This window comes from Polaromonas sp. P1_G1 (assembly GCF_056405595.1).
This window is the reverse complement of sequence record NZ_JBFUBU010000040.1, coordinates 1-45,330: the sequence shown is the minus strand read 5'-3', so window position 1 is coordinate 45,330 and position 45,330 is coordinate 1. Positions and strand designations below refer to the sequence as shown.

The following is a 45,330-nucleotide window of genomic DNA, read 5'->3' as shown; positions in this document are numbered from 1 at the left end:
GGCTGGGCCAGGGCTGCGCCGACGGGCAGTAAAAACGCAAGCAGCAGTGCCGCGCGGCGCAAGCGAATGGATCTCGGCATGAAGACTTTCCAGAGATGAAATGTAAGCACGATTTTGCCTACCCACGGGGGTGGTGCTGCGCATGCAGCGCCTTGAGCCTCTCGCGCGCGACGTGGGTGTAGATCGTGGTGGTGGAGATGTCGGCGTGGCCCAGCAGCATCTGCACCGCGCGCAGGTCGGCGCCGTGGTTCAGCAGGTGCGTGGCGAAGGCATGGCGCAGGGTATGGGGCGACAGCGGCGAATGGATGCTACTCAGCACTGCGTACTTCTTGACCAGCATCCAGAACATCACGCGGCTCATGCCCTTGCCGTGGCCGGTGACGAACAGGTCGTCGGTCTGCTGCCCGCCCAGGATGGCCGGCCGCGCCTCGGCGAGGTAGCTGACTATCCATTCGCGCGCCACCTGGCCGAAGGGCACCAGGCGCTCTTTGCTGCCCTTGCCCATGACGCGCAGCACGCCCTCGTTGAGGCTGAGGTGAAAAGTCTTCAGGCCCACCAGCTCGCTCACGCGCAGGCCGCTGGCGTAGAGCAGTTCCAGCATGGCGCGGTCGCGCAAGCCGAGCGGCGTGTCTACGTCCGGCGCGGCCAGCAGGGACTCGACCTGGGCTTCGGTCATGGTCTTGGGAACCCGCAGCGCCTGTTTAGCCGACTGCAGCTTGAGCGTCGGGTCCGCGTCTATCAGTCGCTCGCGCAGCGCCCAGCGGAAGTAGCGCTTGAACACCGTGAGGCGGCGGTTGGCCGAGGTTGCCTTGGTCGCGGCATGCCGGGCCGAAAAATAGCTGTTGAGGTCGGTCTCGGCCGTGGCATCCAGTACACGCCCGCCCTGCCTGGCCGCGCCCAGCCAGTCGGCGAACAGCGACAGGTCCCGGCGATAGGCCGCCAGCGTGTTTTTGGAGAGGCCGTCTTCCAGCCACAGCGCGTCGATGAACGCGTCGATGCTGGACTGGCTTTGTGTTTGCATGGGGGTGACCATAACAAAAAAGCCGCCGTGCATTCAACTGCACGACGGCTTGATCGGGGAAGTCCCGCACCGGGCGAACCGGGACCAGACTTATTCCAGCTTGAGCTTGGCGGAGTCCACCACTTTTTTGTAGACCTCGAACTCGGCCTTGATCTGGGCCGTGAACTGCTCGGGCGTGTTGGCGATGATCAGCGAGCCCGTGTCCTCGATGCGCTTGCGCACGGCCGGGTCTTCCAGCGATTTCTTCACGCCTGCGCTGACCTTGTCGACAACTTCCTTGGGCAGGCCCTTGGGGCCCAGGATGCCGTAGTAGGCCATGCGGTTCACCGGCTCCAGGCCGACTTCCTTGAAGGTCGGCACGTCCGGCAACACCGCCAGGCGCTGCGGCGCGGCCACCACGATGGGGATCAGGCGCTTTTGCTGGATAAAGGGCAGCGCGGAAGGAATGTTGTCAAAAATCATGGGGACCTGGCCGGCCACCGTGTCGTTAAGGGCCGGGCCCGCGCCGCGGTAGGGGATGTGGGTCACGAAAGTCCCCGACATGCTCTTGAAAAGCTCCATCTGCAGGTGGCCGATGCCGCCCGTGCCCGAGGACGAATAGGAGTACTTGCCGGGGTTCTTCTTGAGCTCGGCCAGGAACTCCTTGTAGTTGCGGGCCGGAAAGCTCGGGTGCACCGCAATGATGTTGGGCGTGGCCGCGATGTTGATGATGGGCGTGAAGTCCGTCAGCGTGTTGTACGGAATTTTGGGGTTGATGGCCGGGTTGGCTGCGGTGGTCGACACCGTGGCCACGCCCAGCGTGTAGCCGTCGGGAACGGAGCGGGCGATTTCCAGCGCGCCGACCACGCCGCCGCCGCCGGCCTTGTTCTCGACGATGACGCTCTGGCCCAGGGCCTTGCCCAGCGGCTCGGCGATCACGCGGGCCACAATGTCCGTGGTACCGCCGGGTGCGAAAGGCACCTGCAGCTTGACCACCTTGTTGGGGTAGCCCTGCGCCAATGCAGGGCCCGCGGCGGCGCCCAGCACAAGCGCGGACAGCACCGAGTAGGCAAAGAGATAACGACGTTGCATGTTCAAATCCTTCCGATGAAACAGCTGAAATGGTAATCGCAGCCACGCGCTTCGCAGTTGTGGATTACGCATAAGGGCAAACCCGCAGGGATTGCGGTTATTCTCGGCGGGGTGAATTACGCCCAGCTTCTTTTTCCTGACTTTTCCCTTATCGTTTGCGGCTACCTGGTGTGCCGCTACACCGCCCTCAACCGCACGGTCTGGGAGAAGGTGGAAAGCCTGGTCTATTACTTTCTGTTTCCGGTCTTGCTGTTCCACTCCATCGTGAAAAGCCCGCTGGACCTGGGCGCCGCCTCCAGCCTGATAGGCGCCGGCCTGCTGATGGGCGTGGCCGGCATCGCCATGGCCTACAGCCTGCCGCACCTGCCCTGGCTGCGCYGCCACATCGACGCGCGCGAGCACGCGGCCAGCGCGCAGGTGGCCTTTCGCTTCAACTCCTTCATCGCCCTGGCCCTGGCCGACCGCCTGGCCGGCGCCCAGGGCCTGCAGCTGATCGCGGTGCTGATCGGCGTCTGCGTGCCCCTCTTCAACGTTGCCGCGGTATGGCCCATGGCAAAGCACGCCCAGCGCGGCTTCCTGGGCGAGCTGGTGCGCAACCCGCTCATCGTGGCGACAGCCACGGGCCTGGCCGCCAACCTGCTGGGTTTCAGCATCCCCGTCTGGCTGGAACCCACCGTCAACCGCATAGGCGCCGCTTCCCTGGCCCTGGGCCTGATGTCGGCCGGCGCCGGGATGCAGTTCGCGCACCTGTCGCAAGCCAAGGCATTGACGGTGGCGGTGCTGTCGATACGCCACTTCCTGCTGCCCGTCGTGGCGCTGGGCCTGGCCAGGGCTTTCGGCTTGTCGCCGATGCAAACCACCATACTGCTGGCCTTCTCCGCGCTGCCCACCGCCTCCAGCGCCTACGTGCTCGCGGCGCGCATGGGCTACAACGGGGCTTATGTGGCGGGGCTGGTGACCTTGTCGACCATGTTGGGGGTGCTTAGCTTGCCGTTTGCCTTGGCGGTGTTGCGCTAGATACCCGCCCCCCAATTCCTGCCGGCATCTTCCCGCCCGGTCGGTGACACCCAAGCCTTGGCTGTTTCCGCCCGCACTGGGTATACTGATGTAAAAATTTGTAGCCGGTATGGCAATGACAATGACAGGGAGTCAGGGATGGGAATTCATAGCGTAATCGCGGCCTTGATATTCACGGTAGCGGCGTGTTCGAGCGCCAGCGGCGGCCAAACCCTCTTCAAATGCGGCGCCACGTTCCAGGACAAACCCTGCGATACGGAGGTTCAGAAAAAATACTCTCCCCTGACAGGTTCCTTCAGCAAGGAACAGGTCAATGTCACGGCCGATGCACAGTGCGCGGACAAGGGCATTCGCGCCCTGCCTTTTATCCAGGCGCGAACCCGCCAGGAAACCCTGGAAAGCCTGCACACCGCGATTGACAGCAAACCCATCGCGAGACTGGAAAAGGTCAAGGAAAAAGAACTGGCTACCGCGGTTTTCGCCAAAAAAGGCAGCCCCGTGGAAATCCGCTCCGCCATCGAGACGGAGTGCATGGACAGCAAGCAGTTCGGCACAAGGGCCCGCGCGCCGACCGCTTACCCTTACCCCGAAAGCAACGCACGGACTATTGCCGCCGAGAGGCGCGCCGAGGCAGCCGCGGCGAGAGCCGCCGCCGCAGCCGACCGCGCATCGCGCCGCTATTGAATCAAGCTCCCCTGCCACAGGGGAAATAACAACTCAAGACCCACAGGAAGCCCATGAAGTCAGCCTATCTAGTTCTGGGAGTGCCGGGAAACGCCTCTCGGGAAGACATCGAAGCGGCCTTTGAAAAAGCCAAAAGCGTTTATTCTCCCGCCAGGCTTGCGGCAGACCCGCAAGCCGTTGATAAATTCCTTGAAGTCAAAACCGCACACCAGATCCTGCGCGACGAAGAGTCCAGGGCCGCGCATGACCGCAAGCTGAGCAGCGCGAAGACTGGCGCAGCGCCAGCCGCGCGCATCGACAGATCGGTCAGCGTGAAACCGGAGGCCTCATTGCCTGCGCGCATGCTGCCGATCCTGCTGGCGCTGGTCATCGTGATTTTCGCAACGGGCTATTACGTCAGTTCCAAGCGGGAAGCCGCCCGGAAAGTACAGGAAGCCCATGAACTCCAGCTGAAAGCTCAAGCGGCCGAAGAGGAAAAGAAAGAACAGCTTCGCCTGGCCGCCGAGGAAGCAAACCGGCAGCAGATCGCCAGGCGCGCGGAGCAGCAGGACAGCCAATTCCGCCGGGAAAGCGAGCGGGCCATCAGCACCGCACGTTATTCAGAAGCACAGCGCAGCTACCAGGAAATTCAGCGGGAAAGCATCGAGCAACGGGAAGCCCAACGCAAAGAATACGAAGCCAGGTCGCGCGAGCAAAACGAGGCCAGAATGGCAGAGCAACGACTTGCCAAGGACAAGGCCCGTATTCGCGAACTGTGCTACCAGAACTACAAGCGCTCCGACTGCTGAGGCATTCAGGCAGCGTTCTTCTTCTCGATAAATTCGCCCATCCGGCTCAGCAAGCGCCACCACTCCGACCCATCGTCGCGATAAACCCGTATCGCCCCCGCGCGCACCAAAATCTTGCGCAATTCATCTTCCTCAAATCCGCCCAGGTGCATCTGCAGGGTTTCAAAGGAGCGGTCGGTATAGCCCTTGTGGCTCAGGAAATGGCGCGCCGTGTCTTCGGCCATGAATTCGGTCTTGTGTTGTTCATGTGCCAGCGCCAGCTGGTGTTTGTGAAGCTGCCGGTTCAGGAAAAACGTAATGCCGCCGCCAACGGCCGCGCCGAACAGCGAAGCCAGCGCGCCTGAGATCGTGGGGTCCATGTGGGAGTCCTTTCATGCACGGGGCATATTACCGGAGGTCATTGGGCCAGGGCCCATTCAATGTGTTCCGCGACCAGTTCGCCGCTCTCCGCGGCACGCGCGCGCAGGGCCTCGCGCAGGGGCCGCCCGGCGGGCTCATCGAGCACACGCAAGGCATTGCCCATGGCCACCGCGATGTTGCGCAACCAGCGCTCGTGGCCTATGCGCCGTATCGGGCTGCCTTCGGTGAAGCGCAAAAACGCCTCTTCGGTCCAGCCGAGCAGGGTCACCAGCTGCTGCCCCGTCAGGCCCTGGCGTTCGTCGAAATCGGGCAAGGCGCTGCGCTGGGCGAATTTGTTCCAGGGGCAGATCAGCTGGCAATCGTCGCAGCCGTAGATGCGGTTGCCGATCAGCGGCCGCAGCTCCAGCGGGATGGGGCCGGCGTGTTCTATGGTCAGGTAGGAGATGCAGCGCCGCGCGTCGAGCTTGTGCGGCGCGATGATCGCCTGTGTGGGACACACCTCGATGCAGGCCTGGCAGGTACCGCAATGCGCCGCCACCGGCTCGCTGGGCGGCAGGGCGAGGTCCACATAGATTTCCCCCAGAAAGAACATGGAGCCGGCCTCGCGGTTGAGCAGCAAGGTGTGCTTGCCGCGCCAGCCCTGCCCGCTGCGCGCCGCCAGCTCGGCCTCCAGCACCGGCGCGGAATCGGTGAAGGCGCGGTGGCCCAGTTGCTCCACGTGCGCCGAGATCCGTTCGCCGAGCTTTTGCAGGCGGCTTCGCATGATCTTGTGGTAGTCGCGGCCGCGCGCATAGACCGACACAATGCCCTCGGCGGGCCGCTCCAGGCGGCTGAATTCCAGGGCCTGCCACTCCCCAGGCGCGGCGGCGGTGGCGGCCGGCAGATAGTTCATGCGCGCGGTGATGACGCTCACCGTGCCCGGGATCAGCTCGGCCGGCCGGGCGCGCTTGAGGCCGTGCGCGGCCATGTAGTGCATGTCACCGTGAAAGCCCGCCGCCAGCCAAGCCGATAATCCGGGTTCGGCCGACGATAGGTCGACACCGGCAATGCCGATTTGCGAAAATCCAAGCTCGCGCGCCCAAGCCTGAATTTGAGAAACGAACTGATGACTGTTCAAAGAGTTGCTGGCGGACACCCGCCGATTGTAAAAAACATTAGCTGGCACGACGAAGAGGCCACGGCGGACTTCGCGCGGGCCCTGGCCGGCCACCCCGCCATAGGCCGCGCGCTGATCGAGCTGCAGGGCGACCTGGGCGCCGGAAAAACCACCTTTGTGCGCCACCTGCTGAAAAACCTGGGCGTGCAGGGCCGTATCAAGAGTCCCACCTATGCGGTGGTTGAACCTTACACGCTCGCGGACGCCGGCCCGGATGCAGGCCAAAATGGCGGCATGAATATCTGGCACTTCGATTTCTACCGCTTCAACGATCCGCGCGAATGGGAAGAAGCCGGCTTTCGCGACATCTTCGCCGCCCCCGGCCTCAAGCTCGTCGAATGGCCCGAAAAAGCCGGCCCCCACCTGCCGCAACCCGACCTGCTGCTGCACCTGGAGGTGCTGCCGGACGACACACGCGCCGTCACCCTGACGGCCCACACAGCTACCGGCGCGGAACTCATCGCATGAAGCGCCCGGCCCTGAACCGCCGCAGCGCCCTGCAACTGGGCAGCGTGGTGCTGCTGCTGGGCGTGCAGCACATCGCGCGCGGCGCCACCATCGTGGCCGTGCGCGTCTGGCCGTCCAAGGACTACACGCGGCTGACCATCGAGTCGGACGGCGAAATCAAGGCGCGGCAGTTTTTTGTCGCCGAACCGCCGCGCCTGGCCGTCGACATCGAAGGCATAGACCTGATCCCGGCGCTGCGCGAGCTGGTCRCCAAGGTCAAGTCCGACGACCCCAACATCTCGGGCATACGCGTCGGGCAAAACGCCCCCGGCGTGGTGCGGCTGGTGATAGATCTCAAGCAGCCGATACAGCCCCAGGTGTTCACGCTGCCGCCCGTCGCCGCCTACCAGTACCGCCTGGTGTTCGACCTCTACCCGACGCAGGTGGCCGACCCGCTTGAAGCCCTGATAGCCGAGAAGCTCGCCGACCGGCAGTCCGCCGCCGCCCCACCCGCCGCCGGCAGCGACCCGATCGCCGACCTGATCGCGCGGCAGTCGGGCAAGCCGGCCGACAGCAAACCACCGCCGGCCGCCATCGCGGAAAAAGAAAAAGAAAAACCCACCGGACCCACGCCCAGCCCGGGCGGCGCCAAACCATCGCCCGAAGCGGCGATCATCGCCAAAAACAAGACCGACCGCCTCGTCATCGTGGCGCTGGACCCGGGCCATGGCGGTGAAGACCCGGGCGCCGTCGGCCCCGGCGGCACGCGCGAAAAAGACGTGGTGCTGCAGATCGCCCATCGCCTGCGCGACCGTATCAACCAGCAGCCCAATATGCGCGCCTACCTCACGCGCGATGCCGACTTCTTTGTGCCGCTGCACATCCGCGTGCAGAAAGCCAGGCGCGTGCAGGCCGACCTCTTCATCAGCATCCACGCGGATGCCTTCTTCACGGCGCGGCCGCAGGGCGCCAGCATCTTCGCGCTCAGTGAAAAAGGGGCTTCCAGCAGCGCGGCGCGCTGGATCGCCGACAAGGAAAACTCAGCCGACCTGGTGGGAGGCGTCAACGTCAAGGCCAAGGACGCGCAGGTGCAAAAAGCCCTGCTGGACATGAGCACCACGGCGCAGATCAATGACAGCCTCAAGCTCGGCAGCGCCATGCTGGGCGAGATCGGCAACGTCGGCAAACTGCACAAACCCAAAGTGGAGCAAGCCGGCTTTGCCGTCCTCAAAGCGCCCGACATTCCCAGCGTGCTGGTGGAGACCGCCTTCATCAGCAACCCTGACGAAGAAGCCAAGCTCCGCAGCGACGACTACCAGATACAGCTGGCCGATGCCTTGATGCGCGGCATCACACGCTACTTCGCGCGCAATCCGCCGCTGGCGCGCAACCGCGCTGTCTGATCACCACACCGGCGCGTACCGATGCGCCAAAAATGAAGACTAAAGACCGCACCGAGCCGACAGCCCGCGACGACCTTCTCCTACAGTCCCGGCGCACTTAGCCCCCTACATTGAGGTCACAGGCAAAAGCCAGGACCTCACGGTGTGAATGTCAGCAGCAAGAGCCTGAACTCTTAGCAAAGGTAAACAACTATGAACACGAAACTTATCTTGTCGACAGCAGCGGCAGCGGCACTCATCGGTCTCGGCGGCTGCAGCACCAACCCGACGAACGCACAAATCGGCACCGGCGTTGGCGCGGTAGCTGGCGGTCTGGTGGGCAATGCCGTGTTCGGCAGCACGCTCGGCACCGTAGGCGGCGCCGCAGCAGGTGCGCTTATCGGTAACGAGGTCGGCAAGAAGCGCTGAGTTCGCACCACACCCGGTTTAGAGGGCGCTTCAAGCGGCTCTACACCGGGTAGATAAGCGAGTTGAGGATCATCTCGCTGTCATATACACAAAGACGGCTCCTGAATTTCAGCGAGCCGTCTTTTTGCGTGAGCTCGTCGATATAGCGGCCCACGTTGTAGATCCCGCTCACCCCGCCCGGCTTGGTGCGGAACACCGCGTAGTTGGCTTCGGCTTTGATGAGCTCGCCCTCTGGTGAAACTTCACGCGAGAGGATGCGCGCCGGGCTGATGATGTGCCGCATGTAATACGGCCCGTGGTAAATCGTCTGCGTGACGCCGTACACCCGGTCTTTCATCATGCCGCGGCTTTCCAGCGCCATCAGCGCCAGCGGCAGGCCGCGGTCGAAGTTCTCGCGGGCCTGCACCTTGTAGCGGCCGTCTTCCACGAAGAATTCAGGCCATTCCTCAAAACGCTTTTCGTCGAGCGCCGCCGCGTAGTCGGCGTTGAGCCGGTCCACCTGCAGTTGCAGCAGCAGGCGCCGCGTTTGTTCGATCTCGGTCATAGGCCCATGACTTTCTTCCAGTAGGCATACATGCTGCGGATCAGGGTTTCGGTGACCATGTGCTCTGTCATCTCCGTGCCCGTGCCGCCCAGTTCGCACAGCGTGGCGCCCTCGCCCGCCTGGTCGAACCCAGCCTGGCTGAACTCGATCACCTCACCGTCGTCCGCACTCACAAACCCCGCCGGCCCGAACAGGTTGGCCTGGCGCAGGCGGCGCTGCGTCATCTCGGGCGTGTCATCGGCAAAGCCGAAATGCGTCCAGATGAAATCGAACTCGCCCTGACCGCGCGGCACGATGTGGCGGGTGCTCAGCGAATTGACCTGTTGCTGGATGATCAGGCTGGGGAACAGCGTGATCATGGTGACGGTGGGCGTGATGTCGCTGCCGGGATTGGACGGGTCTGCTACCCGCCACCAGGGCTCGGGCACCACGTCCAGCAGCCGGTCGTCATGCAGCGCCATATTGGCCTTGAAGGAGCTTACGCCTTCCGTCACGGCCGCGTTCTGGCCGCCTTCGTTGCGGCGCGAGATCATCACCGCGTGGCGGCCCTCATCGTCCATCACCATGCGGCTCTTCTGGTCGGCGCGCCACAGGCCGAAGGTGACAAACCAGGTATGCAGCAGGCCCGGGTGGTAAGGGTCCTTGATGTTTTCCATCATCAGCTTCCAGTTGCCCGGAATGCGCTGACGGTTGTAGCCCAGCAGGGTCAGCTTGCGCGCGCCTTCCGGGCCCTTGAAGATGCGGTCCAGCCAGGGCATGAGCTGCGGGCCCAGGTAGTCCTCGAGCGGCTCGGTATCCTCGCTGAAGGTGGCGAACACCAGGCCATGCAGCATCGCCACGCGCAGCTTGGTCAGGCCGTGGTCCTTCAGGTCAAAGCTTTCCGGCATGCCGCCGTTGGTGCAGTCGCCCTCTTTCACGCCGTCCTTGAAGGGCAGGCCCGCGAGGTCGCCGTTGAGCTTGTAGGTCCACTGGTGGTAGGGGCAGACAAAGCTGCGCGCATTGCCCTGCGGGTTCTGGCAAAAGCGCACGCCGCGGTGCGCGCAGCGGTTTTCTACCACGCGTATGCCGTGGTCGGTGGCGCGGTCTTTGGGCGCGATGCGGTCGCGCACCATCAGCACCTGGCGCTCCCCGACATGGCTGAGCTTGTAGTCGCCGACATTCGGTATCTCGGCCTCCAGCCCCACATAGCACCAGTGCGCGCCGTAGAAGATTTTCTCGAGCTCGCGCTGGTAGAGCTGGGCATCGGTATAGGCCCAGAAAGGGACGCGGCTGGAGCCGGGCTGGGTCCAGCGGGAGGGCTCTGCGTTTGAAAGGGGCGGCGCGTTCATAGGTCCTCGCACGGAAATGGGGATGCTGCGCGTCAGGGTGAGGAAGCAGCGGATCCGGCCTTGCGCCTGGCCTTCCAAGCGCCAAAAATCACCAGCAGGCCGGGCACAAGGATTAAAGCCCAGATGATCTTGTCGAGATGAGTTTTGACAAAGGGGATGTTGCCGAAAAAATAGCCCACGGTGACAATGCCGCCCACCCACAGGGCGCCGCCCACGAGGTTGAACAGCGTGAACTTGCTGCGCGTCATCTCCGACACGCCCGCGACAAAGGGCGCGAAGGTGCGCAGGAAAGGCATGAAGCGCGCCGCGATGATGGTGATGCCGCCATAACGCTCATAAAACGCGTGGGCCTGGTCGAACGCCTTTTTGTTGAACCAGCGCGAGTTCTCCCACTGGAAGACCTTGGGCCCCAGGAAGCGGCCTATGCTGTAGTTGCACTGGTCACCCAGCACGGCGGCCACAAACAGCAGCCCCACCGCGAGCGGAAAGCTCATCAGCCCCACGCCGCACATCGCGCCCACCACAAAGAGCAGCGAATCGCCCGGCAGGAAAGGCATGACAACCACGCCGGTTTCCACAAAGATGATGATGAACAACAGGGCATAAACCCAGGCACCGTAGCTGGTGACAAACGCCTCCAGGTGCTTGTCGACGTGGAGGATGAAATCGATGAGAAAAGCGGCTAGTTCCATGATCCTGATTCTGACATGCCCAAAATCCCGGCAAGGTGTGCGGTCAAGTACGCCAATACGGGCCTGAGCCTAAAATTGGCCCTACATGACCTCCTCGACATCGGCTCCCCGCCGCCCTATCCGCGAACTTCCCGATGAACTGATCAGCCAGATTGCCGCCGGCGAGGTTGTGGAGCGCCCCGCTTCGGTGGTGCGCGAGCTGGTCGACAACGCGCTGGACGCGGGCGCCACCCAGGTCACGGTACGCTTGCTGGCCGGCGGCGTACGGCTGATCCTGGTCGAGGATGACGGCTTCGGCATTCCACGCGAAGAGCTGCCGGTGGCCCTGAGGCGCCATGCGACCAGCAAGATCGCCTCGCTGCAGGACCTTGAAGCCGTGGGCACCATGGGCTTTCGCGGCGAGGCGCTGGCCGCCATCAATTCGATCGCCGACATGAGCCTGCTGTCCAGGACCGAAGGCAACGAGCACGCCTGGCAGCTGGACGGCCGCACCGGCGAACTCAAGCCCGCAGCGCGCAGCCGCGGCACCAGCGTGGAGGTGCGCGAACTGTTTTACGCCACGCCGGCACGCCGCAAGTTTTTGAAAACCGACGCCACCGAACTGGCCCACTGCATCGAAGCCGTGCGCCGCCACGCGCTGGTGCGGCCCGACGTCGGCTTTGCCATCTGGCACGAGGGCAAGCTGGTCGAGCAATGGCGCGCCGCCACCGGCGACGGCGCCCACGCGCAGCGCCTGGCCGACGTGCTGGGCAGTGAATTCGTCGAGCAGTCGGTCGCCGTGAATTACGAAAGTTCGTCCCTGCGCCACGACGGCCAGCCCGCCGTGCGCGTCTGGGGCGTCGCCGGCATTCCGGACGCCGCCCGTTCGCGCGCCGACCAGCAGTTCGCCTACGTCAACGGCCGCTACGTGCGCGACAAGGTGCTGACCCACGCGGCGCGCAGCGCTTACGAGGACGTGCTGCACGGCCATCGCCAGCCAGTGTATGCGCTGTATGTCGAGATCGACCCCAGCCGCGTCGACGTGAACGTGCACCCGACCAAGATCGAGGTGCGCTTTCGCGACAGCCGCGAGGTGCACCAGGCGGTGCGCCACGCCACCGAAAACGCGCTGGCGATTCCGCGTTCCAGCGTCGCGGCCGATGCGGTCATCGCAGGCATAGGCACGGATGCCGCCCCGGAATCAAGCCCCGTTTTTTCGCGCCAGGGATGGGCGCAACCGGCGATGAATTTCGCCGCCGGCGCCAATGGCGGCAACCGGGTGTCCGACTTTGAAGCCATGTGGCCGGCGCCGTCGCGCCCCGCTGAAGGCCCCATGGAAGCAGGCGGCAGTTTTGCGCCCGCGCCTTCGTATGCGCCCGCGTCCGAAGCGTCCATGAACGGCGCGGCTAGCCCCATCGGTGCCACGCCCCTGCCTCCGGGCGACTGGCCGCTGGGCCGCGCGATTGCCCAGTTGCAGGGCATTTATGTGCTGGCCGAAAACACCCAGGGACTGGTCATCGTGGACATGCATGCGGCCCATGAGCGCATTGTTTACGAGCGCCTGAAAACCCAGATGGACGGCGGCGAAGGGGCCAGCCTGGCCAGCCAGCCGTTGCTGATCCCCGCGACCTTTGCCGCCAGCCCGCAGGAAGTCGCCACGGCCGAGGCCAGTGCCCAGACACTCGCGACGCTGGGCCTGGAAATCACGCCTTTTTCGCCCAAGACGCTGGCGGTGCGTGCCGTGCCGACCAGCCTGGCACAGGGCGACGCGGTGGAACTGGCGCGCAGCGTGCTGGCCGAACTGGCCCAGCACGACGCCAGCACGGTGATTCAGCGCGCGCAGAACGAGCTGCTGTCGACCATGGCCTGCCACGGCGCGGTGCGCGCCAACCGCAAGCTCACGCTGGACGAGATGAACGCGCTGCTGCGCCAGATGGAAGCCACCGAGCGCTCCGACCAGTGCAACCACGGCAGGCCGACCTGGCGGCAGGTCAGCATCAAGGAACTCGACTCGCTCTTCCTGCGCGGGCGTTAAAAACAGCCTTTTTTTGAGGCTGTTACATAGGGGGAAACACTGCCGCCAGAACTTTTCAGGCAGACTGCACTCAGTCATGACCATGAAACGCTGGCATCTTTTCGCAAGCTTCGGCACGGCGCTGGCCCTGCTGGCCGGCTGCGCCACCCTCGACGAAAAACAGCGTGCCTGGATCTTCCAGCCCAGCGACCGCACCTGGAGCGGCGGCGCCGCCGCCGCGGTGGGCATGGACGACGTCTGGATTGACTACACCGCCGCCAACGACCATCCGGTCCGCCTGCACGGCCTGTGGCTGGACGGCGAAAAGCCGGATGACGCGAAGGCACCGGTACTGCTCTACCTGCATGGCGCGCGCTACAACGTCACCGGCTCCGCGCCGCGCATGCGCCGCATGCAGGAACTCGGGTTCTCGGTGCTGGCCATCGATTACCGGGGCTTCGGCAAAAGCACGCAGGAACTGCCCTCCGAAAAATCCGCCTACGAAGACGCCCGAGCCGCCTGGGACTGGCTCGCGAAAAAATACCCGGACCGGCCCCGCTACATCTTCGGCCACTCGCTGGGCGGGCCCATCGCCATCAACCTGGCAACCGAAGTCAACGACGAGCGCGGCACCATCGTCGAAAGCACCTTCACCTCGATCGCCGACGTGGTGAGCAGTTCCCAATGGGGCTGGATGCCGGTGTCGCTGCTGATCACCCAGCGCTTTGAAGCCGTGCGCAAGGTGGACAAGATAGGCTCGCCGCTGCTGGTGGTGCACGGCGGCGAAGACCGGCTGATACTGCCCGACCTGGGGCGCAAGCTCTATGACGCCGCCGTGCAGCCCAAGCAGTTCCTGCTGGTGCCGGGCGGTTCGCACCACAACACCAACCTGGTCGGGCTACCGCAGTACCGGGAAGCGCTGACCCAGCTTTTTGACCTGAAATAAGGTCACGGGGGAAGGGGCGGCTAGATGCTCCGCGCTTCACCAGAGCCCAAGCCTCGTAAAAAAGCAGTATTACTACTGACTACTGCAATTCAAGCAACAATTTTTCACAAATAGGTATTTTTTACTTACCCAGAACATGTAGCCGGATGTAACATCCTTTCTCGAATAACACTTAGAAATCGAGAGGGATCCATGAGCCAAGTCTTGCCACTCCGCAGGCTACCCGCCTTCACCTCGCTGGCTCTTGCCCTGCCGCTCTTGGCATCGGCACCCCTGCATGCCCAGACAGCCGCAACCACGGCATTGCCGGCGCTTGCAAAATTCAATGGGGCGGACACGGCCTGGATGCTGATCTCGACCGTGCTGGTGCTGCTGATGACCATTCCCGGCATCATGCTGTTTTACAGCGGCATGATGCGGGCGAAAAACGCCCTCTCCATCGTGGCGCATACCTTCGCGGCGACAACAGTCGTCACGCTGGTATGGGCGGGCATTGCCTACTCGCTCGCATTCACGCCCGGCAATCCCTGGATCGGAGACTTGAGCCGGGCGCTCAGCGACGGGCTGCTGGGTGCCAGGGTCGGTGCGCACGTCTCGGCGCCCACCGTGCCGGAATCCGCTTTTTTCATGTTCCAGCTGGCATTCGCCATCATCACCTTCGCGCTGATCATCGGCGCCACCGTGGAACGCATGCGCCTGAGCGCCACCATTTTCTTCGCGGCCTTCTGGACCATACTGGTCTATGCCCCCGTGGCGCACTGGATCTGGCAACCCACGGGCTGGCTCGCCAGCATGGGACACATGGATTTTGCGGGCGGCACGGTGGTGCACATCGCCGCGGGTGCCAGCGGCCTGGTGGCGGCCAAGGTGGTGGGTCCGCGCAAAGGCTTCGGGACCGAGCCCATGGTGCCGCACAACCTGCTGGTGACGATCATCGGCGCCGGGCTGTTGTGGGCCGGCTGGTTCGGCTTCAATGCGGGCTCGGCCTTTGAGGCCAGTTCACGCGCCGTGGGCGCCTTGCTGGCCACCCAGGTGGCGGCCTGCGTCGGTGCGTTCGTGTGGGGAATCTGCGAATATGTCCAGCGCGGAAAATTCAGCGTGCTGGGCATGGCAACGGGCGCTATTGCCGGCCTGGTCGCCATCACGCCGGCATCCGGCTTTGTCGGTGTCCTCGGCGCATCGGCACTGGGCGCGGCGGGGGGTATCGGCTGCTTCCTCGCGGTGACCCGTTTCAAGCGCGCGACAGGCATCGACGACTCGCTCGACGTGTTTGCCCTGCATGGCGTGGGCGGTTTCATCGGCACGGTCCTGACCCCGATCTTTGCGCTCAAGGAAATTGCACCGGTCACCGCGACCGTGCTGACCAATCTGATGGGCGCCTGCGCCGTTGCGGCCTACGCAGGCATCATGACCTGGCTGATTTTGTTGGTGGTCAAACCCCTGGCTGGCCTTCGCGTGACCGCGGAAGAGGAACAACTGGGGCTTGACCTTGCCCAGCATGGCGAAATGATTTCAGGCGCATGAGCCCCTGGCGATCACACCGTTCACCATGCAGCTCACCATGAATCCGCCCGATTCCGACCTCATGACCTATGCCGTGCGCATGGTCATTCCCATGAAGCGGGAATTCGGACGTTCACTGAACGTCCACCAATTCCTGCACGACCTGCCCTACGCCACGGAAGTGATCCAGGAGGCGCTGAAAAGCAAGGACGAACGCCTGCGCGGCTATGCGGCCTATACGCAGACCAAAATTTTCGGCCCTCGCAGCAGCGACCCCTTGCCGCCAAATGCGGCTGCCACGGCCGAAACCTTGCCGGCCGCACCGGTTGCCTCCGCGGCAAGTGAAACGGAAATCAGCGAAGACCTCCGGGCCAAGGCCATCGCCCGGTACAGGTCGGGCCTGCGCTGAAAACCCCGGTGGCGGCCGCGCCGCCGCACGGGCGTTTGTCTGATACGCTCAGTTGAATGGATGTTTCCGTTTCGAAGACCGTGGCGCCCGCCATGCCGGCCGGCATGGTCGTATTGATCCTGTCAATGCTGCTGGGCATACAGCCCGTCACCACCGACCTCTACCTGCCGGCCCTGCCCGCGCTCACCGAAGGTTTCGGCGCGCCCATGTCGCAGGCGCAGCTCACGCTCAGCGCGCTGCTGCTGGCCTTCGGCACCTCGCAACTGATCTGGGGCCCGCTGTCCGACCGCTTCGGGCGCCGCCCCATCCTGCTCTGGGGCCTGGCGGCCTACACCCTGGCCTCGATCGGCAGCACCTTCGCGCCTTCGATGGCGGTGCTGATCGTCTGGCGCGTGGTCCAGGGCGCGGCCATGGGCGCGGCGGTCATGTGCGCGCGCGCCATCGTGCGCGACCTGTACCAGCCGCTCGAAGGCGCGCGTGTCATGTCCAAGGGCCTGAGCGGCCTGGGTGTGCTGGCCTGCATCTGCGCGCCGCTGGGCGGCCTGCTGTCTGAGTTCTACGGCTGGCGCATCGCGTTGGCGGCGCTGGCCGTGTTCGGCGCGGCCACGCTGGCCCTGGTCGGCCTTCGTTTTGAAGAATCGCTCGCACGGAAAAACCCGCAGGCCCTGCGGCCCGGCATGCTGCTGCGCACCTGGCTGCAGATCCTGCGCAACCCGACCTTCCTGGCCTTCTCGGCCCTCACAGCGGCCTCCTACGGCGGGCTGTTCACCTTCCTGGCGACCTCTTCCTTCGTTTTCATCCGGGTGCTGGGCCTGAGCAAGACGGGCTACGGCCTGGTGATGTTTTCGATGTGCTTTTGCTACCTTGCCGGCACCTTCATCTGCCGCCGCCTGCTGCCGCGTTTCGGCGTGCGGCGCTCCGTCGCGATTGCCGCCTGCCTGAGCCTGACAGGCGGCACCACCATGGGCGTGCTGGCCTGGGCCGGCGTGCAGAACGTCTGGGCCATCATGCTGCCCTACTACCTTTTCATGCTGGGCCACGGCGTGCACCAGCCCTGCGGCCAGAGCGGCGCCGTCGGCCCCTTCCCGCAGGCGGCGGGTGCGGCCTCTGCGCTCAACGGCTTCCTGATGATGCTGGTGGCCTTCGGCATGGGCGGCTGGCTGGGCACCCACATGGACGGCACGGTGCGGCCGCTGACCAATGGCCTGTGGTTCTGGAGCGTGCTGATCGCGGCCACGGCCTGGACCGTGGTGCGCAAATACGGCGAGCCTGCGCATGAGGCCGCCGCGAGAAACACGTGAGCCCCTCCTGCCTCTGCATCGCCGGACCCACCGCATCCGGCAAGACCGCCGCCGCGATGGCGATCGCACAGCGCCATGCGGTCGAGATCATCAGCGTCGACTCGGCCCTGGTCTACCGCGGCATGGACATAGGCACGGCCAAACCCACGCCGGGTGAACTCGCGGCCGTGCCGCACCACCTGATAGACATCCGCGACCCGCTGCAGGCCTACAGCGCCGCCGAGTTCGTGGCCGATGCCGAACGCCTCATCCGTGAAATCAGCGCGCGCGGCAAGCTACCGCTGCTGGTCGGCGGCACCATGCTCTACTTCAAGGCCTTGTTCGATGGCCTGGACGACATGCCCAAAGCCGACCCCACCGTGCGCGCCGCGCTGGCCGATGAAGCAGCCGCGCAAGGCTGGCCCGCGCTGCATGCCGAACTCGCGCGCGTGGACCCGGCCACCGCCGCGCGGCTGGCGCCCAATGATTCACAGCGCATCTCTCGCGCACTCGAAGTCTTTCGTGTGTCGGGTCGGCCTCTGTCTTTTTTCCATGCGCAAGGCGCGGCCAAAAAAGCCGCCGCCGGCGAGGGCGACACCGCGGCGCCGGTCCTGATCTCCCTGGAGCCGCAAGACCGCGCCTGGCTGCATGAACGCATCGCCCTGCGCTTTGACACCATGCTCGCGGCCGGCTTCATCGACGAAGTCAAAGCCCTGCGCGCGCGCGGCGACCTGAACCCCGACCTGCCCTCCATGCGCTGCGTCGGCTACCGCCAGGCCTGGGAGGCGCTGGACGGCGATTACCCGATGGCGGAGCTGCGCGACAAAGGCATCTTCGCCACSCGCCAGCTCGCCAAGCGCCAGATCACCTGGCTGCGCTCCATGCCGCAGCGCCAGGTGGTGGCCTGCGATGGGCCCCAGGCTTTGCAGCAGGTCATGGAAATCGTCAACACACAAACACAAATACGGGGGCAAGGCCGGGCATGAACAACCTGCAGGTCCGCGAGCTGGCCAAACGCTACGGCGACGCGGTGGTCTTCAGCCATGTTTCGCTGGACGTCGCGCCCGGTGAATTCGTCGCCATCGTCGGTGAATCGGGCGTGGGCAAATCGACGCTGCTCAACTGCATGGCCGGGCTGGACAGCTGGGATGAGGGCTCGGTGCAACTCAAGGGGCAGGACCTGGGCGCGCTCAGCGACGACCAGCGCGCCCTGCTGCGCCGCCGCCATGTCGGTTTTGTCTTCCAGGCTTTCCATGTGCTGCCGCACCTCCACGTGGCGCAAAACGTGGCGCTGCCCTTGCTGCTGCTGGAGAAACCCGACGCGGCCAGGGTGGAGGCCATGCTGGAAGCCGTGGGCCTGGGCGGCCTGGGCGGGCGGCTGCCGCAACAACTCAGCGGCGGGCAACTGCAGCGTGTGGCGATCGCTCGCGCGCTGGTGCACAAGCCCGGCCTGCTGCTGGCGGATGAGCCCACCGGCAACCTGGACCCGGCCACGGCCGCCTTGGTGATGGACGCGCTGATTGCCCAGACGCGCGGGCAAGGCGCTTCACTGGTGCTGGTCACCCACTCGGAAGCCGCCGCCGCGCGCGCCGACCGCACGCTGCACCTGAGCGCGGGCGGCATCCGCTCAAGTTGATTCAGTGTGGGTTGAACAGCACGTAGACCTTGCGCATGGTCGACTGAATGTCCCAAACGCCGGTCGTTTCGGCCGGAAAGAAATACACGTCGCCCTGGCGCAACGCCACGGCCGCGCCGCCGTCCGGCGTGAACACCGCGCTGCCGCTCAGCACATGCATGGTTTCAGCCGAACGCACCTGACGGCGGTAGCTGCCCGGTGAGCATTCCCAGATACCCACCTCGGGCCGGCCGTCGAGCGGCAGCACCATTTTTTCACCGCGCAGCGTGCAGGCCGGTTCGCTGAGCGGCATGCCCACCGTGCCCCAGTCCTGCAAGGCGCCCGAGGCAACGGTCGAAGGTGTGTCGAGTTTGCGGATGCTCATAGGTATCTTTCCGGAAAGGGTTTCATACAGACAATGCGCGGACGCGAGGACTCTTCAACCCAGCATGAGCCGCGGAACTGGCTTTGCCAGGCCGCAGGCGGGCGGCCCCCTCGGGGGGCAGCGCATTACACGAAGTGAAAAGCGTGGGGGCTCACCTGTCTTTCCAACGGTAGTAACGTACCGAAGCGGCGAGAAACCAAGGGTTGCCCGTATAAAACGGCCGCGTCTGGAAAGCCAGCCCATCCAGCGCCGTGCGCCCTTCCCTGAGCCCCAGCACCTGCTGGCCCACGCGCATGCCGAAGTAGCTGGAGGTACCCACACCAGCGCCGCAGTAGCCCATGGCGTAGTAAAGCCCGTCATGCAAGCCGACGTGCATGAGTTCGTCAAAGGTGTAGGCCACCAACCCCGACCAGGAATGGCTGATGCCCACGCCGGCCAGCTCGGGGAAAATCTTCACCATGTCTGCATGCAGCAGCGGCCCGCTCACGCGGCAATCGGTTTCCTGGTGTGACACGCGGCCACCGAACAGGATGCGTTTGCGGTCCGGCGAGGCACGGTAGTAGTACACCACCTTGCGGGTGTCGCTGACGATCCGGTTGCGCGGCATCAGCCGGTCCATCAAGCCCTCGGGCAAGGGCTCGGTGGCGATCATGTAGCTGCCGATGGGAATCACGCGGCGGCGCAGCCAGGGTGTCACCTTGCCGGTGTAGCCGTTGGTGGCCACCACCACGTCGCGTGCCCGCACCGTACCCCTGGGCGTCGTCACCAGGAAATGGCGGCCCTGCCTCTCGATGCCGGTGACGGGACTGCGCGGCACGACCTGCGCACCCGCCGCCAGCGCGCGCTCCAGCAGGCCCTGGTGGTAGCGCGCGGGATGCACCGAACAATGTTGCGCATAAACTGCGCCGCCCCAGTAGGCGTCGGTACCGAGTTCGCCGCGCTGCTCGGCGCGCGGCACCATGTGCGCCTCCACCTCCAGGCCCTTGGGCTGGTGCGCCAGCCTGGCCGCCAACGCCTCGTACTGCGCGGCGTTGTGCGCCGCATGGAAGCGCCCCACCTGTCCGTAGCTGCAATCAATGCCTTCGCTGCGGATGAAGTCGCCGATCCAGGCGAGCGAGCGCCGGCCTTCGCGCAGGATCTCGAACGCTTTGCCGATGCCGTGGCGGCCGGCCAGCAGCTCGAAGCTGGGCTTGATGCTGGTGGACACCTGGCCGCCGTTGCGCGTGCTGCAACCCCAGCCGGCATCCTCGGCGTCCAGTACCAGGGTGGAACGGCCGCCGCGCGCGGTTTGCAGCGCCGCGTGCAAGCCGGTGTAGCCCGCGCCTATGACCGCCACGTCGACACTGGGAGGCAGCGGCGCAGGCTCCAGCACGGGACGCGGCACCTCATCCCACCAGTACGGCGCCAGCTTGCAATGTTCAAGAATATCCACGGGCTTTCCTTCAAGGATTTCCACGGCGCGCGGCGCGCAGCACTTCGTCCGCGCCCTTTTCCGCCAGCATCAGCGTAGGCGCATTGGTGTTGCCGGAAGTGAGCGAGGGAAAAGCCGAGGCATCGATCACACGCAGGCCCGCCAGGCCGTGCACCTGCAGGCGGTTGTTGAGCACGGCCGTCGCCGGGTCCGGTCCCATGCAGCAGGTGCTGACCGGGTGGAACACCGTGGAGGCGCGCCGGCGGATGTCGTCCATCAACTGCTCTTGCGACCGGATGGAGGCGCCGGGCACGAGTTCCTGTTCGATGATCGCGCTGAAAGCCGGCGTGGCGGCCAGCCGGCGCAGGAACAGGGTGGCCTCCATCATCTCCTGCGCATCGTGCTCGGTGGCCAGGGAATTGGGCTCTATCAGCGGCGCCGCCATCGGATCGTCCGATCGCAGCCGCAGCCGGCCGCGGCTGCTGGGCTTGCAGGGCTGGGCGCCGAGCAGAAAGCCCGGGTAAGGGTCCGGCGCCATCAGCGCGCGCTTGCCGGGCGTGGCCCTGAGGTAGCTCAGCGGCGAGAWATACAGCTGCATATTCGGCCGCTCCAGGCCGGGCCGGGAACGGAAAAAACCGCCGCCCTGGTTGACGCTCAGCGACAACGGGCCGCGGCGCATCGCCGCATACTGCAGCCCGGCCCAGAGCTTGCCGTACCAGGTCCCGAGCTGGTTGTTGAGCGTCGGCACCTTCGAACGGTAAAGATGGTCTATGCAAAGGTGGTCTTGCAGGTTCTGGCCCACGGCCGGCGAATCATGCACCACCGCGATGCCCAGTTCCCTGAGCTGCGACGCGGGCCCGACGCCCGACAGCTGCAGCAATTGCGGCGAGTTGACGGCGCCGGCCGCCAGAATCACCTCCCGCCGCGCCCGGGCGAACAATGACCGTCCGCCCTGCCGGTACACCACACCGCTGGCCCTGAGGCCGTCGAACACGATGCGCGTGGCATGCGCGCCGGTCTGCACGCTGAGCCAGGCGCGCTTCATCGCCGGACGCAGGTAGGCGCTGCTGGCTGAAGCGCGCAGCCCGCCCTGGGTGGTGATCTGGTAGATGCCGACGCCTTCCTGCGAGGCGCCGTTGAAGTCGGGGTTGTGGGGCAGCCCGGCCTGCCCGCCCGCCTGCAAATACACCTTGCACAGCGGGTGCACCTGGCCGCTCACGTCGCTCACGCGCATCGGCCCGCCGGCGCCGCGCCAGGCATCGGCGCCCCGCTCGTTGTCTTCGAGTTTCCGGAACCAGGGCAGCACCTCGTCCCAGGACCAGCCGGTGTTGCCCAGCGCGGCCCATTCGTCGAAGTCGGCCGGCTGGCCGCGCACGAACACCATCGCATTGATGCTGCTCGAGCCCCCCAGCACCTTGCCGCGCGGCCAGTAAGCCTCACGGCCGGCCAGCCCGGGGTCGGGCGCACCGCGGTACATCCAGTTCACGGCCGGGTTGTAAAAAGACTTGCCGTAGCCTATGGGCACGCGCAGCCAGACGCGCTGGTCGCTGCCGCCGGCCTCCAGCAGCAACACGCTGTGCTCGCCGGATTCGCTGAGGCGATGGGCCAGCACGCAACCGGCCGAGCCGGCGCCCACGATGATGAAATCAAACTCTGTCACCGGGTCGAGCATCTCACGGCAGGTGGCCTGCCGGACAGGTCCGTTTTAGACTAAATGCCAGACCATTTCCGGTCGCGGGCATGGACACAAGGAGGCGCGACTCAGGCCGCACGGGCCTTGCGCGCCGCGTGCGGCGGCCTGGCTTTGAGCTGTTTGTCCAGCACATCCGCCAGCACCTTGACACCGGCTTCTATCACCGGCGGCGGGCTGCTGCCGAAGCCCAGCACCAGGCCGCTGGCCGTGAGCGGCGTGATGGCAAAACGGCCCAGCGGCGATACCGTGATGCCGCGCCGGTCGGCCTCCTGCGAAACGTCGGCCTCAACCAGCCGCGGCGCGAGATAGCCCACGGTGTGCAGCCCGCTGTGAGCTGGCACCACGTCCAGCAGGCCCTTGAGGTGCTTGCCGGCCGCGGCAGCCAGCGCCTCGTGCCGCTCGAAGTAGATATGGCGCATGCGGCGCACATGAACTGCGAAGTGTCCCTCGTCGATAAACTCCGCCGTCACGCCCTGCGTGTGAGACGGAACGCCCGCCAGGAAGCGGCTCATGACGGCGCGGAAAGTGCCCACCAGCGCCGGTGGCGCAAGCAGGTAGCCCAGCCGCAGCGCGGGGAACAGCGACTTGCTGAAGGTGCCGACGTAAATCACGCGCCCCGTGGTGTCCACGCTTTTGAGCGTGGGCGGCGGCCGGCCGGCAAAAAAGAACTCGCCGTCGTAGTCGTCTTCAATCACCCAGGCGCCAGCCTGCTCGGCCGCCTGCAGCAGCGCGAAGCGGCGCGCCAGGCTCATCACGCAGCCGAGGGGCTGCTGGTGCGAGGGCGTGACAAAAGCCAGGCGAAAGCGCGGTGCCAGGCGCAGGCCCTCTTCCACGCGCAGGCCGTTGCCGTCGACCGGCACGGGAACCAGGTCGGCGCCCGAAGCGACCAGGCTGTTGCGCGCGCCTATGGCGCCGGGGTTTTCAAACCAGACCTTGTCGCCGGGGTTCAGCAGCATGGCGCCTATCAGGTGGAAGGCCTGCTGGGCGCCGCCCAGGATGAAGACCTGTTCCGGATCGCAGGTGATGCCTCGGTTGGCGCGCAGGTGCGAGGCCACCGCGCGGCGCAACTGCGGTGCGCCATACGGGTCGCCATAGCCCATGACGTCATCCTGGTTGCCGCGCAGCCATTTCGCCGACAGCCTGGCCCACTGGGCCATGGGGAATGCGTCGAAAGCCGGTAGCGCCGTGGTGAAGGCGCGCGGCGCATGCGGCAGCCGGCGCCGTTCGACGAAGCGGCCGATGGCTTCCTCCATGACGGCCGACAGGCGCGGCGCGGCGGGCTCCGGGGAAGCAGCCCTGGCTTTCGGGGGCATGGGACGGTCGGCACCCAGAACAGCGCTGACAAAAGTGCCGGAGCCGGTCTGCGAATCGATCAGGCCTTCGGCCGTGAGGCGGCTGAAGGCCTCGACCACCGTGGTGCGCGACACGCCGAGGTCGAGCGCCAATGTGCGGCTGGCCGGCAAGCGGTCGCCTGGCGCGAATCCACCCGTAAGGATGATTTCGCGCAAGGCCATGCACAGCTGCGTGCTCACCGGGTGGTGGTGGCTGTGGTCGATGCGGATCGACAGCAAGAGGGAGCCGCCTGCACGTTTGACCATGGCCTGCCATTTTGTGTTGTTGAAAAAATGGTATCACGCATTAATCAAAATGGACCTTTTCCGCAATCCACTTGAGCGGGATGATGGTTCCATCCAACACGCCTGTCGGCTCGGGTTCCTCCATGCTCATCCGGAAAATCGAAACCTTTTGCGACCCCTTCGTGGGCTTTGTGCGCATCACCGCCGACAACGGCGCGCAAGGCTGGGGCCAGGTCTCGCCTTATCACGCCGACCTCAGCGTGCAGGTGCTGCACCGCCAGGTCGCGCCCTGGTCGCTGGGCCGCGATGCGCTGGACATCGACGGCCTGGTCGACGCCATCGCCGAGCTGGAGCACAAATTCCCCGGCTCGCACCTGTACCGCGCCATCTGCGGCGTGGACACCGCGCTGTGGGACCTGCGCGGCAAAGCCGAAGGCAAACGTGTCTGCGAACTGATAGGCGGCACGGCCAAACCGCTGGCTGCCTATGCTTCGTCGATGAAACGCGACATCACGCCGCGCGATGAAGCCAGGCGCATGCTGGCCTTGCGCGACAAATGCGGTTTTGACGCCTTCAAGTTCCGCGTGGGCGCCGAATACGGCCACGACAGGGACGAGTGGCCGGGCCGCAGCGAAGAGATCATCGCGGCCATGCGCGGCGCGCTGGGCCAGGGCCCGGCCCTGCTGGTGGACGCCAACAGCTGCTATTCACCGCGCCGAGCCATCGAGGTCGGGCGCATGCTGGAAGACCACGGCATCAGCCACTTCGAGGAGCCCTGCCCGTATTGGGAACTCGAGCAGACGCGCGCGGTGCGCGAAGCGCTGTCCATCGACGTGACCGGCGGCGAGCAGGACTGCTACATGCCGCTGTGGAAACACATCATCGATTCAAAAGCCGTCGATATCGTGCAGCCTGACGTCTGCTATATGGGCGGCCTGGCCCGCACGCTGCGCGTGGCGCGCATGGCCGAAGCCGCGAGGCTGCCCTGCACACCGCACAGCGCCAACCTCTCGATGGTGACGCTGTTCACCATGCACCTGCTGTGCGCCATCCCGAACGCCGGAAAGTACCTGGAACTGTCGATCGAAGGGCCTGACTACTATCCCTGGCAAGAGGGTTTGTTCGTGAACCATCCCTACACCGTGCGGGACGGCCGGGTTACCCTGCCTGACGCGCCGGGATGGGGGGTCGAGATCAACCCCGAATGGCTTGCGAAATCCAGCTACCAGATGAGTGAGATCCCCTGACCATGGCCACCCCCTTGAACGCATTGGTGCACGAAGCGCAGGCAAGCGGCACGATCGCCGGCCTGCCGGACCGCCACCTGATCAACGGCGTGTTCGTTCCCTCGCTGAACGGCGGGCGCATGGAAACGCTGGATCCGGGAACGGGTGCCGCCTTCGCGAGCTTCGCCGCCGGCGACGCGGCCGACATCGATGCGGCCGTGGCCGCCGCGCGGGCGGCGCTCACCGGCCCGTGGGCTGCCCTCACGCCGGCGCAGCGCGGCCGCCTGCTGCATCGCGTCGCGGGCCTGATACGCGACAACGCCGACCGCCTGGCCGTCACCGAAACCCTGGACAGCGGCAAGCGGCTGGCCGAGGCCCGCAGCGACGTTGCGGGCGCGGCGGCCACCTTTGAGTACTACGCGGGCGCCTGCGACAAGCACCAGGGCGACAGCATTCCGCTGGGCGAAGACTATCTTGCTTATACCGTGCACGAACCCGTAGGCGTCACCGCCCACATCATTCCCTGGAACTACCCGCTGTCTTCGGCCGCGCGCGGCATCGCGCCGGCGCTTGCGGCCGGCTGCACCGTGGTGGCCAAGCCGGCCGAGCAGACACCGCTGACCGCGTTGATGCTGGCCCAGCTCTGCATGGAAGCGGGCCTGCCGCCCGGCGTGTGCAATGTGGTGACGGGCACCGGCGCGCAGGCCGGCGCCGCGCTGGTGCGGCACCCGGGCGTGCAGCACATCAGCTTCACCGGTTCGGTGGCCACCGGCATTGATGTGATGCGGGGTGCCGCGCCCCAGGTCACCCGGCTGGTGCTGGAACTGGGCGGCAAGTCGCCGGTGCTGGTATTGGCCGACTGCGATATCGGAAACGCCGTGGACAACGTGCTGGGCGGCATCTTTGAAAACGCCGGGCAGATCTGCTCGGCCGGTTCGCGCCTGGTGATAGACCGCCGCATCCATGCCGATTTCGTGGACAGGCTGGTCGTGCGCGCGCGCGCCATAACGCTGGGCCACGGACTGCGCGATGCCGGCATGGGCGCGGTGAACTCGCGGGCCCACCTCGACAAAATCGCCGGCTACGTGGACCGCGCATGGGCACGCGGCGTGGCGGTGCGCTGCGGCGGCCGGTGCACCACCGACCCGCTGACCGGCCGGGGCTGGTTTTACGAACCCACCATCCTGGACGGGCTGAAGCCGGACGACGAGGCGGTGCAGCAGGAGATTTTCGGGCCCGTATTGTGCGTGCAGGTGTTTGACGACCTGGACGAGGCCGTGGCATTGGCCAACGGCACGGACTTCGGCCTGGTCGCCGGCATTTTCACCCGTGACTTCGCCAGCGCGCACCGGCTCGCCCGGCGCGTGGACGCGGGCCAGGTTTACATCAACGAATATTTCGCCGGTGGCGTATCCGTTCCTTTCGGCGGCAACAGGCGCTCCGGTTTCGGCCGCGAAAAAGGGCTGGAGGCACTGCGCAGTTACAGCAAGCTCAAAAGCGTGGCGGCGCGTATTTGAAGCGTTGCGGCATTTGAGGCGATCGGGGTTTCAGGGTGGTTATGGGATGTCAGTTCAACAGGAGTCAATGAAATGATGAACAAGTCGATGAACAAACCGGTCCGCAACCGCGTTGCGATGCTCGGGGTGATGATGGCCATAGTCACCTTGTGGTGCGGCAATGCCGCGGCGCAGCTGACCATCGTGTCTTTCGGCGGGGCCTACCAGGAGGGCCAGAGCAAGGCGCTGTTCCAGCCCGCCGCCAAAGCGCTGGGCATCACCATCAAGGAGGAAACCTACACCGGCATCGCCGACCTGCGCCTGAAGGTCAAGGCAGGGGCCGTGACCTGGGACATCGTGGCCAGCGGCTCGGGCAGCGCGGCGCGCGCCGGCTCTGAAGGCTTGCTCGAAGCGCTGGACTACAAGGCCATCGACGTTTCGTCCTTCGCGCCCGGCCTCACGCAGGAATTCTGCGTGGGCGGCGATGTGTTCTCCACCGTGATGGCCTGGAACACCAAGACCTACGGCGACAAGGGCCCGCAGACCTGGGCTGACTTCTGGGACGTCAAAAAATTCCCCGGAAAGCGTTCTTACCGCAAAGGCGTGGCCGGCGCACTGGAGCCCGCGCTGATGGCCGACGGCGTGCCGCCCAACAAGGTTTACGAGGTGCTGTCGGCGCCCGGCGGCATCGAGCGCGCCATCAAGAAGATCAAGGAGCTCAAGCCCAGCATCGCCGTGTGGTGGTCGTCCGGAGCGCAGCACGCCCAGCTCATGAAGGACGGCGAGGTCGACATGGTCACCGGCTGGAACGGCCGCTTCGACGTGGTCGCCAAGGACGGCGCCAAGGTGGCCTATACCTTCAACCAGGCCCTGCTCGACTACGACTGCTTCGGCATTCCCAAGGGCGCGCCCAACAAGGCCCTGGCCGTGAAGTTCCTCAACGAGATCAGCAAGCCGCAATACCAGGCCGAATTCACCAAGTACATCACCTACGGGCCGACCAACAAAAAAGCCTATGACGGCCCGGCCATCCCCGCGGCTTATGCCAGGACCCTGCCCTCCTACCCGGACAACGCGGCAAAGCAGCTGGTCATCGACCTGAACTGGTATACCAAAAACGAAGCGAGGGCTTCCGAGCTGTACCAGAACATGCTGACCGAGTAAAAAGGCAAGGCAAAGCAAGGCGGCCAGCGCCAGCGCGGGCCTGCGAGCAACCGAAACGAAGACCAGAACAAAGAGAAGGCGGATTCATGAGCAACAAGTCGTCGCTGCCCATCACCCTCCGGCAAGTGACCAAGCGTTATGGCTCCGCCTATGCCCTGGACCACGTCGACCTGGATATCCGAAGCGGCGAATTCCTCACGCTGCTGGGCCCATCAGGCTCGGGCAAGACCACGCTGCTGACGGTGCTGGCCGGCTTCACCCGGCCCGACAGCGGCAGCCTCAAGTTCTGCGAGACCGAGGTGATTTGCATGCCGCCGCAAAAGCGCGACGTGGGCATGGTGTTCCAGAACTACGCCCTGTTCCCGCACATGACGGTGGCCGGCAACGTGGGTTTTCCGCTCAGGCTGCGCGGCGTCAAGCGCGAAGAGATGGCGCGCCGCGTGGAGCATGCGCTGGAGATGGTGCGCCTGGGCGGCTATGGCGAACGCGGTGTGCACCAGCTCTCGGGCGGGCAGTGCCAGCGGGTGGCCCTGGCGCGCGCCATGGTGTTCGAGCCGCGCATCATGCTGATGGACGAGCCGCTGTCGGCCCTGGACAAACAGCTGCGCGAACACATGCAGATCGAGTTGCGCCAGCTGCACGACAAGCTGGGCATGACCACCGTCTACGTCACCCATGACCAGCGGGAGGCCCTGACCATGTCCGACCGGGTCGCCGTGATCAACGGCGGCCGCATCGTGCAGCTCGACACGCCGCGTGCACTGTACGAGCGCCCGGCCAATCGTTTCGTGGCGGAATTTATCGGCGAGTCGAGCTTTGTACCCGTCGCCGTGCGCGAAGGCAGAGTGATGCTGAACGGCGCGGCGCTCACAGTAGCTTCCCACCCTGGCGGCGACGGGCCGCGTTTGCTGATGCTGAGGCCCGAGCGCCTGAAGATCCTGGCCGGCGGTATGGGCGCGGGCATGAACATCCTCAACGCCCGCGTGCAGGCCACCGTCTACCAGGGCGACAGCTCGCTGGTACAGGCGGCCCTGGCCGATGGCAGCGTGGTCAGTGTGCGCGGCGCCTCGGGCAGCAACGCCGGCCATGCCTGCCCCGGGGCCGGCGACATGATCACGCTGGGCCTTGCCGTTGACGACACCGTGCTGTTGCCGCGGGAAAGCGCAGCATGAACACCGCGCTGGACCCGGCGCCGAACGCCGAAGCGCTCAGGGGCAGCCGGCGCCGCGAGCGCATGGCCTTGCTGTCGCTGGTATCTCCCGCCGTGCTGCTGGTCACCGCGATCATGGTGCTGCCCGTGGGCTGGCTGTTTTACCTTTCGGTGCTGTCCGACGCCGGCACTTTCAGCCTGGAGCACTACCGGCGCATGTGGGAACAACCCTCCTACGCGCGCACCTTCTGGGTCACCTTCCAGGTCAGTTTCCTGACCACCGGCATCTGCATCCTGCTGGCTTACCCGCTGGCCTATTTCCTCTCGGAACTTCCCAAGCGCGCGGCCAATCTCTGCATGATCGCGGTGCTGTTGCCGCTATGGACCTCGCTGCTGGTGCGCACTTACGCATGGCTGGTGCTGCTGCAGCGGCGCGGCCTCATCAACGGCTGGGGGATGGAATTGGGCCTGTGGAACGAGCCGCTGGAACTGGTGCACAACCTGACCGGCACGCTGATCGGCACGGTGCACGTGATGCTGCCCTTCATCGTTCTGCCCCTATATGCCTGCATGCGCGGCATCAACCGCGACTACCTCAAGGCCGCGGCCAACCTGGGCGCATCACCGACGCGGACCTTCTGGCAGATATTCTTCCCGCTGTCCATGCCCGGCCTGGTGACCGGCTCGCTGATCGTCTTCATCCTCTGCCTGGGTTTTTACATCACGCCCGCGGTGCTGGGCGGCGGCAAGGTCATCATGGTGTCCAGCCGCATTGCCAACGACATCGAGATCTTCTTCAACTGGGGTGCCGCCAGCGCGCTGGGCGTGGTGCTCCTGGTGCTGACGCTGCTGCTCATCCTCGCGGCTTCGCGCCTGGTCAAGCTCGAAGACGCCTTGCGCGACAGGGGGACGTGATGAAAAGCAATTGGCTGCGCCGGCCCGTCACCGAAACCCAGATCAGCCGCGGCGGCCGGCTGTGGCTTTACGTCATCGCGGCGCTGGTCATGATCTTCCTGGTCATGCCCACGCTGCTGGTCATCCCCATGAGTTTTTCCAATTCGCAGTACCTGGAATTTCCGCCCCGGCAATGGTCGCTGCGCTGGTACCAAAGCTACTTCAGCTCGGCCTCCTGGATGCAGGCCACCGCCACCTCGCTCAAAGCCGGCGTGCTGACGGCCCTGGTCGCCACGCCGCTGGGCACCATGGCGGCCTACGGCCTGCTGGTCTCGCGCTTACGCCACGCCGGGCTGTTGACCCTGCTGCTGCTCACGCCCATGGTGGTACCCGTCATCCTGATCGGCATCGGCGTGTTCTACGCCTACGTCAAGCTGCAACTCGTCAACACGCTGACGGGGCTGGTGCTGGCCCACAGCATGCTGGCCATCCCGGTGGTCATGATGGTGGTCAGCTCGGCCCTCAAAACCTTTGACCTCAACCAGGAGATGGTGGCGCGCAGCCTGGGCGCCTCGCGGCTCGAAGCCTTCCGGCTGGTGACTTTTCCGCAGATCCGTTTTTCCATTTTCACCGGTGCGGTGCTGGCCTTCCTCACGTCGTTTGATGAAATCATCGTCTCGCTGTTCGTCTCCGGCGGCGACAACTCCACACTCACACGCAATATGTTCAACGCCTTGCGCGACCAGGTGGATCCGACCATCGCGGCCATTTCCACCCTGATCGTGGCAAGCACTTCGCTGATGCTGGCCGTGACGCAGTTCATTGGGAAATCCAGGGAAGCCGATCGCAAGGCTTGAGCGCCCTGCTCGCACCGGAATCACCGCGGCCCGGACTTCAAGGCCGCAGCGACTCGGCGGCAAATGCGGCGGCAAACAGCAGGGGCTCGTGTTCTTTGCCAAGGCGGGGGGGTTGCTGTTCCAGCAAGGCATTGCGCTGGAGGGCGGCATGCGCTTCGGCCAGGCCCTGGGCATAAGCCTCCCGGGCGAGGCGCTTGGCTTTCCTCTCGCCATGGATTCCCACCCGGTAGTTTTTACGCCGGCGCTTGCCCCACGCATCCAGCCAAAAAGCCTGCCAATAGGGCGCGGGCGTGCCGCCCGGTTTTTTGGAGGCAGCCAAGTAGCGTGCCACGCCCACCGTTCCCGATGAATTGCCTCTGGTTTTTTGCGCACGGCGCCACTGGCGATGGTCCGCGTCAAATGAGGCGATGTGCGCCTCCAGCGCATCCCGGTAAATCTTGGCGGCGGCTAGCGACTTGCGCTTGCCGCCGTAGCACAGGTCGGTGAATGCCCTGGTCACGGTCCGCCCATAGCGCCGGACACAGACTCGCCAGCTTCTCTCGCGGTCGGAGTCGACGCGGGTGATGCGGCGCAAGGGATTTTGGTAGTCGGTTCTGAACATGGTTTTAAAAACCCTGAACCGTATTCGAATTCCCCAGCCACACCCACGAAGATTGTCTTGGCGCGGGTATTGTTTGTTGGATTTCCGGGGCTTAGCCCGTTTTCACCTTTGAACGCCGACGGAAAAGTAACAGTAAAGTAGGCTCACGCGCGGCGAAGCGAGCGAGTGGCGGATGCCGGCCGTGACCGGCGGGCATGATTTGAAAACCGAAAAGGAAGAGAAAAATGAGACTGTTGATTGCGCTGGTTCTTCCGTGGCTGACCTTCTTCACGATCGGACGGCCGTTCGCGGGCATCTTCTGCCTGGTGCTGCAGCTGACGCTGATCGGCTGGTTGCCGGCCACGATCTGGGCTGTCTATGCACTGAGCCAGTACAAGACAGACCAGAAAATCAAGGCGGCGCTGGCCGGCCAGGGCAAAACCTGACACGGCCCCGGCCCTTGCGCCGGTTCAGCGCGGCGCCAGCAGCTCCGCGTAGCGCGCGAGGTCGACGTTGCCGCCGCTCACGATGACGCCTATCCGTTCGCCCTTCGCGGGCGGATTCGCTTCGAGCGCCTTGCAGGCGCCGGCAAAGGACAGGCAGCCGGTGGGCTCGACCACCATCTTCATGCGCTCGGCGAAAAAACGCATGGCATCCACCAGCTGCGCATCGCTCACGGTGAGGATGTCGTCCACGTCGCGGCGGATGATGCCGAAGGTGTAGTCGCCCAGGTACTGTGTTTGCGCTCCGTCGGCGATGGTTTTGGGTGTGGCGATGCGCACAATGCGGCCGGCGCGCAGCGACTGCAGGCCGTCGTCACCGGCTTCCGGCTCGACGCCGTAAACCTTGCACTTCGGCGCCAGCGCGCGCGCGGCCAGCGCCGAGCCGCTGGTGAGCCCGCCGCCGCCCAGGCAGATGTAGAGGCGGTCCAGCGTGCCGGCTTCCTCGAACAACTCCTTGGCGGCCGTGCCCTGGCCGGCGATCACGTCGGGATGGTCGTAGGGCGGGATCAAGGTCATGCCGCGTTCGGCGGCCAGCCCCTTGGTCAGGGCCTCGCGGTCTTCGGTGAAGCGGTCGTACAGCACCACTTCGGCGCCATAGCCGCGCGTGGCGGCCAGCTTGGCGGCGGGCGCGTCCTGCGGCATCACGATCACCGCGGGCATGCCCAGCATGCGCGCCGACAGTGCCACCGCCTGCGCGTGGTTGCCCGACGAGAAGGCGATCGCGCCGGCCTTGCGCTGCGCGGCATCGAACTTGGACAGCGCGTTGAAGGCGCCGCGAAACTTGAAGGCGCCCATGCGCTGGAAGTTTTCGCATTTGAAGAAAAATTCGGCGCCCCAGCGCGCCTCGGCGGTGGCCGATTTCAGCACCGGCGTGCGGTGCGCATGGCCTTCAATGCGCGCGGCGGCGGCAATAACGTCGTCATAGGTCGGGAGTTGCATGGCGGAGGAGGCTTTCATGGCGGGACGAAAAGTTCAGGGGCTAGCTTAAACGAAGGCGGGGTTTTCCCGGCAGAAGCAGACCGGCCTTTTCTGTACCGGTACAGATTCCCTGTTCTCGTTTCAAGCCCTTCGCGGCGCTGCGGGCACAATGAGGCGATGCGCGCCCTGCTCTCTAGTTTCTCCTGGCGGGAATTGCAACACCACCCCTGGCGCAACGCCGCCGCGGTGGCGGCCGTGATGCTGGGCGTGGCGCTGGCGTTTTCGGTGCAGCTGATCAACGCCTCGGCGCTCAGCGAATTCTCCCAGGCGGTGCGCGCCGTCAACGGCCAGCCCGACCTGGAGCTGCGCGCCGTGCAAGGCGGCTTTGACGAGAACCTCTACCGCCGCGTGGCCGCCGACCCGCAGGTGGCCCTGGCCAGCCCGGTGCTGGAGCTCAGTACCTATGCGCTCACCACATCCGCGGGCGGAAAGGCTGAACGCCTGCCGCTGCGCATCATCGGCGTGGACGCCCTGGCGGTGGCCGCCATGGCGCCGGCCCTGATGCCCGTGCCCTCCAGCGACGCGGGGCGCTTCGCGCTGTTCGCACCGGGCCAGGTGTTCCTGAACCCGGCCGCGCGGCAGCTGTTCAGCAGTCCTTCGCTGCGCCTGCAAAGCGGCCTCGAACTGCGCGAGGTGACCGTGGCCGGCAGCGTGGGCACGGGCGGCGGGCCGCTGGCCGTGATGGACATCGCCGCCGCGCAAGACTTGTTCGGCAAGGGCGGCCAACTTTCGCGCATAGACCTGCGGCTCAAGCCCGGCGCCGAGGCGCGGCGTTTCATCGCCTCGCTGCAACTGCCGCCCGGGATCACCGCCACCGCGCCGGGCGACGCGGCCGAGCGCGTCAGCAACCTTTCGCGCGCCTACCGCGTCAACCTCACGGTGCTCGCATTGGTAGCGCTGTTCACCGGCGCCTTCCTGGTTTTCTCGGTGCTGTCGCTCAGCGTGGCCAAGCGCGCGCAGCAGTTCGCCTTGCTGGGCGTGCTGGGGCTGACGGGACGCGAGCGCCTGCAACTGGTACTGGCCGAGTCCGTGCTGCTGGGCCTGGCCGGCAGCGTGCTGGGCATCGCGTTGGGCACGGCGCTGGCCGCGCTGGCGCTGCGGCTGCTGGGCGGCGACCTGGGCGGGGGCTACTTTTCCGGCGTCGCGCCCAGCCTGCAGTGGAGCGGCGCGGCGGCTTTCACCTACGGCGCGCTGGGCGTGCTGGCGGCTGCCGTGGGCGGCTGGTGGCCGGCGCGGGCCGCGCAAAAGCTGCCGCCCGCGCAAACACTCAAGGGCCTGGGCGCGAGCGCCGGCGGCGGCAAGGGCCACTGGCTCAGCATCGCCCTGATCGCGGCGGGCGGCCTGCTCGCGCTGGTCCCGCCGCTGTTCGGCATTCCGCTGGCGGCCTATGTGTCCGTGGGCCTGCTGCTGGTGGGCGGCATCACGGCCCTGCCCTGGTTGATCGCGCTGCTCTACGACAGGCTCAGCCCGCATGTCACCGACCGCCTCCTGCCGCTGCTGGCGGTGGAGCGCGCGCGCCGCGTGCGCGAAAGCGCGGCCGTGGCCGTGAGCGGCGTGGTGGCGTCGTTAAGCCTGGCGGTGGCACTGACGGCGATGGTGGCGAGCTTTCGCGAATCGGTCACGCGCTGGCTGGACGTGGTGCTGCCGGCCGACCTCTACGTGCGCACGGCGCTGGGCAGCTCGGCCAGCGACACCGCGTATTTCTCGCCGGAGTTCGTGCAGGCCCTGGGCAAGCTGCCCGGCGTGGCGCGCGTGGGCGCGGCGCGCACTGTGCAGTTGCTGCTGGACCCGGCCAGGCCGGCCGTCACGCTGGTCGCGCGCCCGCTTGAAGACCCGGCCACCGCGCTGCCGCTGGTGGGCCGGCTGCTGCCGGTGCCGCCCGGACATGTGGGCATCTACGTGAGCGAGCCCATGGTGGACCTGTATGGCGCGCGCCCAGGCAGCGTCTTTCAGCCGCTCTCGCAGTCATTGCAGGCCGGCGCCGGCACGGCCGCGGCGGCATCGCCGTTTTATGTGGCGGGCGTCTGGCGCGACTACGCGCGGCAGTTCGGCGCGATCGCGATGGACAGGCGGGACTTCGAACGCCTGACCGGCGACCAGCGCGCCAACGACCTGGCGCTATGGCTGGACGGCAGTGCGGCCGACGCCCAGGTGCAACAGTCGGTGCGCGCGCTGGCCGAACGGCAGTCAGGCGCGGGCGCGATGCTGGAGCTGGCGTCGGTCAGCGAACTGCGCGCGACCTCGCTGAAGATTTTCGACCGCAGCTTCGCGGTGACCTACTGGCTGCAGGGGGTGGCGATCGCCATCGGCCTCTTCGGTGTGGCGGCCAGTTTCAGCGCGCAGGTGCTGGCGCGCCGCAAGGAGTTCGGCCTGCTGGCCCACCTGGGCCTGACGCGGCGGCAGATCCTGGCCGTGGTGGCCGGTGAAGGCGCGGCCTGGACGCTGACGGGCGCGCTGGCCGGCCTGGCGCTGGGGCTGGCGGTCTCCACCGTGCTGGTCTACGTGGTGAATCCGCAAAGCTTTCACTGGACCATGGACCTGATGCTGCCCTGGCTGCGCCTGGGCCTGCTGTGCGCGGCCGTGGTGGTGGCGGGCACGCTGACCGCCTGGCTGGCCGGGCGCGCCGCGGCCGGCAAGGACGCGGTGCTGGCGGTCAAGGAAGACTGGTAGCCGCACCATATGCGTGCCCGCATTAGAGGCTGGCTGGGTACACACTCCCCCGCCGTCCTACAGCGGGCAAGGCCTGTCTCCCACGCCACCCGGCCGCCCCGCGCCGCACACTGGCTCCCATGAGCTCGCCTCTTCTTTTATCCCTTCACGCATGGGAGCACGCGATGACCACCCCCACAACCGTCAATTCCCCGCCCCACGCCAATGCCCGTCCCGGCGTGGCCGGCCCCTTGCCGCCCCCTCCGCGCGCCGCCACACGGCTGGCCCACGGCCTGCTGGCCATCCGAAATGAGGACGGCAGCGTGACGCTGTCGCTGGATCAGCCGTTGACCCTGCAAGCCGAGGAACTCGAAGACCTGGTCACCGACATGGCCGGCCTGCGCGCCGAACTGGACCCGCCCTATCCGCTGGACTGCCCGCCGCTGTGCGCGCTGGAGCCCTGCTACACGCCGCGCCACTGGGTCGCCTGCGACCCGCTGACCGGCAAAATTCTGCTGTTCCTGCGCCACCACCTTTTCGGCTGGCTGGGCATCGTGCAGACGCCCGAGGCCGCGCTGGAGATGCTCAAGTCGGTGGCCGTCGAAATGAAGAAGCTGGAACTGTCGGAGCGCGCCCCGAGCCAGGGCCTGCACTGAGCGGGCCGGCGCCCACCGACGGCCGCGCTCATCCATGCAGGAGCCCACCCGCTTCATCCTGCTCTACCTGGTGCTGCCGGCCTGGCTGCTTGCCGGCCTGGCGGACTGGGCCTGCCACCGCCGCAGTGACCTCGCGCACACCACCGGCGCCAAGGAATCGCTGCTGCACATGCTGATGATTCTGGAAGTGGGCCTGGGCGTACTGGCCGCCGTGTTCCTGCAGATCACGTCGGCCGTGTTGCTGCTCTTGCTGGGCCTGCTGGCCCTGCATGCGCTGACCAGCCACTGGGACCTCCACTACGCCTCCGGCCGGCGCCATGTCGGCCCCTTCGAGCAAAGCGTGCATGCCTACCTGGAAGGCTTTCCGCTGGCCGCCTGCGCCTTGCTGCTGGCTGCCCATTGGCCGCAGTTCACCGCGCTGTTCGGGGCGAGCACGCCCGACTGGCGCTGGACCTGGAAGGCCGATCCGCTGTCCACGCCCGTCATCCTGGCGCTGCTGGCCRCATCCGCCGTCCTGGGCTTCGCGCCCTACGCCGAAGAGCTGTACCGCAGCCTCAAGGCGCGCAAAGAAACAGCCGGCACAGCAAAGCCCGCCCCGCCCGGGTTTTAGTTTTCGCCAATATGCGAGCGCCCTTCAAGAGGCGCTTTCTTTTGCTTACTCAAAGTCACGCTTTTGACCCGCAATTGTCATCACAGCACCCTTTTGCGCTCCTACCATGGAGGCACCACCCAAGAAATCGAAATCACTTCATAGAGGTCTTCACCATGGCATCCGTCAAAGCACCGCCACATGACTACCGCATTGAAAACGTCGACCCGGCCAAGGGCAGCCTGTTGCCGCCCAGCAGTTCCAACCATGTTTTTGCGGACTACTCCCTGGCGGTCGCCGTCGCCGTCAAAAGCGTCGCCGACCCCACCCGACAGGAAGTGCGCGTGGTCCACATCCCCAGCGGCGAAGTCGTCTTCAGGACGTCCGGCGCGGGCCGTTCGTTTTGAGTTTTTTGAAATTGCCGAACAGGTCAGGCCAGGCGCACGCTGGCCGCGAAATGATCGTAGACCACCGCGATGCGGCGCAGGTGGCGCGATTCAGCGTGCGCCAGCAGCCACAGGTCTGACTCGCAGCCCTCCAGCGTCTCGCCCAGCGGCACCAGCAACGGTTCGCCGGCCAGCATGAACACGGGCACGATGCCCACCCCCAACCCTGCCTTGATCGCATCCATCACCGCCACGATGCCGTCGGCGTAATGGCGCGGCGTGAGCTTGGGCAGTTGCTTGCGCCGCCACAGCACCGAGGGATGTTCAGGCAGCGACTCATCGGGCGCTATCCAGTCAAAGCCGGCGAGCGCATCCGGCGCCGGCGGCTTCTTCGCCGATGACAAGGCCCTGGCCTGTGCTTTCAGGCCGCACAGCACAAAACGCACGGTGCCCAGCTTGCGCCCCACCAGGTGGTCGGGCGGTTTGCGGGTGGCGCGCAAGGCCAGGTCGGCATCGCGCCGGCTCAGGCTGGCCAGTTCGTTGCCGGTTCGCAGGTCCAGTTGCAGCAAGGGGTGCTGCGCCAGCAAGGGCTTGAGCGAGGGCAGCACCAGGCCGCGCAGCACGGCATCGGTGGTCGTGAGGCGCACCCGGCCGGCCACGCCTTCATGCGGCCGCTGCGCGCTGGCGCGCGCGGCTTCCAGCTCGGCTTCTATGCGCTCGGCGTGCTGCACGAGGCTCAGCATAGGCTCGGTCGGCAAGTAGCCGAGGCGGGAGCGTTCAAACAGGCGCTGGCCCAGGCTTTTCTCGATGCGCTGCACCGAGCGGAACACCGTGGAAGCGTCGGCGCCCAGCCGCCGTGCGGCTTCGGCCAGCGTGGCGCCGCGCACCAAGGCCAGCAGGGTTTGCAGGTCGTAAGCGCTGAGCGCGTATTGCGATTTTGCAATTGATGCTTTCATGATTGCCAATTTACATTGCTTTTATGCAATCGTAAAGTGGCGACTCCCTTAACTCCAGCCCTTGACCGGGCATTGCCATCATGACGACCACCGCCTCCCAAAACCTCGCCGCCGGCCACGGCGCCGCGCTGCTGCGCATCGCACTGGGCACCATGTGGATCACCCACGCGCTGCTGAAAATTTTCGTCTTCACACTGCCCGGCACGGCACAGTTCTTCGAGTCGGTCGGCCTGCCCGGCTTCATGGCCTATGTTGTGGTCGCGGCCGAGCTGGCCGGCGGCGCCGCCTTGCTGCTGGGCTTTTACGGCCGCCAGGCTTCGCTGTTGCTGGCGCCTGTGCTGGCGGTGGTCGTCTGGGTGCACTGGCCCAACGGCTGGGTGTTCACCAGTCCAAAGGGCGGCTGGGAATACCCGCTTTTGCTGCTAGTCGCCTCGCTGGCCCAATGGCTGCTCGGCGACGGCGCCTGGGCCGCGCGCCGCAGCCAGTGGCTGGTGCTCCGTTGAGCAAGCAAGGGAGCAAGCCATGACACTGACCCTCATCAGCCACACCTTATGCCCTTACGTCCAGCGCGCGGCCATCATGCTCACAGAAAAAGGCGTGGCCTTTGGGCGCCGCGACGTGGACCTCGCGAACAAACCGGACTGGTTCAAGGCCGTGTCGCCGCTGGGCAAGACTCCGGTGCTGCTGGTCGACGATGACGCGATTTTTGAGTCGGCCGTGATCTGCGAGTACCTGGATGACACGCTGCTGCCGCGCCTGCATCCGGGCGACGCCCTCCAGCGTGCACGGCACCGGGCGTGGATGGAATTCGGCTCCGCCCTGCTCAATGCCATTGGCGCGTTCTACAACGCCGCCGACGCAGCATCCCTGGCGCGGCATCGTGAAGACATCCAGCGCCGCTTCGTCCAGCTTGAGGCCGTGCTGCCGGACCAAGGCCCTTATTTCGCCGGTACGTCTTTCAGCATGGTCGATGCGGTGTTTGGTCCGGTGTTCCGCTATTTCGATGTGCTGGATGACGTGGGCGAGACCGGATTCTTCGAACAGTTGCCAAAGGTGCGCGCCTGGCGCACCGCCCTCGCCGCACGCCCGTCCGTCCAGCAGGCGGTGGGCAGCGGCTATGGCTCGGAACTGCGGCGCTTCTTCCTGGCCCGTTGCTCCGAGCTCTCCCGCCGGATCGCGGGGCGTGAGAACGGGAACACCGGCATGGGCGCAAGCGCCCCCGTCATTCCGCTCGCGGCAAGATGACGTCGGCACGCGAGAACTGGAACAGGAATAGCAGGCAAGGTGTCTCGCTCACACAGCCGTCCACATGCAAGTCACCACCCGCCTGGCGTACGTAGGACCCGGGCGGCAGGGRGATTCCCGTGCCGTTTCCGTCTTCGTGGCGCCAGATGCCCTTGATCAATACACCGTGGTAGTCGCCACTGTGCGCATGTACCGGCGAACGGAAACCAGGCGGGAGTTCAATGAGCTGGCCGAAGCCGCCATCACGGTTGCGGTCGCCCCAAAGGTCCGTCAAGCGCTGCGGCAGCCCGGGCGCTTGCGGCCGGAACGTCAGTTGCTCAAACGGCACGGAGAGGTTGCGCGCGCCGTCGAAGGCATCGGCATGGGAGAGCATCGGGGTGGCCAGTCCGGTAACCAGGGCCGCGGCGCAGATGTGGCGATAGAGAGAAGATTTTTTCATCATTTGGCGGCCGGAAATTCCGTGGTGTAGGGCTCTTTGTTGAGCAGGAAAATGACGCAAGGTGTTTTCGAAATGCAAGCGTCTTCGTGCAGTTGCGTGTGCACCTGCGTCCAGTAAGCCCCGGGCTGGAGCTTTGCGCTCTTGCCCTCGCCGGTGGATGGCACCCAGTGCTTCCAGGTCCCACGTACGACGATAGCCCGGTAGTCGGCGGTGTGCGAGTGCGCTCCGCTCTTGAAGCCCGGCGGCGCTCTCAACAGGGTGCCCGCCTCGCCTTTGGCGCGGTCACCCCACAAGGCCGCCAATTGCACGGGGATTCGCGGCGATTCGCGATACCAGGGCGTCTTGTCAGCAGGAACGTATTCGTTTTGCAGCCCCTGCGCCCAGGCGACGGGTATGCCGATAGCGAGCGGAAAGAAAGTGAGCGTCTTCAAGATTTGCATGCGGGCTCCTGTAAAAAGGGGATGGCAACCGTGTTATGGCACGGCAGCAAGTTGAGGTTCTTGCATCGGTCCGGTGATAGTGCCGGCCTGCAGGCCGCATGTCGCACACAAACGGCCAGAAAAGCATAATCAGCCAATCCACCCAGCGTGAAAGGCGGCGACATGGCGAGCACATTCACATCCATCCACGTCCAACCGGCAGGCTTGTGCGATGCGCAGGCCCGGGCCAATCACGGGATTTCGCTGCACCTTGGCAGCCCGGCTGCCGCGACCTGCCTGGACATGCCCGGAATGCCGCGTTTTCATCGCAGGCTCGGCGGCATGAACATCGTGCCGGCGGGTGCCCAGAGCCGCTGGGATATCGAATCGCCGATCCAGATGCTGTGCCTGCGGCTGCCGACACAGACGTTCGCGGCCGTGGCGCGGGGCATGGACCTGGACCCCTCGGGTGTGCTGCTGCAGCCGCACAGGCAGGTCCATGACGATCGCATATCGCTGGTGATTCGTGCGCTGCATCTGGAACGCATGGAAGGCATGCCCCACGGGACGTTTCTGGCTGACAGCCTGGAAAACGCCATCTGCGCCCGCTTGCTCCACGCATACGCGTCGCGTCGCGCATTACCCCGCTCCGCCCGGGCCCGGTTCAGTGACGAAGGCTTGCGCAAACTCCTTGCCCACATCGAGGGCAACCTGGAGGACTCACGTCTCACCCTTGAGGAACTGGCGCTTGTGGCCGGCACCAGCGTGTCCTACCTGAAACTGGCGTTCCGGCACGCGGTCGGGAGACCGGTGCACCGCTACATCATCGAGCGCCGCCTGGGGCGGGCCGTCGCCTTCCTGCAGCAGGGGATGCCGATCAGCGCCGCCGCGATGGGCGCAGGCTTTGCCCACGCCTCGCACCTGGCACTCTGGACTCGCCGCCTTTTGCAGGTCACACCGCAGGAGATCCGGCAGCGAGGAAGAGACGACGCAGGCGCCTCCCCGCTCAAGCCTGGCGGAAATTCGCCAGGATCTTGAGCAGGTTGCGCGTGGCGCCATCCAGCGCTTCCGGCGGCCGGTGCACCATGGCCGTGTGGCGTACCAGCGCGGGCTTGAGCGGCAGCAACTGCACGTCATGCCGCACGTGGGACTCCTCCTGCGACTCCTCCCGGGGCAGCACGGCGGCACCGTAGCCGGCCGCGACCAGGCTCTTGATGGCCTCGGAGTAGTTGAGCTCGATGCGCGCGCGCGGCGTGAAACCCGCATCGGCAAACCAGGCCATGGTCATGCGGTACATGTGGGTGGGCGTCTCGTTGAAGATCAGCGGCTTGCCGGCCAGCCAGGCCGGCGTGGCGTGCCTGGGCGCCTTCCAGCGCTTGGGCACAAAAGCCATCATCGGGTCGCTGCGCCAGTGGGTGATCACCATGCCGCGCTGCGCGGGCGGCGGCGTGGCGACCAAGCCCACGTCCAGCGTGCCTTGCAGCAGCCGCTCCAGGGTGTCGGCCGAGCCCAGGATGCTGACCTCGACGTCGATGTCCGGGTGAGCCAGCTCCATGGCCTTGAGCACCTGCGGCAAAAAATACACCAGCACACCGGTGGTGCTGCCCAGGCGCACGCGGCCGGCGCGGCCTTCGACGTGGCGCTTGACCGCATCGACCGCGTCGTCGGCGTCGCGCAGCAGGCGGCGCGCCCGCTCGACCAGCACGGCGCCCGCCGGTGTCGGCTCGACCTTGCGGCCGCCGCGCACCACCAGCGGCGTGCCGAGCCGGCTTTCAAGTTCACTCACGTGCAGGCTGACGGTGGGTTGCGCCAGGTGCAGGCCTTGCGCCGCGGCCGAGAAAGTGCCCAGGTCGGTGATGGCCACCAGGGTGCGCAACTGGTCAAGGTTCAATTCACGCATGAGAGATGCCTCATAAGGTACATCATCAGAAATACTGATAGTTTTAATCAGAAAACTCAACTTCCACAATACCAGAATAAATTGCACCATGGGCGCCTGGCTTTATTCACACCTCACCCCACCAGGAGCACCCCATGCCTTCCGCCGCCATTCCCACCGTCACCCCGGGCTTCAGCCTCACCGCCGGCCTGCACCGCCTTGCGGGCCTGGCGGCGGCGCTGTGCAAAGTCGGTGGCGCCTGGTTCAAGCCGTCGCACGGCGATGCATCGGGTGGGCCGGCGCCCACCCGCCTGCAGCGGGATGAACTGCTGGCCATGAGCACCCATGAACTGAGCGACCTGGGGATAGGCCGCAGCGAGATTCCGGCCTTGTTCGGCGAGCCCTCGTCCTGGCAATCCAGCCGCTATTGAAGACCGGCCACCCGGGGCCCGCTTGCTGCGAGAATCGGGGCCATGACCGCCCTTCAAAGCTCCAGCAGCCCCTGGCTTAGCGCCGCCATTGTCCGCATCGAGGCCGACTACCAGCGCAGTGCCGACACCCACCTGATCCCTTTGCCACTGCCGGAGTTCGCGGCGCGCGGCATCGACTTTTATCTCAAGGATGAATCGACGCATCCCACCGGCAGCCTCAAGCACCGGCTGGCGCGTTCGCTGTTCCTGTATGCGCTGTGCAACGGCCTGATCCATGAAGGCTCGACTATCGTCGAAGCCTCCAGCGGCTCGACAGCGGTCAGCGAGGCCTACTTCGCGCGGCTGCTGGGCCTGCCCTTTATCGCGGTGATGCCGCGTAGCACTTCCCCCGAAAAAGTCGCGCAGATCGAGTTTTACGGCGGGCGCTGCCACTGGGTGGACAGCGCTGCGCAGGTCTACGACGAAGCCCGCAGGCTGGCCCTGGAAACCGGCGGCCACTATATGGACCAGTTCACCTATGCCGAACGCGCCACCGACTGGCGCGGCAATAACAACATCGCCGAAAGCATGTTCACCCAGATGGCGCGCGAGCGGCATCCGGTGCCGCGCTGGATCGTGGTCGGCGCGGGCACGGGCGGCACCAGCGCCACCATAGGCCGCTATGTGCGCTACCAGCGCCACGACAGCCGGCTCTGCGTGGCCGATCCTGCCGGTTCAGTCTTTACCGCCTACCACCGCAGCGGCGATGCCAGCCTGACCGGCGCGGGTTCGCGCATCGAGGGCATAGGCCGGCCGCGCGTGGAGGCCAGCTTTATCCGCACGGTGATAGACCGCATGGTGGAAGTCGCCGACGTGGATTCCATGGCCGCCATGCAGGCGCTGTCGCAGCTGCTGGGCCGGCGGGTCGGCCCGTCGACCGGCACCAACCTGGTGGGCATGCTGGCGCTGGCGCACGAAATGCTGGCGCGCGGCGAACAGGGCTCCATCCTGTCGCTGCTGTGCGATTCCGGCGAGCGCTACCTGCCGACCTATTACAACCCCCAATGGGTGGCCGAGAAGATGGGTGACTGCACGGCCGCCCAGGCGCGCATAGCCGAGCTGATGCGGCCCGTGCCTGCTGCCTGAGCAAGCCATGCCTGCGCTGCCGTCCACACGCGCCTTGCCTCTCCTGCTGCCCAGGCGGGGCATGCTGCTGGCCGGCGCCGCGCTGGCCGGATGGGGCGCCGCCGCGGGCCCGGCGCAGGCCCTGCCCACGAAAGCATTGGTGTTCCCGCGCGACCGCGGCGCCCATCCCGCGTTTCGCACCGAGTGGTGGTACATCACGGGCCAGGCCAGCGCCGAAGCGGGCAAGCGCGTGTTCGGCTTCCAGCTCACCTTCTTCCGCTCGCGCGTGGATGGCACCCAGGGCATGGCCTCGAAATTCGCCGCCAAACAACTGGTCTTCGCCCACGCGGCCCTCACCGACGTGCAGGGCAAAAAACTCTGGCACGACCAGCGCATCGCACGCGATGGTTTTGGCGTGGCAGCAGCTAGCGAAAGCGACATGGACCTCAAGCTGCGCGACTGGTCGCTCAAAGCCGAGGGCGGCAAATACCTCGCAGAACTTCCGTCCACCGACTTCGGGCTCAAGCTCGCATTTGAAGAAACCCAGGACGTGCTGCTGCAGGGCAAGCAGGGCCTGTCGCGCAAAGGCCCCGAGGAAAAGCAGGCCAGCTACTACTACAGCCAGCCGCAGCTCGCGGTGCGCGGCAGCTTGCGGCTCAAGGGCCAGGATTTTGCCGTGAACGGCAAGGCCTGGCTGGACCACGAATGGAGCGAGGAAATCCTGCACCCCGATGCGGCAGGCTGGGACTGGATAGGCATGAACCTCACCGACGGCAGCGCCCTCACCGCCTTCCGGCTGCGCGGCAAGGACGGCGGCACCTTGTGGGACGGCGGCTCCTTCCGCTCTCCCAAGGGCGGGCTCTACACCTTCAGCCGCGGCGAAGTGATCTTCAAGCCCGTGCGCCACTGGAAAAGCCCGTTGACGCAAACCAGCTACCCGGTGGAGTGGATAGTGCGCACTCCCGCCGATTTTTATACCGTGCGCGCCGTGATCGACAACCAGGAACTCGACAGCCGCCAGTCCACCGGCGCGATCTACTGGGAAGGGTTAAGCGAGTTGATCGACAGCAACGGCAAGCTGGTGGGCATGGGTTATCTTGAGATGACGGGGTATGCGCAGCCGCTGCGGATGTGAGCCCCTCTTCAACCTTCACATTTCAACAGGAGAAGTCCATGCGCTGGGTAGCCATCTTTGACGACAAGCCTTCCATGCTCGCGGTGCGCCGGGAGCGCGAGCCGCTGCATCTGGCTTATCTGCGGGCGCATGAAAGCGAGATTCTTATCGCGGGTGGTTTGCGTGAAGCGCCCGGTGGGGGGTTTGTTGGCGGGCTTTGGGTGCTGGAGGTGGAATCGCGGGAACGTGCCGTTGAGCTGGTGGAGAATGATCCTTACTTTGTGTCTGAGTACCGGGGTTATCGGTTGCTGACTTGGGGCAAGGCGTTGGCTGATAAGCAGGTTGTGCTTTGACAGCTTGCACCCGGGGCTCTGCTTGATCGATTGTTGATGTTCTCTTCTTAGTTCTGCTGGCCGGGGGTAGCCCGGCGGCTACTCACTTTTCTTTTGCTTCGCCAAAAKAAAAGTAAGCAAAAGAAAAGGCGACCCTGGTTGCTGCGTCCCTCCGCTGCGCTACGGGCAACCTGCGGTGCTCGGTCCAGCCGGGGTCTCGCTAAACTCGCTTCGCTCAAACAACGCGATCCCTGATCCGCCTGAACCTCCGCTCCTCGGCGCATCCACAAGGGGTGGGGAWGGAATAYCAAATCCAAATACCGAATACCTGAAGAAACAAGGACTCGCCACGGCGAGTCCTTGTTTGTATTTGTCTTCTTTGTTTTTGGTGTTCGGTTCCCGTTCCCGATTGCCCCGTCCTGGCTGGGCCGAGGAGCGCAGACGTAGGCGGATCAGGGATCGCGCTTGTCTGAGCGAAGCGAGTTTGCGCGAGACCCCGCCGTAGTCGAGCACCGCAGGTTGCCCGAAGCGAAGCGTAGGGACCCAGACTGC

48 protein-coding genes are annotated in these 45,330 nt (G+C 65.7%); 31 read left to right on the top strand and 17 right to left on the bottom strand.

Translation table 11 applies throughout. From position 1 onward, the window contains the following. Positions 1-118: 118 nt before the first annotated feature. Positions 119-1,021, bottom strand: coding sequence for a site-specific tyrosine recombinase XerD (xerD, locus tag AC1D1Y_RS19565; RefSeq protein ID WP_477683792.1), 903 nt, complete (start codon positions 1,019-1,021; stop codon positions 119-121). A gap of 90 nt (positions 1,022-1,111) precedes the next feature. After that, positions 1,112-2,092: a tripartite tricarboxylate transporter substrate binding protein BugE gene (locus tag AC1D1Y_RS19560; protein WP_477683791.1), complete on the bottom strand. Its 981-nt coding sequence runs from the start codon at positions 2,090-2,092 to the stop codon at positions 1,112-1,114. Between the two features lie 111 nt (positions 2,093-2,203). Between AC1D1Y_RS19560 and AC1D1Y_RS19555 the strand changes: the two genes are divergently transcribed. Genes AC1D1Y_RS19555 through AC1D1Y_RS19545 form a run of 3 tightly spaced genes read left to right on the top strand, consistent with a single transcriptional unit; the run spans position 2,204 to position 4,581 of the window. Continuing rightward, the gene (locus AC1D1Y_RS19555; protein ID WP_477683790.1) at positions 2,204-3,109 is read left to right on the top strand and encodes an AEC family transporter; all 906 of its coding nucleotides are present in this window, start codon (positions 2,204-2,206) and stop codon (positions 3,107-3,109) included. Positions 3,110-3,166: 57 nt separating this feature from the next. Then, the gene (locus AC1D1Y_RS19550) at positions 3,167-3,793 is read left to right on the top strand and encodes a hypothetical protein (protein ID WP_477683789.1); all 627 of its coding nucleotides are present in this window, start codon (positions 3,167-3,169) and stop codon (positions 3,791-3,793) included. 53 nt (positions 3,794-3,846) lie between these two features. Then, positions 3,847-4,581: a J domain-containing protein gene (locus AC1D1Y_RS19545; RefSeq protein ID WP_477683788.1), complete on the top strand. Its 735-nt coding sequence runs from the start codon at positions 3,847-3,849 to the stop codon at positions 4,579-4,581. A gap of 5 nt (positions 4,582-4,586) precedes the next feature. Here the strand turns inward: AC1D1Y_RS19545 and AC1D1Y_RS19540 are convergent, their stop codons facing one another. Both AC1D1Y_RS19540 and queG read right to left on the bottom strand, forming a co-directional pair. Next, positions 4,587-4,940, bottom strand: a complete 354-nt coding sequence (locus tag AC1D1Y_RS19540) for a hypothetical protein (RefSeq protein ID WP_477654233.1) — start codon at positions 4,938-4,940, stop codon at positions 4,587-4,589. 38 nt (positions 4,941-4,978) lie between these two features. Continuing rightward, positions 4,979-6,031 (bottom strand): tRNA epoxyqueuosine(34) reductase QueG, encoded by a 1,053-nt coding sequence (gene queG, locus AC1D1Y_RS19535; RefSeq protein ID WP_477683794.1) that lies wholly within the window; start codon positions 6,029-6,031, stop codon positions 4,979-4,981. A 15-nt stretch (positions 6,032-6,046) separates the two neighbouring features. On the opposite strand from queG, the gene tsaE reads away from it, so the two are divergent. The 3 genes from tsaE (at position 6,047) to AC1D1Y_RS19520 (ending at position 8,355) form a co-directional block, all read left to right on the top strand. Further along, on the top strand, positions 6,047-6,565 hold the full coding sequence (tsaE, locus tag AC1D1Y_RS19530) for a tRNA (adenosine(37)-N6)-threonylcarbamoyltransferase complex ATPase subunit type 1 TsaE (RefSeq protein ID WP_477683787.1): 519 nt from the start codon (positions 6,047-6,049) through the stop codon (positions 6,563-6,565). Further along, positions 6,562-7,947 (top strand): N-acetylmuramoyl-L-alanine amidase, encoded by a 1,386-nt coding sequence (locus AC1D1Y_RS19525; protein WP_477683786.1) that lies wholly within the window; start codon positions 6,562-6,564, stop codon positions 7,945-7,947. Before tsaE ends, AC1D1Y_RS19525 begins: the two co-directional genes overlap by 4 nt. Before the next feature lie 192 nt (positions 7,948-8,139). Then, complete coding sequence (locus AC1D1Y_RS19520; protein ID WP_477654236.1) at positions 8,140-8,355, top strand: glycine zipper 2TM domain-containing protein; 216 nt, start codon at positions 8,140-8,142, stop codon at positions 8,353-8,355. 40 nt (positions 8,356-8,395) lie between these two features. Here AC1D1Y_RS19520 and AC1D1Y_RS19515 read toward each other — a convergent pair whose 3' ends face one another. Genes AC1D1Y_RS19515 through AC1D1Y_RS19505 form a run of 3 tightly spaced genes read right to left on the bottom strand, consistent with a single transcriptional unit; the run spans position 8,396 to position 10,919 of the window. Continuing rightward, a complete protein-coding gene (locus AC1D1Y_RS19515; protein WP_477683785.1) occupies positions 8,396-8,899 on the bottom strand; it encodes an aromatic-ring-hydroxylating dioxygenase subunit beta in 504 nt (167 codons plus the stop codon). Continuing rightward, positions 8,896-10,227 carry an SRPBCC family protein gene (locus tag AC1D1Y_RS19510; protein WP_477683784.1) on the bottom strand — a complete coding sequence of 444 codons (1,332 nt, stop codon included), beginning with the start codon at positions 10,225-10,227 and terminating at the stop codon, positions 8,896-8,898. The genes AC1D1Y_RS19515 and AC1D1Y_RS19510 overlap by 4 nt, the downstream gene beginning before the upstream one ends. A gap of 32 nt (positions 10,228-10,259) precedes the next feature. Further along, positions 10,260-10,919 carry a DedA family protein gene (locus AC1D1Y_RS19505; protein ID WP_477683783.1) on the bottom strand — a complete coding sequence of 220 codons (660 nt, stop codon included), beginning with the start codon at positions 10,917-10,919 and terminating at the stop codon, positions 10,260-10,262. A gap of 85 nt (positions 10,920-11,004) precedes the next feature. Between AC1D1Y_RS19505 and mutL the strand changes: the two genes are divergently transcribed. The 7 genes from mutL (at position 11,005) to AC1D1Y_RS19470 (ending at position 18,686) form a co-directional block, all read left to right on the top strand. After that, positions 11,005-12,933 (top strand): DNA mismatch repair endonuclease MutL, encoded by a 1,929-nt coding sequence (gene mutL, locus AC1D1Y_RS19500; RefSeq protein ID WP_477683782.1) that lies wholly within the window; start codon positions 11,005-11,007, stop codon positions 12,931-12,933. Between the two features lie 82 nt (positions 12,934-13,015). After that, positions 13,016-13,858, top strand: coding sequence for an alpha/beta hydrolase (locus tag AC1D1Y_RS19495; RefSeq protein WP_477683781.1), 843 nt, complete (start codon positions 13,016-13,018; stop codon positions 13,856-13,858). A gap of 192 nt (positions 13,859-14,050) precedes the next feature. Further along, positions 14,051-15,382, top strand: coding sequence for an ammonium transporter (locus AC1D1Y_RS19490; protein WP_477665226.1), 1,332 nt, complete (start codon positions 14,051-14,053; stop codon positions 15,380-15,382). 25 nt (positions 15,383-15,407) lie between these two features. After that, complete coding sequence (locus tag AC1D1Y_RS19485) at positions 15,408-15,770, top strand: hypothetical protein (RefSeq protein ID WP_477683780.1); 363 nt, start codon at positions 15,408-15,410, stop codon at positions 15,768-15,770. Positions 15,771-15,826: 56 nt separating this feature from the next. Beyond that, complete coding sequence (locus tag AC1D1Y_RS19480) at positions 15,827-17,071, top strand: multidrug effflux MFS transporter (protein WP_477683779.1); 1,245 nt, start codon at positions 15,827-15,829, stop codon at positions 17,069-17,071. Continuing rightward, the gene (miaA, locus tag AC1D1Y_RS19475; protein ID WP_477683778.1) at positions 17,068-18,036 is read left to right on the top strand and encodes a tRNA (adenosine(37)-N6)-dimethylallyltransferase MiaA; all 969 of its coding nucleotides are present in this window, start codon (positions 17,068-17,070) and stop codon (positions 18,034-18,036) included. Before AC1D1Y_RS19480 ends, miaA begins: the two co-directional genes overlap by 4 nt. Then, positions 18,033-18,686 carry an ABC transporter ATP-binding protein gene (locus tag AC1D1Y_RS19470; protein ID WP_477683777.1) on the top strand — a complete coding sequence of 218 codons (654 nt, stop codon included), beginning with the start codon at positions 18,033-18,035 and terminating at the stop codon, positions 18,684-18,686. Before miaA ends, AC1D1Y_RS19470 begins: the two co-directional genes overlap by 4 nt. A 1-nt stretch (position 18,687) precedes the next feature. Here AC1D1Y_RS19470 and AC1D1Y_RS19465 read toward each other — a convergent pair whose 3' ends face one another. The 4 genes from AC1D1Y_RS19465 to pdxR all read right to left on the bottom strand — a co-directional run bounded on the left by AC1D1Y_RS19465 (position 18,688) and on the right by pdxR (position 23,752). Then, positions 18,688-19,050, bottom strand: a complete 363-nt coding sequence (locus tag AC1D1Y_RS19465; protein WP_477683776.1) for a cupin domain-containing protein — start codon at positions 19,048-19,050, stop codon at positions 18,688-18,690. A 151-nt stretch (positions 19,051-19,201) separates the two neighbouring features. Continuing rightward, a complete protein-coding gene (locus tag AC1D1Y_RS19460; RefSeq protein WP_477683775.1) occupies positions 19,202-20,482 on the bottom strand; it encodes an NAD(P)/FAD-dependent oxidoreductase in 1,281 nt (426 codons plus the stop codon). A 10-nt stretch (positions 20,483-20,492) separates the two neighbouring features. After that, a complete protein-coding gene (locus AC1D1Y_RS19455) occupies positions 20,493-22,121 on the bottom strand; it encodes a GMC family oxidoreductase (protein WP_477683774.1) in 1,629 nt (542 codons plus the stop codon). A 101-nt stretch (positions 22,122-22,222) separates the two neighbouring features. Then, entirely contained in the window at positions 22,223-23,752 is a 1,530-nt protein-coding gene (gene pdxR, locus AC1D1Y_RS19450) for a MocR-like pyridoxine biosynthesis transcription factor PdxR (RefSeq protein WP_477683773.1), read from the bottom strand. 83 nt (positions 23,753-23,835) lie between these two features. Between pdxR and AC1D1Y_RS19445 the strand changes: the two genes are divergently transcribed. From AC1D1Y_RS19445 to AC1D1Y_RS19420, 6 genes are all read left to right on the top strand, one after another. Continuing rightward, a complete protein-coding gene (locus AC1D1Y_RS19445; RefSeq protein WP_477683772.1) occupies positions 23,836-24,978 on the top strand; it encodes a mandelate racemase/muconate lactonizing enzyme family protein in 1,143 nt (380 codons plus the stop codon). Between the two features lie 2 nt (positions 24,979-24,980). After that, positions 24,981-26,474, top strand: coding sequence for an aldehyde dehydrogenase family protein (locus tag AC1D1Y_RS19440; RefSeq protein ID WP_477683771.1), 1,494 nt, complete (start codon positions 24,981-24,983; stop codon positions 26,472-26,474). A gap of 72 nt (positions 26,475-26,546) precedes the next feature. After that, positions 26,547-27,617, top strand: a complete 1,071-nt coding sequence (locus AC1D1Y_RS19435; protein WP_477683770.1) for an ABC transporter substrate-binding protein — start codon at positions 26,547-26,549, stop codon at positions 27,615-27,617. An 86-nt stretch (positions 27,618-27,703) separates the two neighbouring features. Beyond that, positions 27,704-28,789, top strand: coding sequence for an ABC transporter ATP-binding protein (locus AC1D1Y_RS19430; protein WP_477683769.1), 1,086 nt, complete (start codon positions 27,704-27,706; stop codon positions 28,787-28,789). Beyond that, a complete protein-coding gene (locus AC1D1Y_RS19425) occupies positions 28,786-29,682 on the top strand; it encodes an ABC transporter permease (RefSeq protein WP_477683768.1) in 897 nt (298 codons plus the stop codon). The genes AC1D1Y_RS19430 and AC1D1Y_RS19425 overlap by 4 nt, the downstream gene beginning before the upstream one ends. Then, entirely contained in the window at positions 29,682-30,518 is an 837-nt protein-coding gene (locus AC1D1Y_RS19420) for an ABC transporter permease (RefSeq protein WP_477683767.1), read from the top strand. The genes AC1D1Y_RS19425 and AC1D1Y_RS19420 overlap by 1 nt, the downstream gene beginning before the upstream one ends. Before the next feature lie 37 nt (positions 30,519-30,555). Here the strand turns inward: AC1D1Y_RS19420 and AC1D1Y_RS19415 are convergent, their stop codons facing one another. After that, positions 30,556-31,017, bottom strand: a complete 462-nt coding sequence (locus AC1D1Y_RS19415) for a hypothetical protein (protein ID WP_477683766.1) — start codon at positions 31,015-31,017, stop codon at positions 30,556-30,558. A 326-nt stretch (positions 31,018-31,343) separates the two neighbouring features. Between AC1D1Y_RS19415 and AC1D1Y_RS19410 the strand changes: the two genes are divergently transcribed. After that, positions 31,344-31,544 carry a YqaE/Pmp3 family membrane protein gene (locus AC1D1Y_RS19410; protein WP_477683765.1) on the top strand — a complete coding sequence of 67 codons (201 nt, stop codon included), beginning with the start codon at positions 31,344-31,346 and terminating at the stop codon, positions 31,542-31,544. Between the two features lie 24 nt (positions 31,545-31,568). Here the strand turns inward: AC1D1Y_RS19410 and AC1D1Y_RS19405 are convergent, their stop codons facing one another. Further along, a complete protein-coding gene (locus AC1D1Y_RS19405; RefSeq protein ID WP_477683793.1) occupies positions 31,569-32,540 on the bottom strand; it encodes a threo-3-hydroxy-L-aspartate ammonia-lyase in 972 nt (323 codons plus the stop codon). Positions 32,541-32,696: 156 nt separating this feature from the next. Here AC1D1Y_RS19405 and AC1D1Y_RS19400 point away from each other — a divergent pair, with 156 nt between their 5' ends. The 4 genes from AC1D1Y_RS19400 (at position 32,697) to AC1D1Y_RS19385 (ending at position 36,880) form a co-directional block, all read left to right on the top strand. Beyond that, entirely contained in the window at positions 32,697-35,249 is a 2,553-nt protein-coding gene (locus AC1D1Y_RS19400; protein WP_477683764.1) for an ABC transporter permease, read from the top strand. 164 nt (positions 35,250-35,413) lie between these two features. Then, positions 35,414-35,884 carry a hypothetical protein gene (locus tag AC1D1Y_RS19395; RefSeq protein ID WP_477683763.1) on the top strand — a complete coding sequence of 157 codons (471 nt, stop codon included), beginning with the start codon at positions 35,414-35,416 and terminating at the stop codon, positions 35,882-35,884. 34 nt (positions 35,885-35,918) lie between these two features. Beyond that, positions 35,919-36,494 (top strand): diguanylate cyclase, encoded by a 576-nt coding sequence (locus AC1D1Y_RS19390; protein WP_477683762.1) that lies wholly within the window; start codon positions 35,919-35,921, stop codon positions 36,492-36,494. A 155-nt stretch (positions 36,495-36,649) separates the two neighbouring features. Further along, positions 36,650-36,880: a hypothetical protein gene (locus tag AC1D1Y_RS19385; protein ID WP_477654260.1), complete on the top strand. Its 231-nt coding sequence runs from the start codon at positions 36,650-36,652 to the stop codon at positions 36,878-36,880. A 23-nt stretch (positions 36,881-36,903) separates the two neighbouring features. Here the strand turns inward: AC1D1Y_RS19385 and AC1D1Y_RS19380 are convergent, their stop codons facing one another. Then, positions 36,904-37,815 carry a LysR family transcriptional regulator gene (locus AC1D1Y_RS19380; RefSeq protein WP_477683761.1) on the bottom strand — a complete coding sequence of 304 codons (912 nt, stop codon included), beginning with the start codon at positions 37,813-37,815 and terminating at the stop codon, positions 36,904-36,906. A gap of 80 nt (positions 37,816-37,895) precedes the next feature. On the opposite strand from AC1D1Y_RS19380, the gene AC1D1Y_RS19375 reads away from it, so the two are divergent. Further along, positions 37,896-38,318, top strand: coding sequence for a DoxX family protein (locus tag AC1D1Y_RS19375; protein WP_477683760.1), 423 nt, complete (start codon positions 37,896-37,898; stop codon positions 38,316-38,318). Positions 38,319-38,337: 19 nt separating this feature from the next. Then, positions 38,338-39,060 carry a glutathione S-transferase family protein gene (locus AC1D1Y_RS19370; RefSeq protein WP_477683759.1) on the top strand — a complete coding sequence of 241 codons (723 nt, stop codon included), beginning with the start codon at positions 38,338-38,340 and terminating at the stop codon, positions 39,058-39,060. Here the strand turns inward: AC1D1Y_RS19370 and AC1D1Y_RS19365 are convergent. Together AC1D1Y_RS19365 and AC1D1Y_RS19360 are read right to left on the bottom strand one after the other, a co-directional pair. After that, the gene (locus AC1D1Y_RS19365; RefSeq protein WP_477683758.1) at positions 39,038-39,502 is read right to left on the bottom strand and encodes a DUF4437 domain-containing protein; all 465 of its coding nucleotides are present in this window, start codon (positions 39,500-39,502) and stop codon (positions 39,038-39,040) included. The genes AC1D1Y_RS19370 and AC1D1Y_RS19365 overlap by 23 nt on opposite strands. Next, the gene (locus AC1D1Y_RS19360) at positions 39,499-39,939 is read right to left on the bottom strand and encodes a DUF4437 domain-containing protein (RefSeq protein ID WP_477683757.1); all 441 of its coding nucleotides are present in this window, start codon (positions 39,937-39,939) and stop codon (positions 39,499-39,501) included. The genes AC1D1Y_RS19365 and AC1D1Y_RS19360 overlap by 4 nt, the downstream gene beginning before the upstream one ends. Positions 39,940-40,101: 162 nt before the next feature. Here AC1D1Y_RS19360 and AC1D1Y_RS19355 point away from each other — a divergent pair, with 162 nt between their 5' ends. Beyond that, positions 40,102-40,956, top strand: coding sequence for a helix-turn-helix transcriptional regulator (locus tag AC1D1Y_RS19355; protein WP_477683756.1), 855 nt, complete (start codon positions 40,102-40,104; stop codon positions 40,954-40,956). Here AC1D1Y_RS19355 and AC1D1Y_RS19350 read toward each other — a convergent pair. After that, on the bottom strand, positions 40,925-41,818 hold the full coding sequence (locus AC1D1Y_RS19350) for a LysR family transcriptional regulator (protein WP_477683755.1): 894 nt from the start codon (positions 41,816-41,818) through the stop codon (positions 40,925-40,927). The genes AC1D1Y_RS19355 and AC1D1Y_RS19350 overlap by 32 nt on opposite strands. A 134-nt stretch (positions 41,819-41,952) precedes the next feature. On the opposite strand from AC1D1Y_RS19350, the gene AC1D1Y_RS19345 reads away from it, so the two are divergent. Genes AC1D1Y_RS19345 through AC1D1Y_RS19330 form a run of 4 tightly spaced genes read left to right on the top strand, consistent with a single transcriptional unit; the run spans position 41,953 to position 44,799 of the window. Continuing rightward, positions 41,953-42,228, top strand: coding sequence for a DUF1127 domain-containing protein (locus tag AC1D1Y_RS19345; protein WP_477683754.1), 276 nt, complete (start codon positions 41,953-41,955; stop codon positions 42,226-42,228). 42 nt (positions 42,229-42,270) lie between these two features. Continuing rightward, complete coding sequence (locus tag AC1D1Y_RS19340; RefSeq protein ID WP_477683753.1) at positions 42,271-43,353, top strand: PLP-dependent cysteine synthase family protein; 1,083 nt, start codon at positions 42,271-42,273, stop codon at positions 43,351-43,353. Between the two features lie 7 nt (positions 43,354-43,360). Then, positions 43,361-44,467 carry a lipocalin-like domain-containing protein gene (locus tag AC1D1Y_RS19335; RefSeq protein ID WP_477683752.1) on the top strand — a complete coding sequence of 369 codons (1,107 nt, stop codon included), beginning with the start codon at positions 43,361-43,363 and terminating at the stop codon, positions 44,465-44,467. A 38-nt stretch (positions 44,468-44,505) separates the two neighbouring features. Then, the gene (locus AC1D1Y_RS19330; RefSeq protein ID WP_477683751.1) at positions 44,506-44,799 is read left to right on the top strand and encodes a YciI family protein; all 294 of its coding nucleotides are present in this window, start codon (positions 44,506-44,508) and stop codon (positions 44,797-44,799) included. Positions 44,800-45,330: the final 531 nt, after the last annotated feature.

Bases quoted from the DNA above. Each gene is read 5' to 3' on its own strand.
- AC1D1Y_RS19425 (WP_477683768.1), top strand. From the start codon at position 28,786: ATGAACACCGCGCTGGACCCGGCGCCGAACGCCGAAGCGCTCAGGGGC.
- AC1D1Y_RS19360 (WP_477683757.1), bottom strand. From the start codon at position 39,939: ATGCAAATCTTGAAGACGCTCACTTTCTTTCCGCTCGCTATCGGCATA.
- AC1D1Y_RS19430 (WP_477683769.1), top strand. From the start codon at position 27,704: ATGAGCAACAAGTCGTCGCTGCCCATCACCCTCCGGCAAGTGACCAAG.
- AC1D1Y_RS19515 (WP_477683785.1), bottom strand. From the start codon at position 8,899: ATGACCGAGATCGAACAAACGCGGCGCCTGCTGCTGCAACTGCAGGTG.
- AC1D1Y_RS19410 (WP_477683765.1), top strand. From the start codon at position 31,344: ATGAGACTGTTGATTGCGCTGGTTCTTCCGTGGCTGACCTTCTTCACG.
- AC1D1Y_RS19385 (WP_477654260.1), top strand. From the start codon at position 36,650: ATGGCATCCGTCAAAGCACCGCCACATGACTACCGCATTGAAAACGTC.
- AC1D1Y_RS19370 (WP_477683759.1), top strand. From the start codon at position 38,338: ATGACACTGACCCTCATCAGCCACACCTTATGCCCTTACGTCCAGCGC.
- AC1D1Y_RS19495 (WP_477683781.1), top strand. From the start codon at position 13,016: ATGAAACGCTGGCATCTTTTCGCAAGCTTCGGCACGGCGCTGGCCCTG.
- AC1D1Y_RS19485 (WP_477683780.1), top strand. From the start codon at position 15,408: ATGCAGCTCACCATGAATCCGCCCGATTCCGACCTCATGACCTATGCC.
- AC1D1Y_RS19405 (WP_477683793.1), bottom strand. From the start codon at position 32,540: ATGCAACTCCCGACCTATGACGACGTTATTGCCGCCGCCGCGCGCATT.
- AC1D1Y_RS19345 (WP_477683754.1), top strand. From the start codon at position 41,953: ATGCCTTCCGCCGCCATTCCCACCGTCACCCCGGGCTTCAGCCTCACC.
- AC1D1Y_RS19435 (WP_477683770.1), top strand. From the start codon at position 26,547: ATGATGAACAAGTCGATGAACAAACCGGTCCGCAACCGCGTTGCGATG.
- AC1D1Y_RS19480 (WP_477683779.1), top strand. From the start codon at position 15,827: ATGGATGTTTCCGTTTCGAAGACCGTGGCGCCCGCCATGCCGGCCGGC.
- mutL (WP_477683782.1), top strand. From the start codon at position 11,005: ATGACCTCCTCGACATCGGCTCCCCGCCGCCCTATCCGCGAACTTCCC.
- AC1D1Y_RS19335 (WP_477683752.1), top strand. From the start codon at position 43,361: ATGCCTGCGCTGCCGTCCACACGCGCCTTGCCTCTCCTGCTGCCCAGG.
- AC1D1Y_RS19395 (WP_477683763.1), top strand. From the start codon at position 35,414: ATGACCACCCCCACAACCGTCAATTCCCCGCCCCACGCCAATGCCCGT.
- AC1D1Y_RS19375 (WP_477683760.1), top strand. From the start codon at position 37,896: ATGACGACCACCGCCTCCCAAAACCTCGCCGCCGGCCACGGCGCCGCG.
- AC1D1Y_RS19330 (WP_477683751.1), top strand. From the start codon at position 44,506: ATGCGCTGGGTAGCCATCTTTGACGACAAGCCTTCCATGCTCGCGGTG.
- AC1D1Y_RS19505 (WP_477683783.1), bottom strand. From the start codon at position 10,919: ATGGAACTAGCCGCTTTTCTCATCGATTTCATCCTCCACGTCGACAAG.
- AC1D1Y_RS19440 (WP_477683771.1), top strand. From the start codon at position 24,981: ATGGCCACCCCCTTGAACGCATTGGTGCACGAAGCGCAGGCAAGCGGC.
- AC1D1Y_RS19465 (WP_477683776.1), bottom strand. From the start codon at position 19,050: ATGAGCATCCGCAAACTCGACACACCTTCGACCGTTGCCTCGGGCGCC.
- AC1D1Y_RS19510 (WP_477683784.1), bottom strand. From the start codon at position 10,227: ATGAACGCGCCGCCCCTTTCAAACGCAGAGCCCTCCCGCTGGACCCAG.
- AC1D1Y_RS19490 (WP_477665226.1), top strand. From the start codon at position 14,051: ATGAGCCAAGTCTTGCCACTCCGCAGGCTACCCGCCTTCACCTCGCTG.
- AC1D1Y_RS19350 (WP_477683755.1), bottom strand. From the start codon at position 41,818: ATGCGTGAATTGAACCTTGACCAGTTGCGCACCCTGGTGGCCATCACC.
- AC1D1Y_RS19520 (WP_477654236.1), top strand. From the start codon at position 8,140: ATGAACACGAAACTTATCTTGTCGACAGCAGCGGCAGCGGCACTCATC.
- AC1D1Y_RS19445 (WP_477683772.1), top strand. From the start codon at position 23,836: ATGGTTCCATCCAACACGCCTGTCGGCTCGGGTTCCTCCATGCTCATC.
- AC1D1Y_RS19470 (WP_477683777.1), top strand. From the start codon at position 18,033: ATGAACAACCTGCAGGTCCGCGAGCTGGCCAAACGCTACGGCGACGCG.
- AC1D1Y_RS19420 (WP_477683767.1), top strand. From the start codon at position 29,682: ATGAAAAGCAATTGGCTGCGCCGGCCCGTCACCGAAACCCAGATCAGC.
- pdxR (WP_477683773.1), bottom strand. From the start codon at position 23,752: ATGGTCAAACGTGCAGGCGGCTCCCTCTTGCTGTCGATCCGCATCGAC.
- tsaE (WP_477683787.1), top strand. From the start codon at position 6,047: ATGACTGTTCAAAGAGTTGCTGGCGGACACCCGCCGATTGTAAAAAAC.
- AC1D1Y_RS19400 (WP_477683764.1), top strand. From the start codon at position 32,697: ATGCGCGCCCTGCTCTCTAGTTTCTCCTGGCGGGAATTGCAACACCAC.
- AC1D1Y_RS19355 (WP_477683756.1), top strand. From the start codon at position 40,102: ATGGCGAGCACATTCACATCCATCCACGTCCAACCGGCAGGCTTGTGC.
- AC1D1Y_RS19380 (WP_477683761.1), bottom strand. From the start codon at position 37,815: ATGAAAGCATCAATTGCAAAATCGCAATACGCGCTCAGCGCTTACGAC.
- AC1D1Y_RS19545 (WP_477683788.1), top strand. From the start codon at position 3,847: ATGAAGTCAGCCTATCTAGTTCTGGGAGTGCCGGGAAACGCCTCTCGG.
- AC1D1Y_RS19340 (WP_477683753.1), top strand. From the start codon at position 42,271: ATGACCGCCCTTCAAAGCTCCAGCAGCCCCTGGCTTAGCGCCGCCATT.
- AC1D1Y_RS19540 (WP_477654233.1), bottom strand. From the start codon at position 4,940: ATGGACCCCACGATCTCAGGCGCGCTGGCTTCGCTGTTCGGCGCGGCC.
- xerD (WP_477683792.1), bottom strand. From the start codon at position 1,021: ATGCAAACACAAAGCCAGTCCAGCATCGACGCGTTCATCGACGCGCTG.
- AC1D1Y_RS19560 (WP_477683791.1), bottom strand. From the start codon at position 2,092: ATGCAACGTCGTTATCTCTTTGCCTACTCGGTGCTGTCCGCGCTTGTG.